Raw genomic sequence first — 56,427 nt, 5'->3', positions numbered from 1 at the left:
GGACCGGACACGGTCGCCCCGCCGGGCATGATCCAGGCCTGGACCATGGCTGGCTTGCACGGGGCACGTGCCACCGACGATCCGCTCGGGCACATCATCGCGGCGCTCGACGAGGCCGGGTACACCTCCATCGTGGCCACGAACTCCGATCAGACCTATCACCGTTACCTCCGCGTCGGCGAGCGGGTGAGTTCGGCGACCGAGCTGACCGAGGTGGTCGGGCCGAAGCGGACCGCGCTCGGCGAGGGCTGGTTCGTCACCACGAAAACGAGGTGGACGGTGGAGGGCGAACCGGTCGGCGAGATGCGTTTCCGGGTGCTCAAGTTCCGCCCGGGCAGCGCGGGAACAGACGACGTGGAGACCGGGAATCACCCGGACATCATCGATGCCCGGGAGCGTTCCGCGGGCACCATGCGGCCTCCGGTCTCGAAGGACACCGAGTTCTTCTGGGAGGGCACGAAGAACGCGGAACTGCGCATCCAGCGGTTCGGCACCGAACTGCGTCACCCGCCCGGAGCGATGGGGCGCGAGCAGCCGGACGCGGAACCGGACTGGATCCGCAGTACCGGAAAGGGAACGGTGTACAGCTATGTGGTGCACCACCACCCCAAGGTTCCCGGGCGCGCGACCCCGTTCGTGGTCGCGCTCGTCGATCTGGAGGAAGGTGTGCGGATGATGGGCGAGCTCATCGATGTGGACCCGGACACGGTCCACATCGGACAACAGGTCGAGGTGGTCTTCCTCCGGGTCACCGATGATCTGGTGCTCCCGGCATGGAGGCCGCGGTCATGATCGGGACGACACTGCCCGCACTGCGCGTCGAGGTCACCCCGACCGTGGTGATCAGCACCGCGCTCGCGACGAGGGACTTCCAGGATGTGCACCATGACCGGGATGCCGCCGTGCAGCGCGGTTCGAAGGACATCTTCCTCAACATCCTCACCACCACCGGGCTCGTGCAGCGGTTCGTCACCGACTGGGGCGGCCGGAACTGCCTGGTGCGCGGGGTTTCCATCAAGCTCGGGGTGCCCTGCTACGCCGGGGACACCCTGACGATCACCGGTTCGGTCCAGGAATCGGTGCAGGAAGCGGGGGAGGAGCAATACGTGGTCGCGGTGAGCGGGACCTGCGGTCTCGGCGAACACGTGCGCGGCACGGTGCGGTTCGCGATGGAGGAGGCGGAATGACCAAGGGTTGGCCGGGAGATGGGCATGAAGCCGACCGGGTGCGGGTGTCCCGCAAAACGCCGGACGGCACTGCGGGAGGCCAGGCATGACTGACGCGTCAATCGTGGGAATCGGGGCCACCGAGTTCTCCAAGGAATCCGGGCGCAGCGAACTGCGTCTTGCCTGCGAGGCGATCCGTTCCGCGCTGGGCGATGCCGGGCTCGAACCGTCCGATGTGGACGGTGTGGTGCGGTTCGGCATGGACACCAGTGACGAGATCGCCGTCGCCCGTGAACTCGGCATGGGGGATCTGCGGTTCTTCAGCCGGATCGGTTACGGCGGCGGGGCGGCCTGCGCGATCGTGCAGCAGGCGGTGCTGGCCGTCGCGGGCGGGGCCGCGGATGTCGTGGTGTGCTACCGCGCGTTCAACGAGCGCTCCGGGCACCGGTTCGGCCAGGTTTCCACCGGTGCGGTGGCCGCACCGAGCAGTGCGGGCGTGGACAACGGCTGGCATTACCCGTTCGGGATCGCCACCCCCGCGGCGACCGTGGCCATGGTGGCCCGCCGTTACCTGCACGAATACGGCGCCACGAGCGAGGACTTCGGGCGGATCGCGGTACTCGACCGCAAACACGCCGCCACCAACCCGAACGCCTGGTTCTACGGCAAGCCGATCACCCTCGCCGAGCACCAGGAATCCCGGATGATCGCGGATCCGCTGCGGTTGTTCGACTGCTGCCAGGAGACCGACGGCGGTATCGCGCTGGTGATCACCTCGGCCGAACGGGCCAGGGATCTCGCCGCGCCCCCGGTGCGGATCGCCGCGGCCGCCCAGGGCAGCGGACCCGACCAGTATACGATGACCAGCTACTACCGCGAGGACATCGCGGCACTGCCGGAGATGTCGGTCGTCGGGCGCCAGCTCTGGGACAGTTCCGGGCTGCGGCCCGAGGACATGGGCGCGATCGTGCTCTACGACCATTTCACTCCGTACACCCTGCTGCAGCTCGAAGAACTGGGCTTCTGCGGACGCGGCGAGGCACCGGCCCTGGTGGCCTCCGGTGAGCTCGAACTGACCGGGCGCTGGCCGCTGAACCCACACGGTGGCCAGCTCGGCGAGGCTTATCTGCACGGGGTGAACGGGATCGCCGAGGCGGTGCGCCAGTTGCGCGGCACCGCGGTCAACCAGATCACCGATCCCGGCCATGTGCTGGTCACCGCGGGAACCGGAGTGCCGACCTCGGGCCTGATCCTGGGCGCTGCCTGAGTTGTCAGCGCAGCTCAGCTCTCAGCCGGTGCGCAGGGCGGCGATTCGGGCTTCGGTGCCGCGCGTCCCGGTGAGCGGGACACGGCCCCAGAGTCCGAGATAGAGCTGTTCGCCCCTGCCGTGCAGCAGTACGTCGGGATCGAGATCCGTGTCCACGGCGCGGACCTCGCCGTTCTCGATCGCGCGGTGCCATCGCGCACCCTCGTCCGCGCGCACCAGTGACTCGTGGGCAAGGCAACGCGGCCAGAACCGCAACCGGGCGGGCTTTTTGGACCAGTTCCACACCCGCGTCTGCGGGTCGAGGGTACGCAGCCGGTGCAGCAGTGCGCTGGTCTGTTCGCCCGCCCGGTCGCACACCTCGGCGTCCCCGCGCAGTTCGGCGCCGGTGAACTCGGCTTCCGGGCCGACCGCCTCGATCACCGCGTCCACGAAGGAGGCCACGTTTCCCATGTGGTGCACCGGATGGCGGAGCTGCCATCCGGGACAGCAGGGCACATCCACGTGTTCGTCGCCCGCCGAGATCTCGAACAGGGCTCCCGCCCAGGTCTCGGTGAGCCACAGGTAGTCCGCGTCGGTCGGGCCCGGGTCCGACACTCTCAGTCGTAGCGGATGTGCACTTCCTCGGTGAGCGGGAGCGATTGACAGGCCAGGATGATGCCCTCGTCCAGGTCCTCCTGTTCGAGGATCTCGTTGTTCAGCATCTTCACCTCACCACCGACCAGGCGGCAGGCGCAGGTGCTGCACCGGCCCTCGCGGCAGGAGTAGGGCGCGTCCAATCCGTTGTCCAGCAGGGTGTCCAGCAGTTTGGTGCCCTCGGGCCATTCGATCTCGCTGTCCGTGTCGTCCAGGTTCACGAACACCTTCGCCGCCGCGCCGCCTCCGGGTTCCGGGCGGAGGAACGGGTTGTCCTGGTGCGAGAGGTATTCTTCGACGTGCACGGTGTCCGCGGGCCAGGACAGTGCGGTGGCGGTCTCCCGCATGACCCGCATGAAGCCCTCGGGCCCGCAGTAGTAGAGCCGCCGTCCGCGGTGCTCGCCGAGCAGCGCGGTCAGCGCCTCGGCGGTCGGCAGCCCGCGTTCGGATTCGTGCCAGTGCACGAGTTCCAGGCGGTCGTGGCGCTCGGCGAGCTCGGTGAGCGCCTGGCCGAAGATGGTCCGCTCGGCGTCCGGGTTGGCGTAGAGCAGGAAGACCCGGCCGCTGCCGTGTTCGAGCACGGTGCGCAGGATGGAGTACACCGGGGTGATCCCGCTGCCCGCCGCGGCGAGCACGATGTCCTCGTCGAGGGCAGCGGGGGTGAACGTGCCGCCGGGGGCAAGCACCTCGATCTGGGAACCGGGGCGCAGCGCGCACATCCATTCCGAGCCCGGTCCCATCCGCTTCACCGTGACCTGGGGCCGCTGGGCGCCCTCGGGGTTGGAGAAGGAGTAGGAACGGGCCACGGATTCCCCGCCCGCCAGCCGGATGTGCACCGTGGTGAACTGGCCCGCCCGGTGCGCGAACACCGCGCGGTGCTCCTCGGGCACCTCGAACACGATGGTGTTCGCCTCGGCGGTCTCGGGGATCACCTCGGCCACGGTGAGCAGGAAACTACGCGTCACGCCCGTACCTCGCTCGGTCCCTCGAAGCTCGGATCTTCGATGCCGGGCTTGTCGATACCGGGTTTCTCCACGAACAGCCCGTCGTCCGCGGCGGCCTCGATGCTGGCCCGCAGCCATTCGCAACCGGGTTGTTCCTCCCGGTTGAACGCCTGGCAGACCCGGTCCGGGTCCTGGGTCCACTGCACACTGGTGTGCTTGGGGCTGCGTTTCCCGGCGAGCACCACGGCCGCGCACCGCATGCAGGCGATCTCGCGCAGACCGCCGTACAGGTACTCCGTGCGTTCCGCCTCGGTCTGCCCGGGCTCCCCGGCCGCCGTCTGCGGTTTGGCCCACCGCCCGCCGCTCATGCTTCGGCTTTCTCGCGTTCCGCGCGCAGCGCCAGGTTCTCCGCGACCTCGGCCTCCCACACCTCGTTCGCCCGTGTGGTGTCCACTTCGAACTCGAACCGGTTGGTCATTTCCCCGGAGATGTCCTCGACGTCCACATAGAACTGTTCGTACCAGCGGCGCAACTGGTAGACCGGGCCGTCCTCCTCGCACAGCAGCGGATTGTCGATCTTGGTCTTGTTCTCCCAGATCTCCACATCCTGGAGGAATCCGTCACCGAAGTTCTTGTGCAGCTTCTGCCCGAGGATCTGGATGTGCTCGGGCTCCATCCCGGGAAAGCCCTTCGCGGCCAGGCCCCACTGCAGCATGAAGGAGTCCTCGGTGATCGGGTAATGGCAGTTGATGAGCACGCACTCGATCTCATGGCCGTTCATGGCCGGCCACAACCAGTTGACCATGTACGAAGGACCGAAGTAGGTGGCCTCGGAGCGCAACGTGGAACCCTCGGCCTTCTTCGGGTCCTTCATGTAGTCCGGGCGCGCCTTCGACCGCAGGTACTGGGTCGCCGTGTGCCCGGAGAAGATGTTCGAGAACTGGGTCGGGAAGGCGTGGTGCACGTAGAAGAAGTGCGCCACGTCGGCGACGTTGTCGATGACCTCGCGGCAGTTCGATCCGCTGATCACCCGCTGGTCCCAGATCCAGTCGCTCCACTGCTCGGTGTTCACTCCGGGGATCTCCGGGATCGCCTGCTCCGGGATCGGCGGATTGCCCTGCGGATCGTTCCACACGAACAGCTGTCCGTTCTGTTCGCTGGTCGGCCAGCCGCGGGTACGCGCGCGCAGCGGAACCCGCTTGGCGTAGGGGATCCCGGTGCATTTCCCGTTCCCGCCCCAGCGCCAGTCGTGGAACGGGCAGGCGATCGAGTCGCCCTTCACGGTTCCCTGGGTGAGGTCGGCCCCCATGTGCCTGCAGTAGCCGTCGAGCGCGTGCAGTTCCCCGTCCTGCCCGGCCCAGACGACCAGTTTCGTACCGAAAGCCTCGATCGCGTGTGGTTGCCCGTCGCGGAAGGTCTCGGCCAGCCCGAGACAGTGCCAACCGCGGGCGTACCGCGCCGCGGTGGCGCCGGTGTCGATATTGCGCACGCTCATGATTCCTCCGTAACTGTCAGCGAGTGCCCCGCGGCATGCTTGGCCGCGAGGTAGCCGAATGTCATGGCCGGTCCGATGGTGGCTCCCGGACCCGCGTAGCTGCCGCCCATCAGTGCCGCGCTCACATTGCCCGCCGCGTACAGGCCCTCGATCGGCGAACCGTCGGTGCGCAGTACCCGGGCCTGCGCGTCGGTGCGCACCCCGCCCTTGGTGCCGAGGTCGCCGGGCACCAGCTGCACCGCGTAGAACGGCGGGGTGCGCAGCGCGGCGAGCGAGGAGTTCGGCCGGACCCGTGGATCGCTGTAGTACGAATCGTAGTGGCTGGTGCCCCGGCCGAAGTCCTCGTCGACTCCGGACTCGGCGAAGCCGTTGAACCGCTTGACGCTGGCCTCCAGCCGCTCCGCGGGCACCTCGATGGCCTTGGCGAGCTCACCGATGCTGCTCGCGCGCTGGACCACCCCGGAGGCGAGCCATTTGCGCGGCAGCGGCTGGCGCGGCGGAAGACCGGCGAAGATGTAGCGATTGCGGTAGCGCTGGTCGAACACCAGCCAGGTGGGCATGTTGCGGGCCGGTCCGCCGGGCTCGCCGTACATCGCGTGCACGGCGTCCACATAGGGTGCCGCCTCGTTGCCGAACCGTTCGCCCGAGCCGTTGACCATGATGCTGCCCGGTAGCGTGCGTTCCGCGAGGCAGAAGTAGGTGCCACCGGCGAACGGGATCGAGGGACCCCACCAGGCCTCCTCGAGCAGTTCGGTGGCCACGTCCAGCTCGGCGTGTTCCAGGCAGGCCAGCAGCCCGTCACCGGTGTTGGACTCCGCGCCGACGGTCCAGTCCCCGCTGATCGGTTCGCGCTGGTGGGTCTTGCGCAGTTCGGCGTTGCGCTCGAACCCGCCGCTGGCCAGCAGTACCCCGCGGCGCGCGGTCAGGGTGACCTCTTCGCCCTCGGAGTCGACCACCACCCCGCGCACCGCGCCGCCGGAGACGACCAGCCTGCGCAGCGGGGTGTTCAGCTCGATGGGGACACCAGCCTGGGCGAGCCCGACCCGCAACCCGGCGGCCAGTGCCCGTCCCATGGTGAGCACCTTGCGCCTGCGCACCCGGGCCCTGGTCATTCGCCCGGCCAGCCGCAGCGCGGTCAGCATCGAGCGCGGGTCCCGCAGGATCAGATTGAGCTTGCGGAAATCGGCCTGGGTCAGCGGGATCGCGTCCTGACCGGCCATATAGGGCTTCTCCAGAGTGCGGCGCAGTTCGCCGAGCACTCCGGAGTCCATGGGAACCGGTTCCACCGAGCGCCCGCCCGGCCGTCCGCCGGGGCCTTCCGGGTAGTAGTCCGAGTACCCGGGGACCCACTGCAGTTTCAGCGGGGTGCGCTCGAGCACCAGGTCCAGCATGGTGGGGCCGTGGTCGAGGTAAGCGTCGATCCGCTCCTGCTCGATCCCGGGGCCCGCGACATGGCGCAGGTAGGCGGCCGCGTCCGCGCGGGTGTCCTGGATCCCGGCCTTGCGCAGTACCGAGTTCCCCGGGATCCATACCCCGCCGCCCGAACGCGCGGTCGAACCGCCGTACCGTCCGTTCTTCTCCACGATCACGGTACGCAAACCCGCTTCGTGGGCGGCGAGTGCCGCCGTCATGCCGGCGCCACCGCTGCCGACGATGATCAGGTCGTACTCCGTGCTGTCCCGCATCCGCACCGCGCCTTCCCGCATTCGCGCCCTGACAGCTCATGGGCCAAATATGGAACATGTTATAGAAACGCCTCGGCGAACGCTATCGCCCGCCGTATATAAGAGGGTAACATCGCGCCGCGAGAAAACTAGAACTTGTTTCACATAAGACTCGAGTCACATCGGTGGTGAAGGAGTGGACGTGGAAGCAGACGTGCTCGTGGTCGGGTTCGGCGCGGCGGGAGCGTGTGCCGCGCTGCAGGCGGCCTCCCAGGGCCTGCGGGTGCTCGCGATCGACCGGTTCACCGGTGGCGGGACCACGGCCATCTCCGGCGGGGTGGTCTACGCGGGTGGTGGGACGAGCGTGCAACGGGCCGCCGGGGTGCGCGATTCGGTCGAGGCGATGGAGGAGTATCTGCGTGCCGAGGTCGGCGAGGCCGTCTCGGCGGAGACACTGCACCGATTCTGTGCCGGTTCGGCCGAGGACATCGACTGGCTCGCCGGGCACGGGGTTCCGTTCGAACCGACGCCCTGTCCATTCAAGACCTCCTATCCGAACGACCGGTACTACCTTTACCACTCCGGAAGCGAACTCGCGCACGATCCGCAGGCGCCCCCGCGCGGGCACCGGGCGCACGCCCCGGGGACATCCGGCAAGGCGCTCTACGCCCCGCTTGCGGCCGCGGCCCGCAAGGCCGGGGTGCGGCTGCGCGGGCAGACCAGGGCGACCGGGCTGATCGTGCGCGACGGCGTGGTGCGCGGGGTGCGCTGCCGCACCCTCGAATCGGCACCCGCGCTCGTGCGCCGTGCCCACCGGGTGCTGGCCGGGTACGCCGCGAAACCCGGCGTCTACGCCCCACCGCTGCGCAGGCGGCTCGGTAAGCTGATCACCGCCCTGGAATCGCGGTACGGCACCGAGGTCGAGCTCACCGCCGGGCACGGGGTGATCCTGGCCAGCGGCACCTTCAACGCGAACCGGCGGATGCTCGGCGAGCACGTGGAGCGCTTCCGGGGTTCGCTTCCGCTGGGCACCATCGCCGACGACGGCAGCTCGGTGCGCCTCGGCGAACAGGCGGGCGCGGCGACCAAGGCGATGGATCGGGTCTCGGTGTGGCGGTTCATCACCCCGCCTTCGGCGTTCACCAAGGGCACGTTGATCGATTCGGCGGGGGAGCTGCTGTGCGGGGCGAACCGCTACGGCGCCGCGATCGGATCCGAGCTGCTGCGCCGCACCGATGGGCGCGGCTGGCTGATCGTGGACGAACCGCTGCTGCGCGAGGCACGCGGGCAGATCCGTGCGGAGGCGGTGTGGTTCCAGCGGATGCAGTTCGAGTTCCTGGTGCGGCGTAAGGGGGTCAGCGCACCGAGCAGGGCCGCGCTCGCGGCGCGGATCGGGGTGGCACCCGAACAGCTTCCGGAGTCCACGCACCCGATGCACGCCTTCGATATCTCGCTGCGCCCGCACCTGCTCTACCCGTGGCCGATGCTCACCCTCGGCGGACTGGCCGTGGACGAGGAAAGCGGTGCGGTGCTGGACGGGCAGGCCCGGCCGATTCCGGGTCTGTTCGCGGCGGGCCGGGCCGCGGCGGGGATCTGCGCACACTCGTACGTCAGCGGGCTCTCGATCGCCGACTGTGTGTTCTCCGGACGCAGGGCGGCACGCGCCGTGGCGACCACCCTGGCCAAAAACTAGAACATGTTCTAGTATTGCCCCATACGATTTGAGGAGATGCGCCAATGGGAGAACTCACCGTCGACGAGGTGCGGACGCGGGTCACCGACCTGCTCGGCGAACTGCGCGAGCGTGCGCAGGAGACCGAGGACCTGCGGAAGGTGCACGACGAGTCGATCAAGTCCTTGGAAGCGGCGGGATTCTTCCTGCTGCTGCAGCCGGCGCGGTATGGCGGACTCGAAGCCGATCCGGTCGAGTTCTACCGCACGGTGACCGATATCGCCAGCGCGTGCGGGAGTACCGGATGGGTCGCCTCGATCCTCGGCCTGCACCCGTGGCACCTGGCCCTGTTCGACGACAAGGCGCAGCGCGAGGTGTGGGGCGAGGACAAGAACGCCCGGATCTCCTCCTCCTATGCGCCGATGGGCAAGGCGAAGATCGTCGAGGGCGGCTACCGGCTCTCCGGACGGTGGAGCTTCTCCTCCGGCTGCGATCACGCCACCTGGGTGTTCCTCGGCGGGCCGGTGCTCGACGAGGAGGGCAACCCGGTCGATTTCTGCACCTATCTGCTGCCGATCGCGGACTACCAGATCATCGATGTGTGGGACACGGTCGGCCTGCGCGGCACCGGTTCCAACGACATCCTGGTCGAGGATGTGTTCGTGCCCGAGCACCGGGTCCTTTCCTTCAAGGACATGGCCCGTTGCTCGGGGCCCGGGCAGGAGGTCAACGAGTCGCCGATCTACCGGCTGCCGTACGGCACGGTGCACCCGAGCTGCATCACCGCGCCGATCATCGGGATGGCGCGCGGGGCCTACGAGGCGCACGTGAGTTACATGGGTGAGCGGGTGCGCGCCGCCTACGCCGGGGAACAGTCCAAAGAGGACCCGTTCGCCAAGGTGCGGATCGCGGAAGCGGCCAGCGAGATCGACGCGGCCTGGCTGCAGCTTTCCCGCAACGTGGACGAGGAACTCGAACTCGTCCGCGCGGGCAAGACGATCCCGATGCCGATGCGTACCCGGGCGCGCCGCGATCAGGTGCGTGGCACCGAGCGGTCCATCGCCGCGATCGACCGGCTGTTCGAGAACTCCGGTGGGCGCGCGCTGCGCAACGGCACCCCGATCCAGCGGTTCTGGCGTGACGCGCATGCCGGACGGGTGCACGCGGCCAACGATCCGGAACGGGCCTATGTCCTGTACGGCACCGGGGAGTTCGGTCTCCCGGTGCGGGATGCGATGGTCTGATGCGCTGGCGACGACCGAGCGAGCATCGGAGCGAGCTCTCGGCGAGCGAGGAGCGGAACGAGGAAGGAGTCGAGCCATGTCACCGATGACAGTGACCCTCGAGGAACTGCGGGCCGGATCCTTCGTCGACCTGCCGAGCGGGCTGCGGCTGCACTATCACCGCGCGGGCGACCCGTCGAATCCGACGGTGGTGCTGCTGCACGGCGGTGGGCCGGGAGTCTCGGCCTGGGTGAACTTCAGCCGCACGATCGGAGCGCTCGCCGAGCAGTACGACGTGCTTGCGATCGATCAGCCCGGATTCGGTGAGTCGGACAAACCGGCCGAGCACGGGCAGTACTTCACGTTCAGCGCGGGCGCGGTGGCCGAATGCCTCACCGAACTCGGGATCGAGCGCGCGCACTTCGTCGGGAACTCCCTCGGCGGCGGCACCGCGGTGCGGTTCGCGCTCGATCACGGCAAGCGCGCGGGCCGTCTGGTGCTGATGGGCCCCGGCGGGTTGAGCATCAACGCCTTCGCCCCGGATCCGACCGAAGGCATCCGGGCGCTGGGCAAGTTCGGCGCCGAACCCACCCGGGAGAACATCGAGAAGTTCCTGCGCTGCATGGTCTTCGACCAGTCGCTGATCACCGAGGAACTCGTCGATGAGCGCTTCGAGGTGGCCAGGCGACCGGAATCGCTGGCCGCGATGGGCGCGATGGGTGCCTCCTTCCGGGATCCGGCGACCGCCGAACAGGGCATGCTCTGGCGTGAGGCGTACAAGCTGCGCCAGCGGGTGCTGCTGATCTGGGGCCGCGAAGACCGGGTCAACCCGCTGGACGGGGCACTGCTCGCACTCAAGACGATTCCGCGCGCGGAGCTGCACGTGTTCCCGCGCTGCGGGCACTGGGCGCAGCTGGAGCGGTTCGCCGAATTCAACCAGCTCGTGACGAATTTCCTGAGCGAGAAAGGGTAATCGGAATGGGTATTCGCTCGCTCGGTTACCTCTACATCGAGGCGACCGATATCGAGGCATGGCGCACCTACGGGCTCAAGGTGCTCGGCATGGTCGAGGGCAAGGGCCCTGTCGAGGACCGGCTCTATCTGCGCATGGACGAATTCCCGGCGCGGCTGGTGATCGTGCCGGGGGACCAGGACCGCCTGCTGCACAGCGGATGGGAGGTCGCCAACGAGGCCGAGCTGGACGAGATCGCCGAACGGGTGCAGGCAGCGGGTTTCCCGGTGAAGGCCGGTACCGCCGAGGAACTCGCCGAGCGCCGGGTCAACGGGCTGATCAAGGTCGAGGATCCCTCGGGCAACGCGGTCGAGGTCTTCCACGGGGTCGCGCTGCAGCACCGGCGCGTGGTCAGCCCGTACGGACACCGCTTCGTGACCGAGCATCAGGGACTCGGCCACGTCGTGCTGTCCACTTCGGATGACGCGAAGGCGCTGCACTTCTACCGGGATGTGCTCGGTTTCCGGCTGCGCGACTCGATGCGGCTGCCCCCGCAGGCGGTCGGCCGCTCGGCCGAGGACCCGCCCGCCTGGCTGCGGTTCTTCGGCTGCAATTCGCGCCACCACAGCCTGGCCTTCCTGCCGATGCCGACCCCGAGCGGGATCGTGCACCTGATGCTCGAGGTCGAGGAACCCGATGATGTCGGGCTCTGCCTCGACCGGGCGCTGCGGCGCAAGGTGCCGATGTCGGCCACCCTCGGGCGGCACGTCAACGACAAGATGCTGTCGTTCTACATGAAGACCCCCGGCGGGTTCGACGTGGAGTTCGGCTGCGAGGGCCTCGAGGTGGACGACGAAGACTGGATCGCGCGGGAGAGCACCGCGGTCTCCCTGTGGGGCCACGATTTCTCCATCGGGGTTCGGGAGCAGCAATGAGTACCGGACAGGTGGCCTTCGACCAGCGCCGGTACCGGCAGGTGCTCGGGCACTTCTGCACCGGGGTCACGGTGATCACCGCGGTCGGCGAGGCGGGTCCGATCGGTTTCGCCTGCCAGTCCTTCGCCGCGCTGTCCATCGATCCGCCGCTGGTGCTGTTCTGCCCGGGCCGGACTTCCCGGTCCTGGCCGGTGATCGAGAAGGCGGGCACGTTCTGCGTGAACCTGCTCGCCGAGCACCAGAGCGAGATCTCCGCCCGGTTCGGCGCGCCGAGCAAGGACAAGTTCTCCGGGCTGCCGCTGTACGCGACCCCGCAGGGCAACCCGATCATCGACGGGGCGCTCACCTGGATCGACTGCACGGTGCACGAGGTGCGCGAAGGCGGGGACCACCTCATCGTGCTCGGTCACGTCGAGCATCTGGGCCCGGCCTCGGACGGGAAACCCCTGCTGTTCAACCGGGGCAGCTACACCGGGCTGACCGGTCAGCCCGCCGAACCGGCCCCGGTGGACCTGGAGCTGGACTCCTTCCTGCGGCTGCCGAGCTCGACCGACTGGCTGTAGCAAGACGGCACGAGAAAATCTCCCCGGGGAGATTTTCTCGTGCCGTGGTTCAGATGCGTTCGATGATGGTCGCGGTGGACAGCGCCCCGCCCGCGCACATCGAGACCAGCGCGGTGCTCGCGTCCCTGCGTTCGAGCTCGTGCAGCGCGGTGGTGAGCAGCCGGGCACCGGTGGCGCCGACCGGGTGGCCGAGCGCGATCGCGCCGCCGTTGACGTTCACCCGGTCCATATCCGGCTTGTGCACCTGTGCCCAGGAGAGCACCACCGAGGCGAAGGCTTCGTTCACCTCGAACAGATCGATGTCCCCGATCGCCATGCCCGCCTTGTCCAGCACCCGCTCGGTGGACTGCACCGGGCCGTCGAGGTGGTAGTAGGGCTCGGCGCCGACGAGAGCCTGGGCGCGGATCCGGGCACGCGGCCGCAGTCCTTGCGCCTTCGCGGTCTCCTCATCGGCGAGCAGCAGCCCGGCCGCGCCGTCGGAGATCTGCGAGGAGTTGCCCGCGGTGTGCACCCCGTCCTCGATCACCGGCTTGAGCTTGGCGAGCGCCTCGGTGCTGGTCTCGCGCAGTCCCTCATCGCGTTCGAGCCAGGAGGAGGGCAGGATCTCCCGGTCGAACCGGTTCTGCTGCCAGGCGTTCGCGGCCAGTTCCTGGGAACGCAGCCCGAATTCGTCCACATCCGCGCGGGAGATGCCGCGCCGCACGGCGATCCGCTCCGCCGCGGCGAACTGGTTCGGCATGTCGATCTCCCAGCTCGGCGGCTTCGGTTTGCCGAACCCTTCGACGATGTTCGTGCCGAGCGGGATCCGGCTCATCGCCTCGGCCCCGCAGGACACGCCGACCGAGATCGCCCCCGCGTGGATCAGCCCGGCGATCAGGTGGGTGGCCTGCTGCGAGGAACCGCACTGGGCGTCGATCGTGGTCGCCCCGGTCTGCTCGGGCAGGCCCGCGGCCAGCCATGCGGTACGGGTCAGGTGGCCGCCCTGCTCGCCGGCCTGGGTCACGCAGCCGCCGATGACCTGTTCGACCAGCTCCGCCTCCAGTCCGGAGCGCTCGATCAGTCCGCGCTGTGCCGCGCCGAGCAGTTCCGCCGGGTGCGTACCGGAAAGCGCGCCGCCTCGTTTACCTATGGCGGTTCGCGCGGCCGCCACGATCACCGGTGCTCCCATGGTCGCCCTCTTTCATAATTTCTGAAACATGTTCTACTTACGGATGCTAGCAAGTGATTGATCTGCAGCCAACGTCTTCACCAATGGCGTTCCATGTGGTTCAATTCATGTAGAACGTGTTTCAGAAGTCTTGCTCATTGCTGAGCGATCGGAGCGTGGATGGTCATGCCAGCCATACCCGAGGGGTTCGATTTCACCGATCCAAACGTGTACGCCGAGCGGGTGCCGCACGCCGAGTTCGCCGAACTCCGCAAGACCGCCCCGGTGTGGTGGAATTCGAAGTCCCCGGACAAAGGTGGATTTGCCGACAACGGGTTCTGGGTTGTCACAAAGCACAAGCATGTCAAGGAGATCTCGCGGGACAGTGAGAACTACTCGACATGGGAGAACACCGCGATTCCCCGGTTCGCCGACGATATCGCGCGGGAGAACATCGAATTGCAGCGATATGTGCTGCTGAACATCGATCCACCGCAGCACACCAAGCTGCGCCGGATCGTGACCCGCGGGTTCACCGTGCGCGCCATCCGGGGCTTGCAGGACGAGCTCACCAAGCGTGCCGACTCGATCGTGCGCGAGGCGCTGTCCACCGAGAGTGGCGACTTCGTCACGAAGGTCGCCTCCGAGCTGCCGCTGCAGGCGATCGCGAGCCTGATCGGGGTGCCGCAGGAGGACCGGGAGAAGGTCTTCAAGTGGTCCAACGAGATGACCGGTTACGACGACCCCGATTTCGAGGGTGATCCGGCCGCCTCCGCGATGGAGATCATCGGCTACTCGTACAACATGGCCGAGGAGCGCAAGCAGAACCCGCGCGAGGACATCGTCACCCAGCTCATCAACGCCGACATCGACGGCGAGGCGCTCACTCCCGAAGAGTTCTCCTTTTTCGTCATCCTGCTCGCCGTCGCGGGCAACGAGACCACGCGCAACGCGATCTCGCACGGGATGATCGCCTTCCTGGAGAACCCCGAGCAGTGGGAGATCTACAAGGCCGAGCGGCCGAAGACCACCGCGGACGAGATCGTGCGCTACGCGACCCCGGTGACCACCTTCCAGCGGACCGCGGTGACCGATATCGAGCTGGACGGCCAGCAGATCCGCAAGGGCGACCGGATCGCGATGTTCTACGGCTCGGCGAACTTCGACGAGGAGGTCTTCACCGATCCGCACAAGTTCGACATCAAACGTGATCCGAATCCGCATCTCGGCTTCGGCGGCTCCGGGGTGCACTACTGCCTCGGCGCGAACCTGGCCCGCCTGGAGATCGACCTGATCTTCAATGCGATCGCCGATCACATGCCGGACATCACCAAGCTCGGCGACCCGAAACGACTCGCCTCCGGCTGGCTCAACAGCATCAAGGAGTTCCCGGTCGATTTCACCGGGCGCTGTCCCGTCGCGCACGGCTGACCCTGCCGAGCAGGAAACCAAGCCGCCGTCCCGGTTTTCCGGGGCGGCGGTTTTTTCGTGTTCCGGTCCGGACACGAAGCGTGCGCAGATCTATTCGCAGCGAATTCGGGGCCCGATATCGGGGTGAGAATGAGAAAGCACGGCCATGCTGGCCGGGGCGCTGTCCCCGAACGCGGTTTCCTGCTCGTCACCCGGATCATCGCGGGAGTGGCGATCGGGATCAACGCGAACATCGTGATGCCCAATCTCGTCGAATTCGCCCCGGTGCGCACCAGGGGGAAGTTCGTCGCCTCGCTGGCCGGATTCTTCGGGTTCGGTTTCGTACTCGCCGCGTTGATCGGGTTCTTCGTGATCCCCGCGTTCTCCGGTGACTGGCGGGTCCGCCCAGCTCATCGTCGGGCTGCCGATCGTGCTCGCCGTGCTGTGGCGGCGCAATCTGCCCGAATCCCCGCGTTATCCGGTCGCGCGCGGACGGGTGGACGAGGCGATGACCGAGCTCGAACGCCTGGAGAACCGGGTGCGTACGGCCAACGGCGGCACCCTTCCCGAGCCCGGATCCTGCACTGTGGACGGTGCGGCGGCGCAGTTGCAGCGGCCGAGCCTGCTGCGCCAGCTCGGTGCGCTGTTCCGCCCGCCGCTGCTGCGCCAGAGCGTGCTGATCTGCGTGCTGTGGTTCTGCTTCAGCTTCGCCTGCTATGGATTCCTGGTCTTCCTGCCCACGCTGCTGGTGCACAAGGGATTGTCCATCAGCGAGAGCTTCGGCTATTCCATCCTGGTGGAGATCGCCCAGGTCATCGGTTACTACCCGGCCGCGGTGCTCTCCGAACGGATCGACCGCAAGTGGACCATCGTGGCCTTCCTCGGCGCTGCGGCCCTTTCCGCGCTCGGGCTCGCCCTGGCCACCAGCAACGCGGGCGTGCTCGTGTTCAGCATCGCGATGGCGCTGTTCCTCAACGGCGGATACGCCCCGCTCTACACCTACACCCCGGAGGTGTACCCGACCGCGATCCGGGGCCGCGATCGCCCCGGTGCTGCTCGGCGCCAGCTACGCGAGCCTGACGTTCTTCGGGGTGTTCGTGCTGCTCTGTTGCGTGATCGCGGTCGCCGTCGTGGCCGTGACGGTGCTCGGGATCTCCACCAGGAACCGCTCTCTGGAACAGATCAGCGCCTGACCGCCAGATCGGTGGCCGGAAGGGAATGCCAGCCCCGGTTGAACGGGGAGCGCAGCCGGACCGCGCGGGAGCGGTCGACGCCGATCCGCGGGTGCGCGGCGAGCAGTTCCCCGACCGCGACCCGCGCCTGCAGCCAGGCCAGGTGCGAGCCGATGCAGAAGTGCACCCCGTTGGAGAACCCGAGATGGCGCGGGATCTTCCTGGTGACGTCCAGCCGGTCGGCGTGCGGGCCGAACTCGCGCTCGTCCCGGTTGGCCGAGCCGTAGAGCATCATCACCTTCGCGCCCTCGGGGATCTCCACGCCGTGCAGGCGCACCGGGCGCAGCGTGGTGCGGGCCAGGGACTGCACACTGGACTCCAGGCGCAGGAACTCGACGAGCGCGCCCGGAATGCGGTCCGGATCGGCGAGCAGCAGTTCGCGCTGCGCCGGGTTCTCGGTGAGCAGCAGGAAACCGTGCGAGATGAGGTTGCTCGTGGTGTCGTTCCCCCCGGCGACGATGTTGAAGCAGAACCCGAGAATGTCCCAGTCGGTGAGCCGTTCGCCGTCGATCTCCGCGCCAAGCAGCGCGCTGATCAGGTCCTCGCCCGGGTCCACTCGCCGTTTGGCGATGAGCCCGGAGAAGTACTCGAACATCTCGGCGACCGCGGCGCTCCCGGCGAACTCGTCCGCCTGAAAGCCCTGGTTGCTCACCCCGACGATGGCGGTCACCCAGGGATCGAACCGGTCGCGGTCGGCCGCGGGTACCCCGAGCAGGCTGGCCACCACGAAGCTCGGGATGGGCGAGGAGAAATCCCGGTGCAGATCGGGTTCCTCGGCCCGCTGCAGCCCGGCGATCCGCTCCCGGACGAACGCCCGGATCTCGTCCTCGAGCCCGGCGACCCGGCGCGGGGTGAACGCCTTGCCGATCAGCGCGCGCAGCCGGCCGTGCCGCGGCGGATCGGTCATCACCAGCGTCGGGGCGAGCCCGAGCGCGGCGATCTCATCGCGGTGATAGGTCAGCCCCTGCGCCGAGGAGAAGGTCTCGTGATCACGCACCGCGGCGAACACATCGGCGAACCGGGAGAGCGCATAGAAGTCCGGATGCTCGTGGTGGTGCACGGGATCGCGGTCCCGCAGCACCCGGTAGGCCGGATAGGGATCGAGCTGGAACTCTTCGTCGAAGGGATCGTATTCGCGCATACCGCCCGCCTTGAATTAACAGTGCCCGTTATTAACGACAACTGTTAGTATGTGCCCATGCCACGCGATGCCACAACCACGAGGGCCCGATTGATCCGTGCGGGGGAGCGGCTGTTCGCGCGGGAGGGGATCGACGGGGTGCGCACCAGGGACCTGGTGGCCGAGGCGGGGCAGGCCAACGATTCCGCGGTCACCTACCACTTCGGTTCCCGGCAGGGGCTGCTGCTCGCCGTGGTGGACAAGCACCTGCGGCGGATGGAGGAACAGTGGAAACCGGCACTCGCGGTCCGGGATCCGGGCGCGGACCTCGGGGAACTGGTCACCCGGATCGTCACCCCGCTCGCCGAGCAGCTGCGCACCGAGGACGGCCGGGATTTCCTGCGGATCACCGCGCAGCTGGCCGGGCGCTCCGGGGTACGCACCGCGAGCGTCCCGGAACCGCTCACCGGTACCGCGCTCGCGCAGTGGCTCGCCGAACTCGAACGCCGCTGTGTCGAACGTTGCTGCGCCGAACGGCTGCCGAGGACGATCGCGCGGGAACGGATCGCCCTGCTGATCACCATGCTCACCGCCGCCCTCGCCGACCGGGCGCGGCGCATCGAGCAGGGCAGCCGCCTCCCGGTCGGACACAAGGCCTTCCTCGCCACCCTGATCGCCATGCTGGCCGCCGGGCTGGCCGCCTGAGGCGTACCCGGATCAGGAATTCCGGCTGCGTGCGTGCGCCCGGTCGGTGATACTGCTCGTCGTGCTGTTGACGATCACCACGACCCACCGGCCCGCGGACGAGCTCGGGTTTCTGCTGCACAAACACCCCGAGCGGGTGCAGCGGTTCGAGGTCTCGGCGGGCAGCGCGCACGTGTTCTACCCGGAATCCGGGCCGGATCGGTGCACGGCCGCGCTGTTGCTCGAGCTCGATCCGGTCGCGCTGGCCCGGGGCGGCGGAGGGGACGGTTTCGCACTCGGCCAGTACGTCAACGACCGGCCGTACGTGGCCAGTTCGCTGTTCTCGGTCGCGCTGGCCCGGGTGTTCGGGTCGGCGATGAAAGGGCGGTGCGCGGCGCGCCCGGAACTCGCCGCGACCGCGCTGCCGCTCGAGCTGCGCCTTCCCGTGGTGCCCTCTCCGGGAGGCCTCTCGGTCGAACAGCTCTTCGAACCACTCGGCTGGTCGGTGCGCACCGAACCGATCCCGCTCGACCCGGTGACCTTTCCGGAGTGGGGCGACAGTCACTACGTCGCGGTCACGCTCACCGCGAGCATGCGGCTCGCCGACGCGCTCACCCAGCTCTACGTGCTGCTTCCGGTGCTGGACAACGCGAAGCACTACTGGGTGAGCGCCGAGGAGATCGACAAGCTCGTGCGGGCGGGTGGAACCTGGCTCGCCAATCATCCCGAACGCGAGGCGATCACCGGTCGATACCTCGTGCGCAAACGGCGGTTCACCGAGGAAGCGCTGGAACGGCTCGCCGAATTCGAGGACTCGGTCGAGACGGCGGAAGCAGCCGCCGAGGAGGGAGAAGTCGCGGAGCACCACGATGATGCCGAGCAGCGTGATCCCTCGCTCGCCCAGCAGCGCCGCGCCGCGATCCTGGCCGCGTTGCGGGAAACCGGGGCGCGCACGGTCGCCGATCTCGGCTGCGGGGAGGGCTCGCTGCTGCGCGAGTTGCTCGGCGAACGCGCACTGCGCTCGATTCTCGGTGTCGACGTCGCACCGCGCTCGCTGCGCACCGCCGCCCGCAGGCTCCGGCTCGACGAGCTTCCGCAGTGGCAGCGCGATCGCATCGAACTGCGCCAGGGTTCGGTGGTGTACGCCGAGGAACGGCTCGGGGACTATGACGCGCTCGTGCTCTCCGAGGTGATCGAACACCTCGACCCGCCGCGGCTGCCCGCCTTCGCTGCTGCGGTGTTCGGCGTGGCCCACCCGCGAACCGTGCTGGTGACCACGCCGAATGTGGAGTACAACGTGCGCTGGGATTCCCTTCCGGCGGGCACGAAACGGCACGGCGATCACCGATTCGAATGGACGAGGGCCGAGTTCGCCGCGTGGGCCGAGCAGGTGTGTGCCGGACACGGATACACGGTCCGGATCCGGCCGGTCGGGCCGCTCGACGCGGAGCTCGGCGCCCCGACCCAGCTGGCGATCTTCGAACGAACGGAGGTTCAGGCATGAGCTCGCCGAACATCCCCGAACTGAGCATCCCCGAGCTGAGCCTGGTCGCGCTCGTCGGCGTCTCCGGTTCCGGGAAATCCACGTTCGCACACCGGCATTTCCGCGCCACGCAGATCCTTTCCTCGGACGCGTTCCGCGCCATGGTTGCCGACGACGAGGACGATCAGTCCGCGACCCCGGACGCGTTCGACGCGCTGTATTACCTGGCGAACAAGCGGCTCAGCGCCGGGCGGCTCACCGTGGTGGACGCGACGAGCGTGCGCCGCGAGGACCGCGCGAAACTGGTCGCGCTGGCCAAACAGCAGGATGTGCTGGCCACCGCGATCGTGTTCGACGTGCCGGAATCGGTGTGCAGGGAGCGCAATGTCGCGCACCGCGACCTGCCCGCGCACGTGCTGCGCCGTCAACATGCCGCGCTGCGCCGCTCGATTCGCGGACTGCGCAAGGAAGGTTTCCGCAAGGTCTACGTGCTCTCCTCGGTCGAGGAGATCGAGCGGGCCGGGATCGGCTACGAAAAGGCGTACAACGATCTGCGCGAGCGGACCGGGCCGTTCGATGTCATCGGCGATGTGCACGGCTGCCGCGCGGAACTGGTCGAGCTGCTCGGCGAACTGGGCTACCAGGTGCGTACCGACGATCAAGGACGGTCGGTCGGCGCTCGCCATCCCGAGGGCCGGACCGCCGTGTTCGTCGGGGATCTGGTCGACCGGGGCGAGGACACGCCCGGAGTGCTGCGGCTCGTGATGGGCATGGCCGAGTCCGGCGATGCGCTCTGCGTGCTGGGCAACCACGAGGACAAGCTGGTGCGCGCGCTCACCGGGAAGAAAGTCAGGATCGCGCACGGGCTCGGTGATTCGCTCGACCAGCTGGCGAACGAATCCGAGGAATTCCGCGCCGCCGCGAAGACGTTCATGGACGGGCTGATCAGTCACTACCGCCTGGACGGTGGGGCACTGCTCGTGGCGCACGCCGGGCTGCGCGAGCAGTATCACGGCCGTGCCTCAGGCCGGGTGCGCGCGCTGTGCATGTACGGCGAGACGACCGGGGAGACCGATGAGTACGGTCTCCCGGTCCGGCACCCGTGGGCGAACGACTACCGGGGATCGGCGACCGTGGTCTACGGCCACACCCCGGTGCCCGAGGCCGAGTGGGTGAACAACACGATCTGCCTGGACACCGGCTGCGTGTTCGGGGGCAAGCTCACCGCGCTGCGCTGGCCGGAACGCGAGCTCGTGGAGGTCCCCGCGCGCCGGGAGTACTACGCACCGGCGAAACCGCTCGGCGCGGGCACCGGGAGCCGCCCGCCCGATCTGCTCCGCCTGGACGACGTCCTCGGCGCGCACATCGTGGACAGCCGCTTCCTCGGCCGCATCACGGTGCGCGAGGAGAACGCGGCGGCCGCGCTCGAGGTGATGAGCAGGTTCGCCATCGACCCGCACTGGCTGCTCTACCTGCCGCCGACCATGGCGCCGTGCGCGACCTCCACACGCCCGGGCCTGCTCGAACACCCCGCCGAGGCCTTCGACGCCTACCGCGCCGAAGCGGTGCCTTCGGTGCTGTGCCAGGAAAAGCACATGGGGTCCCGCGCGGTGCTCGTCGTCGTGCGGGACGCCGAGGTGGGCAAGCGGCGGTTCGGCGCGCTGGACGGGGCCGGTGGTGCGCTGTACACGCGTACCGGCCGTGCGTTCTTCGCCGATGGTCACGGCGAGGCGATCATCGACCGGATGCGTGCGGCGATCACCGCGACCGGGCTGTGGGAGGAGCTCGGCACCGACTGGCTCGTGTTGGACACGGAACTGCTTCCGTGGTCGGCGAAGGCCGGATCGCTGGTGCGCGGGCACTACGCCAGGATCGGTGCGGCCGCCTCCGCCGCGGTGGGCGAATCGGTCGCCGTGCTCGAGCGTGCGGCCCGGCGGCTACCCGGGGAACTCGAGGAACTGCTGGCCGCGCAACGGGTCCGTGCGGACAACGTGGCCGGATTCCGGTCCGCGTACCGTCGCTACTGCTGGCCGGTCGACGGGCTGGACGGGATCTCCGTGGCACCGTTCATGATCCTGGCCGGGGAGGGCGGATTCTTCGCCGAGCGGGACCACTCCTGGCATCTGGCGCTCATCGACCGGCTCGTCGAGGCTGATCCGGAATTGTTGCGCGGCACCCGAAGGCTTGCCGTGGACCCCGGTGATGCCGAATCGGTGGCCGAGGGTATCCGGTGGTGGAGCGAGCTGACCGAGGCCGGCGGTGAGGGCATGGTGGTCAAACCGATGCGGCCGGTGAGCCGGGGCAAGCGCGGCATGGTGCAGCCCGGGATGAAATGCCGCGGCCGCGAATACCTGCGCATCATCTACGGCCCCGACTACACCGAGCAGCTCGACCGGCTCCGGTCCCGCAAACTCGGCCGGAAGCGTTCGATGGCGCTGCGCGAATACGCGCTCGGCCTCGAATCACTCGCCAGACTCACCGAAGGGGAACCGCTGTGGCGGGTGCACGAGGCGGTGTTCGCGGTTCTCGCGCTGGAATCCGAGCCGGTGGATCCCCGGTTGTAGCCTCGCTCCTGGCCTCGGGTGGTATCCAAATATTAGAACTTGTTCTAGTATTTTTTCATGGCGAAGAAGCTTCGGGTCGTGCAGTGGACCACCGGGAACATCGGCTCTCGCGCCTTGCACGGCATCCTGACCAGGGACGATATGGAACTGGTCGGGGTGTACGCGCATTCGGCGAACAAGGTAGGGCAGGACGCGGGGCAGCTGTGCGGATTCGGCGCCGAGACGGGTGTCCTGGCCACCGACGATGTCGAGGCGCTGCTGGCCCTGGAACCCGATGCCTGCTCCTACAATCCGGTGTGGTCGAACACCGATGAACTGTGCCGCCTGCTCGAAGCCGGGGTGAACGTGTGCTCCACGGCCGAGTGGATCAACGGGCACCGGCTGCCGGAGGCGGAGCGGCTGCGGGTGCTGGACGCCGCGCACCGCGGCAAGGCCTCGATGTTCGGCAGCGGAGCATATCCGGGAATCACGCACGCGCTCGGGATCGTGGCCAGCGCCGCGTGCGAACGGGTCGACCGGATCACCGTCACCGAGTCAGTGGACTGCTCGCTGTACGCCTCGAAGGACACCATGTCGGCGATGGGTTTCGGGAAACCCGCGGACACCCCCGGTCTGGAGGAGAACCTGCGCAAGGCGAGCGAGGTGTGTGCGGAGGCGGCCATGATGATGGCCGATGCCCTCGGTGCCCGGGTGGACCGGATGAGCTTCGAGGCCACGTTCACCCCGGCCTATGCGGACGACGACCTCGGGTTCATGACCATCGACAAGGGCACCGTCGGCGCGATCGAGGGATACCACCGCGCCTGGTCCGGGGACAAGAACGTGACCGCATCCGGGATGCGCTGGACGATGGGCACGCACACCGAGGTGCCGTTCAAGCTCGCGCACGGTCATGTCATCGCGGTCGAGGGTTCGCCGAACTACCGGCTGGTGGCCCAGTGCCTGCCACCGCGGGGCACGGTCGACTACATGGGCCCGGGGATGATCTACACGGCGCTGCCCGCGCTGAATGCGGTTCCCGCCGTCGTGGCCGCTCCGCCGGGAATCGTCACCTACAACGATCTCCCGTACATCACCGGACCGGTCCTGGTCTGAGATGCGAAACTGGACACACCACTACGCGCGGCTGAACGGGATCGACGTGCACTGGGTCGAACAGGGCGGAGTCGAGCAGGGCGGAGTCGAACAGGGCGGCGGCCCGCTCATCCTGCTGCTGCACGGTTTCCCGCACACCTGGTTCAGCTGGCGGCACCAGATCACGGCACTGGCCGGGGCCGGATACCGCGTGGTGGCCCCGGATCTGCGCGGAATGGGGCAGACCAGCGCGCCGGAGGCGGTCGAGGAGTACGGCGCCGACCGGATCACCGCGGACCTGTGCGCGCTGCTCGATCACCTCGGCGCGGAATCGGCGGTGTGTTCCGGGCTCGATTTCGGTATGTTCGCCGCCTACGATCTCGCCTTCGAGCATCCCGAACGGGTCCGCGCGCTGATCGGGCTGCAGAACCCCTTCCAGAACGCCTCGGATCGCCCGCCGCTCGAAGCCGAGCGGCGGCGCGGGCGGAAGCGGTTCAACCACGTCGCCTATTTCGTGGACGAACCGGAGGCCGCGATCGCCGATATGGACGCGCATCCGCGGGAGATACTCGCCAAGATCTTCCACGCCCTCTCCGGCGCGGCCGATTTCACGCAGATGTGGCGCCATCCGCCCGGCACCTCGTACCGCGCGGCACTGCCCGAACCGCCGGAGTTCCCCTGGTCGTGGATGACGGAATGGGAACTGGAGTGTTACGTCAACGACTACGCCCGATCGGGATTCGGCGGCGGTATCCGGTGGTATCTGGCGCTGGACCTCAACTGGGAACAGCGGCGCGGCCGCGGGAAGACCGGCGTTCCCTTCTATTTCCTCGGTTCCGAGGCGGATGTGGACCTCGCCCACTGGCACGGCCGGGATCCGGTCGAGAAACTTCCCGAGTACCACGCGGATGTGCGCGGGGTACGCATCGTGCCCGCCGCGGGACACGTGATCAGCATGGAATCCCCGGAGGTGGTCAACGCGGCCTTCCTGGAATTCCTTCGTGACCTCGACCAAGGGAGCGCGGCATGACCAGGGTGGTACTGGTGACCGGTGCGTCCCGGGGAGCGGGCAAGGGGATCGCGCTCGCCCTCGGGGAAACCGGGGACACCGTCTACGTCACCGGGCGCACCGAGCCGGAACTGTCCGCCACCGCGGCCGAGATCGAGCGCCGTGGTGGCACCGGCGTCCCGCTGGTGTGCGATCACGCCGAGGACGACCAGGTCCGCGCGGTGTTCGAGCGGGTGCGCGAGGAACACGGGCGGCTGGACATCCTGGTCAACAACGCCACGGCGCTGCCCACACGGACTTCCGGAGGACAAGGCTTCTGGGAACGCCCGCTGCACGAGGAGCTCAAACCACTCGAGGTGGGGCTGCGTTCGCACTATGTCGCCGCGCACTACGCCGCCCCGCTGCTGATCGCCGCTGGTGGGCTGCTGGTGCACACCTCCGCTCCCGGGGCACGCAGTTTCCTTCCCGGGCTGCACGGCCCGTCCTATGGCGCGGGCAAGGCGGGCACCGACAAGCTGAGCTTCGACATGGCGCAGGAACTGCGCCCGCACGGGGTGAGCGTCGTGTCGATCTGGATGGGCGTGCTGCGCACCGAGCGGATCACCCCGGAGGTGGAACGCGCGCTCACCGGGACCATGCTGCCCGGATTCGAATCGCCGGAATTCACCGGACGGGTCATCGACGCCCTCGCCGGGGACCCGCGGATCGCCGAGTACAGCGGGAAGACCGTGTGGGGTGCCGAACTCGGCGCCGGCTACGGGATCACCGACACCGACGGGACGACGCCGAGCTCGCATCGCGAATGGCTCGGCCCGCCCTCGGAATTCACCGAGGTGATCCCGAACTACGGTGAATTCCTGAATCGGCACTAGCTCGCAACCGGCCGGCCGAGACCGCCGAAACGATCGGGGCTGCGCGACGTTTGTCGCATCCTCGGCGTCACACGGTCGGCAATTGCCGGATGCGCCGTGGCCGAGGGCGAGGCGATAATCGCTGCTGATCGAACGGAGGCAGCGGTGGAATTCATGTCCCAGGAGCATGTCGATGCGATGAACGAGTTGCTGGCAGGCTCCGAGGAGCTGCTCGCCGCGGCACGGGAACTGCCTCGGGACTACGTGCTCGCCTATGAACTCACCGATGGTCCGGATGACGGTGCGACCGTGTACTGGCAGTTGCGGCTCGGTCCGGATGGACTGGTGTTCGCGCTCGTTCCTGCGCCAGGGGCGGATGTGCGGCTCCGCGGTGACTGGCGGGTGGCGCTGACGGCCTTCGCGCGCACCAAGAACGGTGCACCGGCGGACGACGGGTTGACCGCCGATGGCGACTTCGAGTCGTTCATGACCGCCGTCGGACCACAGTTCGCGCTCGGCCAGAAGGTCGCGACTATTCCGGCCACCTTCCCCGTCTGATCCGATCCTGACGCACCGTCCCACCGCAGAGGAGCGTATTCGAGATGACTACTGGCCACACCGGATTCGATCGATTCGCCGAGGGGCTGGGGGATCTGGTCACCGGCGGCGCGATCCTGCCAGTCTGGTCGCCGGACGGCATGACATTGGCGTTTCTGGACGGAACCCCACAGGATCGCATCGGCCGCATCGTCGACCTGGTGACCGGCGAAAACCGGCCGCTGTTCGCCGATGTCGAGGCCTTGCGCGAGGCGGTCCGAGAGGCAACCGGCCAGACTCCGCCGGGGCGCGGACTGCCGTTCGAGCACATCGGGTTCGCCGGTCCGCGCACGGTGTCCGCGGTTGTCGGCGCGATCCAGGTACTCATCGAACTGGACAGCGGCGAGGTCACCAGGGTGGTGGCGGAGCGCCCGCTGGATCGCTACTACGGACTCGCCGAGAGCGTCCGGTATACCCCACAGGAATTCCTGCGCAGCATGCCGCTGGTGGATCCGATGAAGGCGCGGGAACTGGCATCCCCGGATGGCACCGCGTTCGTCTCGACTGCCGGGGGCAATATCCTGCTGCGCTCGGCGGCCGACAATCGGACGGTCGCGCTGACCACCGACGGAACCCCCGAGCACGAGTACCGCTTCGACCTGGTGGATCCGCAGCTGGCGGCGGTGGGCCTCGTCTCCCCGGTGTGCAACTGGTCGCCGGACGGGTCGCGCCTGGCCGCATACCGGGTCGACAACCGCGGCGTGCACCGTTCGCCGCAAGTGCACAACCTCAAGCGCGAAGACGAAGTGGTGCACCGTTATCACGCTCAGGCCGGTGGGCAACTCGAGCGCACCACCTTGGTCGTACTCGACAGCTATGGCCGGGCGCCGGTGTGGCTGGACCTCGGCGAGGCCACCGACAGCTATCCGGTGCACGCGGCCTGGCTACCCAGCGGTGACCAGCTGGTGGTTTTCGTACTGAGCCGGGACTGCCGACGGGCCGAGGTGCTGCTCGCCGACGGAAAGACAGGTGCGACGCGGTCGTTGTTCACCGAGGAGTCCGAGACTTTTCTGCGCATCCACCACGATGTGTACTTCGGCAGGAAGATCGGCTTGTTCCTGACTCCGGACGGCACGCAGCTGCTGTGGCTTTCCGAGCGTTCCGGCTGGAAACACCTGTACCTCTACGATTTCGAGACCACCTTGCTCCGCCCGCTCACTGAGGGGCAGTGGCCGGTCGACTACGTACACCGGATCGACGAGGAATACGTCTACTTCACCGCACACTCGGACCAGGAACGGCCCTACGACCGGCATCTCGCGCGGGTACCGCTGACCGGGGGGCCGGTCGAAGTGCTGTCGGACCAGCCAGGGGTGCACGAAATGACGTTCGCGCCCGGCGGTGCGGCTTTCGTGGACACCTGGTCGACGCCCGCCGAAGCCCCGCGCAGCGTACTGCGCGCACCGGGCGGTTCGCTGCTGTGTGAGCTCTCGGTGCCGGACACCTCGCGCCTGGAATGGACCCCACCGCGGGAGTTCACCGTCACTGCCGCCGACGGGGAAACCGAACTGTGGGGGACCCTGTATTTCCCGGCCGACTTCGACGAGACCGGACAATATCCGCTGATCGAATACGTTTACGGCGGCCCGCAGATCGCGGTCGCTCCGCATTCGTTCGACAGCTCATTCGCCAGGATGCCGCATGCGCTGGCACAACTGGGTTATGTCACATTCGTGGTCGACGGACGAGGCACCCCGGAGCGTTCGAAGGCGTTCCACGACGTGGTGCATCGCGACTGGGCCGGTGGCCTGGTGCCCGATCACGCCGCCGTTGTCGAGCAGCTGAAATCGAGGCACGCATTCCTTTCCGAGGCAAAGGTCGGGGTCATCGGGCACAGCTGGGGCGGGTACTCCGCGTTCCGCCTCGCCGCGGAACGGCCCGATGTCTACGCCGCCGCGGTGTCGTCCGCGCCGGGATTCGACCCGTATTCCTCGGTACTTTATGAATGTTATCTCGGCTTTCCTCAGGACGATGCCGAAGCGTATCGGAAAGCCGACTTGTACCCGCTTGCCGGACAACTGGCGGCGGAATTCATGCTCGCCTGCGGAACCATCGACCATGCCACCTGGACCGACAGTATCAAGATGAGCGAGGCGTTGATCCGGGCCGGGAAAGCGCACGAGTTCGTGGTCCTGCCGGGGCAGATGCACGGTTACGACGCAATCCACGACGGCTATTTCTGGCGCAAGGTCGACGGATTTTTCCGAGCGCACCTGGCGGGCAGGGACTAGCCGCCGTACTGCTCGGCGAGCCGGTCCAGTTCCCAGAAGGCGCGCAGCGAGAGCAGTTTTCCGGAATCGTCGACCTTGTAGGTGGAGACGAGATCCACCGCGATCGAGTGCCCGCCGGGGAAGTAGTTGGTGATGGTGCCGATATTGGCGACCTCGTCACCGGCGGCGAAGGACTCGGTGAACTCGAACTCCATGCGCTCGGTTATCCCGATGGTCTTGTCCCAGAACTCCGCGATCGCCGTCTTCCCCTTGTGTCCCTTGCCTTCCGGGTCGAAGGGAGAGGGGCCGACCGGGTCCTCGATGATCGCGTCCTCGGCGAACAGCTCCAGCCAGCCCTGCTTGTCGCGCGCGGCGACCAGGGCACAGGAGCGGCGCGCCGCATCCCGCGCCGGATGCGCCTTCTCGCTCGCTTTCCAGTGAACTCCTTCAGGCATGGACGGCCTCCAATGGTGCGATGTACTCCTCGGCGAACCGCTTGATGCAGTCCTGTTTCTCCCCGACCGGGGCCTCGAAACCCACGCCGTAGAACAGCCACGGCACGGTGATGGCATCGGTGACCCCGGCCTCGGCCTGTTCGGCGTACCCGTCGAGGCCGAACCGGTCCACGCACACCGCCTGGATCTCGAACGGCTCCTGTTCCCGGCCGAACGCGCCGCGCAGTTCGCGCAGCCGCGCGATGATCTCCCGCAGCTCGGCCATCTTGATCATCGCGGTGGTCCATCCGTCATGGCGCGCGGCCCTGCGCAGCGCCGCCTCGGTGTGCCCGCCGATGTAGACCGGGACCGGCTCGCTCGGTGCCGGGCTCATCTGGATCCGCTCGAAATCGAAGTACTCGCCGTGGTGTTCGACCATGCCGCCACCGAGCAGCAGCTGGATCACCTCGATGGCCTCGTCGGTGCGTTTCCCTTTCAGGCCACCGCTTTCGATTCCGCACCAACGGCATTCGTCCTGCTGCCAGCCGATGCCGAGGCCGAGGCCGAACCGGTTGCCGGTCAGGTTCGCGACGGTCCCGACCTGCCGGGCGAACGGCACCGGATGCCGCGAGCCGAGCTTGACCACGTGCGAGTAGCAGCGGATCGTGGTGGTCGCCGCGCCGATGGCCGAGGCGGCGATCAGCGGGTCCACGAACGGGGTCTCCGGGGTGAACACCCGTTTGCCGTCGGGAGTGTAGGGATAGACCGCGTTGACCTTCTCCGGGGCGAAGATCGAGTCGGGTAATGCGATCGAGGAGAACCCGTTCTGCTCGGCCGCGATCGCGAGCGGAACCAGTTGCTCGGGCGGGTTCATGGCCAGCGCACAGGTGAATCGCATTGCTTCCTCCGTTACTGTGCCGGTTTGGCTATTAGGGTTTCTCCGAGCGGACCAGCCACATGGAGAAGTACTGGGAGCCGCCGCCGTAGGCGTGGCCGAGCGCGGTACGTGCGCCGTCCACCTGGTGTTCTCCCGCGCTGCCCATCACCTGCATGGCCGCCTCGGCGAAGCGCACCATGCCGGAGGCGCCGATCGGATTCGAGCACAGCACCCCGCCGGAGGGATTCACCGGGAGGCGCCCGGTCGGTTCGGTCTCCCCGGCCTCGGTGAGCACCCAGCCCTTGCCTTCCTCGGCGAATCCGAGGTTCTCCAGCCACATCGGTTCGAACCAGGAGAACGGCACATAGATCTCGGCGACGTCCACTTCGGACAGCGGATCGGTGATGCCCGCGTCACGCCACAGCGCGGCCGCCGCGTCCCGGCCCGCGCGCGGGTTGACCTGATCGCGCCCGGAGTAGGTGGTCGGCTCGGTGCGCATGGCGGTCGCGTGGATCCAGGCGGCCCGCTTGCCCGCGCTGTGCTCATCGGTGATCACCACGGCGGCCGCCCCGTCCGAGGAGGGGCAGGTCTCGTCGAACCGGATCGGGTCCCACAGCATGGTGGAGGCCTGCACCGACTCCAGGGTGATGTCGGGCTGGCGCAGGTGCGCGAATTCGTTGCGCACCCCGTTGCGCCGGTCCTTGACCGCGACCCGCGCACCGATCTCCTCCGGTGCCCCGCTGCGCCGGATGTAGGAGCGCACGTGCGGGGCGAAGTAGCCGCCCGCGCCCGCGTTGACCGGCATGTTGAACGGGACTGCGATGGACAGCGCCCACATCGCGTTGGACTCGGACTGCTTCTCGAACGCGATCGCGAGCACTCGGCGGTGGGTGCCCGAGCGCACCAGGTTCGCCGCGACGTTCGCCGTGGATCCGCCGACCGAACCGGCGGTGTGCACGCGCATCATCGGTTTTCCGGTCGCACCGATCGCGTCGGAGAGCGCGAGCTCGGGCATCATCACGCCCTCGAACAGGTCCGGTGCCTTGCCGAGCACCACCGCGTCGATATCCGCGATGTCCATGTTCGCATCGGCGAGCGCCCGGTCCACCGCCTCGCGGCAGAGCCCGGCGATCGAAACGTCGTGACGCTTGGTGGTGTGCCTGGTCTGACCGGTCCCGATGACCGCGGCCGCCTGTTCGCCCATCAGCGCTCACCTCGCAGTACGCACAGCAGATTCTGTTGCAGCGCGGGTCCGCTCGTGGCGTGTGCCAGTGCGGCGTCCGCGCTGCCGTCGTGGATCCGGCTTGCCGCCTCGCCGATCCGGGAAAGACCGGCCGCGAACATCGGATTGCCCGCCAGTGGGCCACCGGAGGGGTTCACCTCGACCGCCTCGTCCAGCCCGATCGCCTGGCGCAGCAGGATTTCCTGATGGGAGAACGGGGCGTGCAGTTCCGCGAGCCGCACCCCGCCGATGTCGAGGTCCGCAGCCGCGGCCTTGGTGGAGACCGAGGTGCTCAGGTCGCGCTCACCGAGGTGCGGGGTCTCCACCCGGTGGCTCATCCCGCCGATCCACGCGGGCCGCTCGCACAGATCCTCGGCGCGCTCGGCCCCGGCGAGCACGAGCACCGCGGCGCCGTCGGTGACCGGCGCACAGTCGTGGCGGCGCAGCGGATCGGCGAATCTCGGCTGGGCGAGCAGCTCCTCCGCGGTGTACTCCCCGGACAGCTGTGACCTCGGGTTGGCGCGGGCCTTGCGCCTGCTCGCCGCGACCACCTCGGCCATCTGCTGCTCGGTCCAGGCGCCCGCGTCGATCCCGGCGCGCGCTTGCAGCGCGGCCACGCTCACCGAATCCGGCCACAGGGGAGCGAGGGTGTACGGATCCAGTTGCAGGGCGAGGATCTTGCGTAGTTCACCGGCGCTGGACTTGCCGAATCCGTACACCACGGCGGTGTCCACCTCGCCGGTGCGGATCGCGACCATGGCCTCGAACGCGGCCCAGGCGGCGTCCATCTCCACATGCGACTCGTTGATGGGCGGTACCGCGCCGATCGCGTCCACGGCGGCGATGAAGGAGAACGCCCGGCCCGCGAGATAGTCCGAGGAACCCGAGCACCAGAACCCGACCTCGGACTTGCGCAGCCCGGTCTCGGCGAACACCTCGGAGAACAGGGGGACGAGCATCTCCACCCCGTTCGTGGTGCCCTGGGTCTCGCGCACGCTCGGTGAACTCGCGTACCCGACTACGGCGACGTCGGTCATGCTCGGCTCCTCACTCGCTGTGCTCCTCGCTCGCAGGCCTCGCTGCGATGCTCGCTCGATCGTCGCCTTCGCGAGGTCATGTTCGGTGCTCCTAGAGGTGGTGCGCATAGGACTCGAACGGGGCGTCCGGCTCACCGTTCGGTGTGAAGTGATCGATATTGGCGAGGTTGGTCGTCCATTCCTCGCGTGGTTTCCACGCCGCGCGCACCCGCATGCCCATGCGCACCTCGGATGCCGCGCAGCCGAGCACGATGTGCAGGAACGGGATGTCGGCGCCGTCCAGCAGGATGTAGGCGCACACATACGGTGGTTTGATGCGCTGGCCGGGGAACGGCACGTTCACCACGCAGAAGGTGGTGATCGTCGCGTTGTCCCCGAGCTCGACCTCTTCCTCGGTGGGGACTCCGTCCACCGGACAGGCCCCGCGCGGTGGCACGTACACCTTCCGGCACACCGGGCAGCGCATGCCGACCACCCTGCCCTCGGCGAGCTCGCGCAGATAGGTGCTTTCCTGCGGGGAGGCGGAATGCATATAGCTGAGGTGGATCGGCGAGGTCAGCATCTCCTCGACCGCATCGGGAACCTCCGGGAGCTCACCACGCTCGTCCGGGCCCTCGCCGGGCACGAAACAGGCGATATCGGTGATCGCGCCGCGGCGTTCGGCGGCCCAGCGCGCGTGCACCCGCATCCCGGTCCGCATCGCCTCCGGACCTGGTGCCTCGACCGCGTGCAGCATCGCGGTGTCCGCACCGTCGAGCTGGATGAGTGCCCAGGCGAACGGCTGCTCCAGCGGCTGCCCGGAAAGCGGGGCCGACTGCCAGGACCAGGTGCGCACGGTGCCGGTGGGGGAGACGGGGACCAGTTCGCTCAGCGCGGCCGCGGTCTCTGGGTCGTATTCGACCGCGGGCACGTGCACCTTTCCATCGGCCCCGCGGGCACCGAGGATCCGGCATGCGCGCAGTCCGGCGGCGAATCTGCCGAGCAATGGGCCGTACGAGCGGGTGTAGTCGAACCCGGGCTCGAGCGGTGCACTGAGCACCGTTGCTTGTGCAGTCACAGCGAATAGTGAAACATGTTCTAGTAATTGCGGCAAGGAGAAGGAGGGCGCATGCGCTTCGGATTGCAACTCGGGTACTGGTCGGCGGCTCCGCCCGAAGGCGTCGGCGCGCTCGTCGACGCGGCGGAGGCGAACGGGTTCGACGCGGTGTTCACCGCCGAATCCTGGGGTTCGGACGCCTTCGGGCCACTGGCCTGGTGGGGCGCGCGCACCTCCCGGCTGCAACTGGGCACCGCCATCGCACAGCTGTCCGCGCGTACCCCGGCGGCGACCGCGATGCACGCACTGACCCTGGACCACCTCTCCGGTGGCCGGTTCGTGCTCGGTCTCGGCGTCTCCGGCCCGCAGGTCGTGGAGGGCTGGTACGGGCAGTCCTTCGCCCGGCCACTGGCCAGGACCAGGGAATACCTCTCGATCATCCGCAAGGTGCTCGCCCGTGAGGGGCCGGTGACCTCGGAGGGGCCGCACTATCCGCTGCCGCTGCCGGATTCCCGGCTCGGCAAACCGCTCAAGCCGATCACCCATCCGCTGCGCGCCGAGTTGCCGATCTGGCTCGGCGCCGAGGGGCCGCGCAATGTCACGCTCGCCGGGGAGATCGCCGACGGCTGGATGCCGGTCTACTACTCACCGCGGATGGCCGGGATGTACAACGACTGGCTCGCCGACGGGTTCCGCGCCTCGGGCCGCAATCGCACCGGGTTCACCATCGCGGCCAACGCTCCGGTTTCGATCACCGACAAGCCGGAGCAGGTGTACGCCGGGCTCAAACCGATCTTCGCGCTCTACATCGGCGGAATGGGTGCCAAGGAGCGGAATTTCCACGCGGAGTTGTTCACCAGGATGGGATACGGCACCGCGGTCGAGGAGATCGGCAAACGCTTTCTCTCCGGGGAACGCGAGGCAGCGGTGGAGGCGGTCCCGGATGAGCTGATCGCCGAGGTCTCCATCGTGGGGAGCCGGGCGCAGGTGCTCGCCGAACTGGACCGCTGGGCCGATGCGGGAGTGGACATGGTGCTCGCCGGTGCGCGCTCGGTCGCGGAGGTCGAACTGCTCGGCACTCTTGCCAGTACGTAGAACACGTTCTACTTTGGGCGGGTGGAGACAGCGAATGCGGGACTGTGGAACATCGCCTCGGCGACTCCGGACGCCGAGGCCGTCATCGAGGCGGACGGGCGCACCACCAGCTACGGCGAACTGACCGAGACCGCGAACGCCTACGCGCTGGGCCTCGCCGAGCTCGGTTTCGAGGTCGGCGACGTCGTGGTGGTGATGCTGCCGAACGATATGCGGGCACTGGCCCTGTACTTCGCCGCGGTGCAGAGCGGCTACTACATCGTGATGGCGAACTGGCATCTGGCCGGTCCCGAGGTGGAGTACATCCTCCGGGACAGCGAGGCGAAGGCGTTCATCGCGCACGAGCGGTTCGCCGAGACCGCGCGGGCCGCCGCGGACGGGGCCGGGATCACCGCGCGGTACGCCGTCGGGGAGATACCGGGCTTCGCGCCGCTGGACTCGCTCGGTGGCGGGCGCACCACGCGCCGCCCGGAACCGCGCACCGCCGGTTCCCCGATGCTCTACACCTCGGGCACCACGGGCAATCCCAAGGGGGTGCGCCGCCCGCTCACCGGGGCCGATCCGGACGCGGTTCCGGTGGCCTCGAGCGGATTCTTCGCCCTGTTCGGCATCCAGCCCTTCGACGATCACGTGCACCTGTGCGGCTCGCCGCTTTACCACACCGCGGTGCTGAACTTCGCGAGCATCTCGCTGCAGCTCGGGCATCCGGTGGTGCTGATGGACCGCTGGGATCCGGAGCGGATGCTCGCGCTCATCGAGGCGCACCGGGTCACGCACAGCCACATGGTGCCCACCCAGTTCCACCGGCTGTTGGCGCTGCCCAAGGAGGTGCGCGACCGCTACGATGTGTCCTCGCTGCGCGCCATGATCCACGGCGCCGCGCCGTGCCCGAACGAGACCAAGCGCGCGATGCTCGACTGGTGGGGTCCGGTGATCATCGAGTACTACGCGGCGACCGAGGGCGGCGGAACCCTGATCACCTCGCCGGAATGGTTGCGCAAGCCCGGATCGGTCGGCACGGCCTGGCCGTATTCGGAGGTCGCGATCTTCGACGAGGACGGCAACCGGCTCGAGGCGGGGGAGACCGGGACCGTGTACCTGAAGATGGGCGGATCCAGCTTCAAGTACCACAACGCCCCGGACAAGACCGAGAAGGCGCGCATCGGCGAGATGTTCACCATGGGCGACATCGGCTATCTCGACGAGGACGGCTATCTGTTCCTGCTGGACCGCAAGAACAACATGATCATCTCCGGCGGAGTGAACATCTATCCGGCCGAGATCGAGAACGCGCTCATCGGGCATCCCGAGGTCGCCGATGTCGCCGTGTTCGGTATTCCCAACCCGGACTGGGGCGAGGAAGTCAAGGCGGTCGTGCAACCGGTCGGAGAATCCGGCGACCGGGAACGGCTCGCCGAGGACCTGCTCGCCTACGCCGCCGGGCGGCTGGCCAAATTCAAGCTCCCGCGCAGCATCGACTTCCTCGCCGAGCTGCCGCGCGACCCGAACGGCAAGCTGTACAAGCGAAAGCTGAGCGAGCCCTACTGGGAGGACGCCGCCAAGGCCTGATCACTGCGCGGTCCAGCCGCCGTCCACGGCCAGCAGTGCCCCGGTGACGAAACCCGCGGCGGGGGCGGCGAGGAAGGCCACCGCCTCCGCGACCTCGCGGGGCTCACCGATACGGCCGAGGGGATGCGCGGGGCCGAAACTCGCGAGCATCTCCCGGCCGTTCTCGACGACACCGTCCATGATGTCGGTGTCGATGACCCCGGGAAGCACGGCGTTGCTGCGGATTCCGTGTGCCCCGCCCTCGATCGCGAGCACCCGCGCCAGCTGCACGAGCGCACCCTTGGATGCGGCATACGCGGTCTGGGTCTCGAATGCGACCAGCGCCGAGACCGAGGCGACGGACACGATCGAACCGCCGCCGGTGTCCCGCATGACCCGGAACGCCTCGCGGGCCTGGACGAAGTTGCCCTGCGCGTTGACCCGCATGATCCGGTCGAAATCGGCGAGGCTGGTCTCGGTGACGGGTTTGTTCAGGGTCTGTCCCGCGTTGTTGACCAGGATGTCCAGTCCGCCGAAGCGTTCGACCGCGAGCGCCATCGTGTCCCGGGCGGTGTGCTCCGCGGCGACATCGCCGACCAGTGCCGCGACATCCGCGGTTTCCTGTTCCCGCACGGAATCGGCGCGGTCGGTGACGACGAGCTTGGCGCCGCGGGCGGCGAGCAGACGGGCGCAGGCGTGCCCGATCCCGCGGGCCGCACCGGTGACGACCGCGACTTTGCCGGTGAGATCAAGGGATTCGAAAGCGGTGGGTGGCATGCTTGCTGTCCTTTCCGGCAGTGGTGGTCAGCGCCCCTGCGCCGGCCGGATGACGATTTCGCTGACGTCGACCTCGGCGGGCTGGGCCAGCGCGTAGCCGATCGCCCCGGCGACCGATTCCGGTGCGATGGCGTGCTCGCGGTAGGTCCGCATGAACTCGGCCGCGCCCGGATCGCTGATCGAGTCCGCGAGCTCGGACGTGACGACCCCCGGTGAGATCGTGGTGACCCGGATACCCGGATCGCTTTCCAGGCGCAGCCCCTCGGTGATCGCGCGCTCGGCGAACTTGGTGCCGCAGTACACCGCGGCCGTCGGGCTGACCTGATGCGCGCCGAGCGAGGCCACGGTGACCAGGTGCCCGGAGCCTTGCCGGTGGAAGTGCGGCAGTACCGCGTCGATGCCGTGCAGCAGGCCAAGGATGTTGACGTCGATCATCCGGTCCCATTCGGCCACGAGACCCGCGTCCAGCCGGGAAAGCGGCATCACCCCGGCATTGGCCACGAAGGCGTCGACCCGGCCGTGTTCGGCGACCGTGGTCTCGACGAGCTCGGTGACCGCGCGGTGTTCGCTGACATCCACGGTCGCCGCGGTGGCCGAACCGCCGCGGGAACGGATGTCCGCGACCAGTCCGGCGAGCCGGTCGGACCGGCGGGCCGCGGCGACGACCTGCCAGCCCTCGGTGGCGAGATGGCGCGCGGTCGCGGCACCGATGCCGCTGCTCGCGCCGGTGACGATGACGGTTCTGGGCATGTGGCTCTCCTCGGAGGCGTTGCCGGTGTCGCCGACAACGGTGCCGAGAATTCGCAATCCCGGGCAGGCCGCGGTCATCCTGGGTGTGCCACACCCCCGGGCCGGTGCGCGCCCCTGGACTCGGGGGACGGAGGAGAGGGCGCTCGGTGAGTTCCTACGGGCCCGCCGCGACCAGGTCACCCCGGAGCAGGTGGGGCTGCCGGACACGCGCAGGCGGCGGGTGGCCAGGCTGCGCCGTGCGGAGGTCGCCACGCTGTCCGGGCTGTGCATGGACTACGACATCCGGCTCGAACAGGGCCGCGAACGGCCTCCCTCGACGCAGGTGCTGATCGCGATCGCCGATGCGCTGCGGCTGGACGAGGACGCGCACCAGCACCTGTTCCGGATCGCCGGATTCACCCCGGCACTGCGTACCGCGGCGCCGGACAGTCCCACGCTGCTGCTCGGCAGGACCTACGATGTGCTGGCCCCGCAACCGGCTCGGCGCCGCGCTGTGGCTGCCGTTCAGGTACTCGGACAACCTGCTGCTCACGTGTTCCTGGACGACGCGGCACCCGCGTTCTACCGCGACTGGCGCGCCGCCGCGGTGAACACCGTGGCCGGGTTCCGCGCGGCCGCCGGTGCGGCACCGGACGATCCGCGGGTGGCCGAGCTCGTGCGGCACGTGCGCGCGACCAGCCCGCGATTCGTCGAGCTGTGGGAGCGCAACGCGGCCCGCGGTAAGAACGCCGAGGTCAAGACATTCGTGCATCCGGAGGTGGGCGAGCTGACCCTGCGGATGCAGACCTTCGACGTCCGCTCCTCGCCACTCCCGGTGAGCGGTTATTTCCCCTTGCTCCTATTCCCCCTTGAACTGCGGCTTGCGCTTCTCCGCGAAGGCGCGCGGGCCTTCCTTGGCGTCCGCCGAGGCGAACACCGAGAGGCCGAGCTTGGTCTCGATCGGGAAGGCGTCGTTCTCCGCGAGGCCTTCGGTCTCTCGCATGGTGCGCAGCACCGCTTGCACCGCGACCGGGCCGTTCTCTGCGATCCGCTTGGCCACCTCCATCGCGGTGGACAGCGCCTCGCCGTCCTCGACCACCTGCCCGATCAGGCCGATCCGCTGCGCCTCTTCGGCTTGAACATGGCGCCCGGTGAGCAGGAGGTCGGCCGCGACGGTGTAGGGGATCTGGCGCGGCAGCCGCACCGCCGATCCGCCGAGCGGGAACAGGCCCCAGCGCACCTCGGAGACGCCGAACTTCGCGCTGCGGCCCGCGATGCGGATATCGGTGGCCTGCAGGATCTCGGTACCGCCCGCGATGGCCGGCCCCTCGACGGCGGCGATCAGCGGTTTGCTCAGCCTGCGCCCCTTGAGCAGGGATTCGATCGTGGTCGGGTCGAATCCGCCGCTGGAGAAGGATTCCGAGGGGTGACTCGCGGTCATCGCCTTGAGGTCGGCACCCGCGCAGAAGTAACCACCCGTGCCGGTGAGCACGCAGCAGCGGATCGCCGGATCCTCATCCACGCGCCGCCACGCCTCGGTCATGATCCGGGTCATCTCCGGGCTGAGCGCATTGCGTGCTTCCGGGCGATTCAGCGTGACGACGAGGACGCCGTCCTCCTCGGTGACGAGACAATGCGGTTCGGTCATTGGGGGCAGATCCTTCCGATTGAACGGGAACACCGGCATCCGGGCTATTGCTCAAAACGATAACATGTTCTAGTTTCTTCGGTATGGCAATCACCATCGCGGATCTGGTCGAGCACGCGGTGGACGCGTGCGGTGAGCGCACAGCCGTCCTGTGCGGTGATCGTTCGGTCACCTATGCGGAACTGGAACAACGGACCAACCGGCTCGCGCACCACATGCAGGCGAATGGGGTGACGGCCGGTAGTCACGTCGGGGTTTACGGCAGAAATTCGATCGAACTCATCGAGGCGATGATCGCCGCGTACAAATTGCGCGCGGTCGCTATCAACATCAATTACCGGTATGTCGAGAACGAACTGCGTTATCTCGCGGACAATGCCGACCTGTGTGCGCTGGTCTACGACCGCGCGCTGTCCGGGACCGTCGCCTCGGTCGTCCCGGGCCTGCCGAAGCTGCGCCACCAGATCGTGATCGAGGACGGCTCGGACGCTGCGACCGAGGCGATCTCCTACGACGCGGCCCTCGAACAGGGTTCGCCGGAGCGGGATTTCGGCCCGCGCAGCCCGGACGATCACTACATTCTCTACACCGGTGGCACCACCGGAATGCCGAAGGGCGTGGTGTGGCGCCAGGAGGACATCTGGCGCGCGCTCGGTGGTGGTGTCGAGGTGTACACCGGGCGGCGGCTGCCCGATGAGTGGGAGCAGTCGCGGACCGGCGCGGAGAATCCGCCGCTGGTGACCCTCCCGATCCCGCCGCTGATCCACGGGGCGACCCAATGGGCGAGCCTGCGCGCGCTGTTCTCCGGCGGCGCGGTGGTCATGCTCCCGGACTTCTCCGGGCACGCGGTGTGGGAACTGGTGCAGCGGCACAAGGTGAACGTGCTGCTCATCTCCGGGGACGCGATGGGAAGGCCGATGATCGAGGCGGTGAACGAGCGCGAGTACGACATCTCCTCGGTCGTCGCGATCGCCTCGAGTGCCGCGCTGTTCTCCGCCTCGGTGAAGAACCAGTTCCTGGAGAAGCTGCCGAACGCCGTGCTCACCGATTCGATCGGTTCCTCGGAGACCGGGTTCACCGGGCTCTCGATCGCTCAGCGCGACGGGGTGTCCACCGTGGGGCCGCGGGTGATCGCGGACGAGGATGCCGTGGTGATCGACGACGACGGGAACCCGGTGGCCAAGGGCGAAACCGGGCGGCTCGCGCGGCGCAACTACGTCCCGATCGGCTACTACAAGGACGAGAAGAAGTCCGCCGAGGTGTTCGTGACCATCGGTGGCGAGCGGTACACGGTGCCCGGTGACTTCGCCTGCCTCGAGGAGGACGGCACGATCACCCTGCTCGGGCGCGGAAGCACCTGTGTGAACACGGCGGGGGAGAAGGTGTACCCGGAGGAAGTGGAGTCCGCGCTCAAGGCGCACCCGGCGGTGTTCGACACGCTGGTGATCGGGATCGTCGACGAGCGGCTCGGCCAGCGGGTGGCCGCGGTGATCGCCGCCCGGCAGGGTGACCGTCCGGGGCTGACCGAGCTCAACGAGTTCCTGCGGGAGCGCATCGCCGGATACAAGGTACCGCGCAGTGTGTGGTTCGCCGATTCGATCCGGCGCACTCCGAGCGGGAAACCCGATTACGCGTGGGCGAAGGAATTCGCCGCGGGCCGCGAACCCGACGACAGCGTGGCCGTCACCGCAGGGAAGGTCTGAGTATGAGTTCCCCGAAGACGACGAGCGCGGGAGCATCGCAGCGAGCGCCGGCGAGCGAGGAGTGGACCGGGCGAGGAGGCGAAGCATGAGTTCTCTGTGTGAGCGGTTCGGTATCGAGCACCCGATCTTCGCGTTCACCCCCTCCGAACATGTCGCCGCCGCGGTCTCCCGCGCCGGTGGTCTGGGCATGCTCGGCTGCGTGCGGTTCAACGATGCCGAGGAACTCGACCGGGTACTCGACTGGATGGACGAGAACACCGAGGGCAAGCCCTACGGTGTGGACATCGTGATGCCCGCCAAGATCCCCACCGAGGGCGGGGAAGTGGACCTCGAGGCGATGATTCCCGCCGAGCACAAGGAATTCGTGGACCGGACCCTGCGTGATCTCGGGGTGCCCGCCCTTCCGGAAGGGGACCGCAATTCCGGGGTGCTGGGCTGGCTGCACTCGGTGGCACGCTCGCACGTGGATGTGGCGCTCGGGCATCCGGTGAAGCTCGTGGCCAATGCGCTGGGTTCGCCGCCGGACGATGTGATCGCGCGGGTGCACGAGGCCGGGGTTCCGGTAGCCGCGCTCGCCGGGAAGGCCGAGCACGCCCGCCGCCATGTCGAGCGTGGCGTGGATGTCATTGTGGCGCAAGGACATGAGGCCGGTGGGCACACCGGGGAGATCGCCACCATGGTGCTCGTCCCCGAGGTGGTGGACGCCGTGGGCAGCGAGGTTCCGGTGCTCGCCGCGGGCGGAATCGGTTCGGGGCGTCAGCTTGCTGCCGCGCTCGCCTTGGGCGCGGACGGGGCGTGGATGGGTTCCTACTGGCTGACCACCGCCGAGAATCAGCTCAGCGGCGGAGGGCAGTCGGCCGTGCAGCGTGCCTTGCTCGCGGCCAGTTCCTCGGACACCGTGCGTTCCCGGATCTACACCGGCAAGCCCGCGCGGTTGCTGCGCACCAGGTGGACCGATGCCTGGCAGGCTTCGGGTGCCCCGGAACCGCTGCCCATGCCGCTGCAGAATCTGCTCGTCAGCGAGGCACACCAGCGGATGTCGGCCGCCGAGGACCCGAGCGCGGTCGCGATGCCGGTCGGCCAGATCGTAGGGCGGATGAACGAGATCCGCCCGGTGGCCGAGCTGATGGACGAGCTCGTGGAGCAGGCGCGCAGCACGATCGGGAACCTCGGCAAGCGGTTCGACTGACGCGGCGATGTCCGATCGCGAGGATCACCGGATCGGCACGCCTTCGGGTGCGCTCGCCGCGTGGTGTTATCGGCCGTGCGGGCGCGGGTCGGGGCACTGTGTGGTCATGGCGAACGGGCTCGCCCTGTGCCGCGAGCATGGCCTTCCCCGGTTCGCGGAGGCCTTCGCCGCGGCCGGGCATACCGTCCTGCTGTTCGATTTCGGCTGTCTCGGCGCGAGCGAGGGGACCCCGCGACAGTTGGTCGATCCGCGCCGTCAGCGCGCCGATTACGCCCGTGTGCTCGCCCATGCGGCCGCGCTTCCCGGTGTGCGGCGGCTCGTGGCCTGGGGTTACTCCTACAGTGGGCGGCACGTGCTGGAACTCGCGGCGCGGCGCGGTGATCTCGCCGCCGTGCTGGCCACCGCGCCGATGGCCTCGATGCTGGCCACCACCCGGGGCCAGCCGCCGGCCAATCTGCTGCGGCTCGCCGTCGCCGGGATGCGGGACGCCTACCGTTCGCCGGTCACCGTGCCCGCGGTTGCCGAGCACGGGGTCGCGGTCGTCCGTTCTCCCGGTGCCCTCGCCGGGTTCCGGGCCCTGACCGGGGAAGCCGTCTGGCGCAACGAGCTCGCCGCCCGGTTCACCGTGCGCAGCTGGCCGCTCCTGTTCCCGGTGCGCGCGCACCGGATCACCGTGCCCGCGTTTCTCGCCGCGGCCGAACGGGACACGATCGCCCCGGCCGTAGCCGTGCGCAGGCTCGCCGCGCGCATTCCCGGTGCACGGGTGCGTGGTTATCCGGACGACCATTTCGCGGTCCTGAACCGTACCGATCTGCTCACCGATCAGCTGGAGTTCCTCGACGCGGTGGCCCGGAGTCCGGATCGGTAGCCGGGTGGGGTGAATTCGGGTGGCCCGTTGTGGATGTGGGCTTGTCATCCGGTGTGGTGGATCAGGCGGTGCTCCCTGCACAAATTGATCCTGCTGCGGGGCGGCGGGTTGTGGGCTGCGAAGTCTCGGCGCCGGGTGCGCCATCACTCGCCGATCTGCTGAAAGAAGCCTCGCACATAAGGATCTTCGAGGGCGTGTATCTCCGCGGGCGTCCCGATCGTGATGATGCGGCCCTCGCGCATGACCGCGATCCGGTCGGCGACCCCGGTTTCGGTCAGCAGCAGGACGTCGTGGGTGATGGTCAGCACCGCGGGCCCGGAGTCGGCGTAGGCGCGAAGATTGGCCCACACCCGGTAGGCGGTGCCCATATCGAGCGATGCGCTGGGCTCGTCCACGATGAGCAGTTCGGGCCCGGGCAGCAGGGCAGCCGCCAGCGCGGCACGCTGGATCTGACCACCGGAATGCTGCTGCGGATACAGCTCGAGCAGTTCCAGCGGATACAGCGCCGCCGCGCAGGCGTCCTCGACACACATCCCGCGCCCCGGCCGCTGACGTTCGCGCAGCTGCGCGCCGACGGTCCGCTGCGCCCCGAACGCCGTGACCCCGAACTGCGGCACCAGGCCGACGGTTTCCTCCCGGAGCCGCCGCCACTGTCGCGGATCGCGCACGGCCACGCCGCCGAGGTACACGTCCCCGGTGCTGTGCGCGGTCGCGGGAAGCGAGCCCGTCAGCGCGGCGGCGAGCATGGACTTGCCGCACCCGGATTCCCCGAGCAGCGCGGTGATCCGGCCCGCGGGAACCTCGAGACGCACCGAGTCCAGGACCGTCTCGCTCCACCGGCCGGTGTCGACGTGCACGGTCAGCCCGTGCAGCTCAGCGGTGGTCACGCCGCCGAACCTACCGGGCGTGGTAACTGCCGTTCTCCCGTACCCACACCGGGTCGCCTGTCGCGATACCCTGCTCGGTCAGTTCCCGTTTGCGCACCTTGAAGGTCGCGGTGCGGGGCAGCTCGGAGCAGATGCGCACGAACCGGGGCAGCTGCTTGGGGCCGAGATCGCGTTGTCCGGCGATCCACTCGCTGAATTCGCGCGGATCGGGACCGGTGCGCGGGCGGGGCACGATCGCGGCCATCACCTGGTCGCCGACGGTCTCGTCGGGCACGGCGTACACGGCGACCTCGGCGGCGCATTCCCATTCGCCGATGGCACGCTCGATGGGTGCGGTGCCGAGGTTTTCCCCGTCCACGCGCAGCCAGTCCCCGGTGCGCCCGACGAAGTAGCAGAACCCCCGCGCGTCCCGGTAGACGAGGTCTCCGGTGTGGTAGCAGCCTTCGACGAGGCGTTCCCCCTCGGCGGAGTCGTCCTTGTAGTAGCCGGTGAACATGCCCGCGCCCGCGGTGTTGACCAGTTCGCCGATCGCCTCGCGGGGATTCGCCAGCTGCCCTTCGGCGTCGAATTCGGCCACCGGGCAGGATTCTCCGGTCTCGGGGTGCCGGATGTCGAGATTCTCGGTGAGCGGGCCGAGTGCGGAGTCGGGCGTTTCCGGGGTGCGGGAGATCGCGACCCCGCCCTCGGTGGAACCGTAGGCGTCGATCACGGTGCAGCCGAACCGTTCGGCGAATTCCCTGACGTGCGCCGGATTTCCCTCGTTGCCGTACACGATCCGCAGCGGGTTCTCCGGGTCACCGGAGGCGCGCGGGGTGGCGAGCACATAGGACAGCGGGCGCCCGACGTAGTTGGCGTAGCTCGCGCCGAAGAACCGGACGTCGGGCAGGAATCCGGAAGCGGAGAATCGCTTGCGCAGGGCGAGATTCGCGCCCGCGGCCAGCGCCACCGACCAGCAGGCCAGGATGGCGTTGGAGTGGAACATCGGCATCGCCCCGTAGAGCGTGTCGCCGCGCCCGAGCCCGAACCGCCGCGCGAGCATGAGCCCCGGATCGGCGATCTTGCCGTGCGTGCAGCACACCGCCTTCGGTTCCCCGCTGGTGCCGGAGGTGAAGATCAGCATGAGCAGGTCCTCGGGCGAGGCCGGCCGGATCTCGGCGGGTTCGGCCGCGCGGACCCGGCTGGACCAGGATTCGCCGTCCAGTTCGAGCACCGGAACGGGGCTGTCCTCGAGCAGTGCCACGTGTTCGGCGTCGGTGAGCACCGCGGCGCAGTCGGTCTTCCGGATGTCGGCGGCGAGCGCTTCGCCACGCCGGGTGGGATTGAGCCCGACGAGCACCATCCCGCCGAGCGCGGCACCGGCGAGCAGCGCGGAGAACTCGATGCCGTTCGCGGCGAGCACCCCGATGTGCGGTGGCCGGTCCCGCCGGCACAGCCCCTGCAGCGCGGTCACCCTGCGGCGGGCATCGAGCAGGTGCTCGGCCCAGGTCCGGAACTCGTCGCGGGTACGGATCCCGGTGCCGTGTTCCTCGGCGAGACCGGAGAGCAGCTCGGTGACCGTGGTCATCGAGCGAGCAGCCCGCCGAGCTCGACGAGGGTTTCCCGCGCCGCTCCGATCGTGAACTCGTTACGCTTGGCCGCGAGGAAGAACCGGTGCAGCGCGTTGTCCATGTCCAGTCCGGCCCCGCCGTGCACGTGCACCGCGGCGTGCGCGACCCGGTGCCCGGCCTCAGCGGCGTGATAGCGCACGGTGGCCAGATCGGCCGCGGTACCGGATGTCACCGCCTGCCACAGGGTCAGCCGCAGTGCCTCGATATCGATGTAGCAGTCCGCGAGCCGGTGGCTGACCGCCTGGAAACTGCCGATCGGGCGGCCGAACTGCTCGCGGGTACGCGCGTACTCCGCAGTGAGTTCGAGCGCGCGCTCGAGCACACCGAGCTGATGCGCACAGCGGCCGAGGGCGAGCCGGTCCCGTATCCGTCCCGGTGCGCAGTCCAACCGAGTTCCGGTCAGCCCGCTGAATTCCAGCCGCGCCGCGCTGCGCCCGTCCACGAGCTCCTGCACGGTCAGTTCGGTGTCCGCGACGGGCACACGCCACGCGGTGTCCGTGCCGAGCAGCAGCACCTGCTCGGCGGCCGCGGCATAGGGCACCAGGCTCGCCGATCCGGTCAGCGCGGAGCCTTCCGTGGACAGCTCGGTTTCCGTTGCCACGGTGGAGATCCCGGCCTCGAACGCGGTGCCGAAGGCGGTCGCGGCCACCACCGTCTCCAGCAACGGAACCGGGGCGAGCGCGCGGCCGAGCTCGATCTGCACCGCGGCGAGTTCGAGCGCACCGAGCCCGTCCCCGCCCAATTCCTCGGGGAGCAGCGCGGCGACCACCCCGGACCCGATGAGCTTGCGCCAGAGCGCGTCGTCGAAGCGGTGCTTGAATCCGTCCACCTCGGCGAGGCGGGCCGGGTTCACGTTGTCGTCCAGGATCGCGCGCGCCAGTCCCGCGATCTCGGTCATCGTCTCGGTGTAGGCGAAATCGACCACTGGGCTACCTCCGCTTGTTGAGTGGCAGGCCGAGACCGTGGCCGCCGATGATGTCGCGCTGGATCTCGTTCGTGCCGCCGCCGAAGGTCAGGATCAGCGAGGCACGATGCATCCGCTCCACCCGGCCGCGCAGCAGCGCGTCCGCCGATCCGGTGCGCACCACCGAACGGGCGCCGAGGACCTCCATCAGCAGCCGGTAGCCCTCGGTGGACAGTTCGGTGCCGTAGATCTTGGTCGCCGAGGCGTTCGCCGGCTTGACCTGTTCGGTCTCCGCGGCGATCCGCAGGTTCATCAGCCGCAATACCTCGGTCTTGGCGTGCACCTCGGCCAGGTTGGCGCGCACCCATTCGCGTTCGATGGCGCCGGTCTCGCGCGCCCAGTCGAGCACCGCGCGCAGCGCCTCGGACAGCGGGGCCGAGGGGGAGAGGGCGACCCGTTCCTCGTTGAGCTGGTTGGTGATCAGCGACCAGCCGCGGCCACGTTCACCGATCAGCGCGTCCTTGGGCACCCGCACGTTCTCGAAGTAGGTCGCGCTCGTGGTCGGCCCGGCCATCGTGTGCACCGGGGTCCAGGAGAATCCTTCCGCAGTGGTGGGCACCAACAGCATGGAGATCGCCTTGTGCGCGGGGGCATCGGGTTCGGTACGGCAGGCGAGCCAGACATAGTCGGCATACCGGATCAGGCTCGTCCACATCTTCTGCCCGTTGATCACCCATTCGTCCCCGTCCAGCACCGCGGTGGTGCGCAGCGAGGCGAGATCGGTGCCCGCGCCCGGCTCGGAGTAACCGACCGAGCAGTGCAGTTCACCGGCCGAGATCTTGGGCAGGTAGTAGGAGCGCTGCTCCTCGCTGCCGTAGCGCATGATCGTCGGGCCGACGGTGTTCACGGTCAGGAAGGGCACCGGAACCCGGGCCGCCGAGGCCTCGTCCGCGAAAATGGACTGGTCCAGCGGGCCGCGCCCGGCCCCGCCGTACTCCTTCGGCCAGCCGATGGTCAGCCAGCCGTCCTTGCCGAGCTGGCGGACGATCTCCTTGTAGGCCACCCCGTCGCCGTAGTCGTCACCGGTCTCCAGGCCGGCACGCCGTTCATCGGTCATCAGCCCGGCGAAGTATTCGCGGAGTTCCGCGCGCAGCGCGAGCTGCTCATCCGCGTAGCGCAGCTCCATTCGCACCTCCGAAGATAGAGCATGAAGCTAGAACATGTTTCAGTTACTGTAAGCGCAGCCGGGCCGCCGAGTCCAGCCTGCCGACTACCCGTACGGCCAGTCGGTGTCGGGTCAAGTCGGACGCTCCGAGGTATGGGCTTAGGCCATCCAGTGTGGTAGAACGTGTTCTAACAGTCAGCTGAGCAAGCGATTGATTGGTTTTACGCGAAAATCCGATCGGCGATGGAGGCGACGGTGCGGGCTGCAGTGCTTGGCAATATCGGTGACGAGACACTCGAGCTGCGGGACGACGTGACGGTCGTGGCCCCCGGCCCTCGTGAGGTTCGCGTCAAAGTGCATGTCTCGGGCATCTGTCACAGTGACCTCTCGGCGATGGACGGGACCCTTCCCGCCCTGGCGCCCGGGGTGGTCGGTCATGAAGGCGCGGGTGAGGTAGTAGAGGTCGGCAGCGCGGTCGGCGAGCTGGAGGTCGGCGACCATGTCACGGTCTCGTTCGTGCCGCCCTGTGGCCGGTGTCCGTCCTGTCTGCGCGGCGAGTTCAATCTGTGTTCGGTACACGCGATCGCGGCGTTCACCTCGCCCCGGTTCCGGCTCGGTGACCAGCCGGTCTTCGGGTACGCGGGCCTGGGCACGTTCGCCGACGAGCTCGTGGTCCCGGTGGAGGGCGCGGTCAAGGTGGACAGCGATGTCCCCTATGAGCAGGCCGCGCTGATCGCCTGCGGGGTGCTCACCGGCGTCGGCTCGGTACTCAACACCGCGAAGGTGCCCGAAGGGGCCTCGGTCGCGGTGATCGGCTGCGGCGGGGTCGGCGTCTCGGTGCTGCAGGGCGCGCGGCTCGCCGGTGCCTCCGCGATCGTGGGTGTCGACCCGGTCGAGGGCAAACACGCGCTGGCGAAGCATTTCGGTGCCACCCACACCGTGACCCCGGACCAGGTCGAGGACGCGAAGCAGGAGCTCACCTCCGCGGAGGGTTTCGACTACGTGTTCGACGTGGTCGGGGCGAGCGTCACGATCCGCTCGGCGTGGGATCTGGCCCGGCGCGGTGGAACCGTGGTCGTGGTCGGCGCGGGCAAGGCCGATGCCATGGTCTCGTTCAGCGCGCAGGAATTGTTCCTGCACGACAAGAAGATCCTGGGCTCCTTCTACGGTTCCTGCAATGTGCACGCGGACACGCCCAAGATGGTGCGGCTGTGGCGCGCGGGCAAGCTCGACCTGGAATCGCTGGTGAGCAAGCGGCTCGGGTTCGAACAGATCAACGAGGGGCTCGGCCTGCTGCGTGAGGGCGGGACCGATGTCATCCGCCAGATCGTCACGGTGAATCCATGAGCGAGTTCACGAGCGAATCATCGGCTCAGAGCGAGTTCACGAGCGAATCATCGGCTCAGAGCGAGTTCACGAGCGAATCATCGGCTCAGAGCGAGTTCACGAGCGAATCATCGGCCCAGCGCAGGGCGGCCATCGTCACCGGGGCGGGCGAGGGCCTTGGCCGCGCGGAGGCGCTCGCGCTGGCCGGATCCGGCTTCGACCTGGTGCTCAACGACGTCTCCGAGCAGGCCGCGGGCGCGGCGGCCGAGCTGGTGGCCGAGACCGGTGCGCGGGCGATCCCGGTGACCGGGGACATCGCCGAGCGCAAGACGGCGGACGATCTGGTGCGGACCGCGACTGAGGAGCTCGGCGGGCTGCACGCGGTGGTGAACAACGCGGGCATCACCCGGGACCGGATGCTGGTGAACATGTCGGACGAGGAGTTCGACGCGGTGCTCGCGGTGCACCTTCGCGGGCATTTCCTGCTCTCCCGCGCGGCCTGCGGGTACTGGCGTGAGCGGGTCAAATCCGGTGCGGCGCCCGAGGATGTCGCCGTGGTGAACACCGCGTCCGAGGCGTTCACCCTCGGTCCTCCCGGTCAGCCGAACTACGCGGCGGCCAAGGCGGGTATCGTCGCGCTCACCTCCTCGACGGCCCGCGGCATGGCCCGCTACGGGGTGCGAGCGAACGCGATCGCCCCGCGGGCGCGCACCTCGATGACCTCGGATGTGTTCGGCGCCGCTCCCGAGGGCGCCGATCCGCTCTCCCCGGACAACGTGGCCCCGCTGGTGGCCTATCTGTGCTCACCGCGGGCCGAGCGGGTGACCGGTCAGGTGTTCGTCGTGCACTCCGGACACATCGGACTGCTCGCCGCGCCGAGCTACGAACGGGTCTTCCACGCGGAAGGGACCCTGTGGCGGGACGAGGAAGTGGCCGCTGTCCTCGGTGATCATTTCGATAACCGCGATCCGCGTATCGGATTCGACTTCCAAGGCGTTGTACACATGGAGCAAGGGAGCGACTGATGACCATTTCGATGCTCGGGCATCGGGACGAACTCGGCCTGGCCGAGGGGCAGCTGCTGGTCGACGGCGCCTGGCGGGAGGGTGCGAAAAGCGAGCAGTGGACCCATGTTCACCCCGCGAGCGGCGAGGAGATCGGCCGGTTCGCGGTGGCCGGCGAGTCCGATGTGGACGCCGCGGTCACGGCCGCACGGCGCGCCTTCGACGAGGGCGACTGGCCGAGGATGCGGGCCCGGGAGCGGATCGCGATCCTGCACCGCTACGCCGATCTGCTCCGGGAACACGCTGATGAGCTGCGCGGCCTGCAGGCGCTGGACAATTCGGTGCCGCTGTCCTTCGGCGGGATCTACACCACCTCGGTCGGCGCGGCCGCGGATGTGTTCGACCACCACGCGGGCTGGGTGGACAAGATCGGCGGCCAGACCCTCCCGCCGTACCAGGGCGGGGACCACATCGCGGCCACCTTCCGCGAGCCGATCGGTGTGGTCGCGGCGATCCTGCCGTGGAACGCGCCCTTCCTGCTGTTCGCCCAGAAACTCGCCCCCGCGCTCGGCGCCGGGTGCACGGTGGTGCTCAAGCCTTCCGAATACGCCACCTTCTCGGTGCTGCGCATGGTGGCGCTGCTGATCGAGGCCGGGGTGCCGGCCGGTGTGGTGAACGTGGTGACCGGTCCGGGCGCCACCGTCGGCGAGGCGCTGATCAACCATCCGGGCGTGAACAAGATCAGCTTCACCGGAAGCAGGGCGATCGGCAAGCACATCGTCGAGGCCTCCGCGGACGGCATGAAGCGGGTTTCCCTCGAACTGGGCGGCAAGAGCCCGGCGATCGTGTTCGCGGACGCGCCGAACGTGGGGCTGGCCGCGATGACCACGATGGGCGGGCTCACCCTCGGCCTTTCCGGACAGGGCTGTGTGGTGCAGTCGCGGGCACTGGTGCAGCGCGAGGTGTACGAGGAATTCCTCGCCGGGGCGCAGGGAATGGCCGCGGGCGCCACCTACGGGGATCCGTTCGATCCCGGTGTGCTGGCCTGTCCGCTGATCAACTCCCGCCAGCTGGAGCGGGTCAGCGGCTATGTCGATCAGGGCACCAAAGACGGGGCACGGCTGGTCACCGGTGGCGAGCGGCTCGACGGTGAATACGCGAGCGGGAACTTCTTCGCCCCGACCATTTTCGCCGAGGTGGACAACACCTCGGTGCTCGCCCAGGAGGAGGTTTTCGGCCCGGTGCTCGCCGTGGTTCCGTTCGACACCGAGGAGGAGGCGATCCGGCTGGCCAACGACACCAAGTACGGCCTGGGCGCGACCGTGTTCACCTCGGACGTGTCCCGCGCTTTCCGGGCTTCCCGGGCGCTGCGCGCGGGAACCGTGGGCATCAACGGATTCACCCTGGAACCGCACCTTCCCTTCGGCGGGTTCAACCAGTCCGGCCTCGGCCGCGAGGGCGGGCGCGAGGCATTCGAGGCTTATACGGAGCAGAAGACCGTGCTGCTTCCGTTGACCGAGGAGTTGATGTGACCAAGCGGCTCGAGGGCAAGACCGCCATCATCACCGGCGCGGCCAGCGGTATGGGCGCCGCGACGGCCCGCCGCTACATCGAGGAGGGCGCCCGGGTGCTGGTCGCCGATATCGGCGATGAGGCGGGTGCGAAGCACGCCGCGGAGCTCGGCGAGAACGCGCGGTTCTGCCACCTGGATGTGTCCGAACAGGACGATTGGCAGGCCGCGGTGGCCGCGTGCACCGAGGCCTTCGGCGCGCCGAATGTCCTGGTGAACGCGGCCGGGGTGCTGCACTTCGCGATGATCGAGCACAGCACGCTGGAGGACTACCGGCGGCTGGTGGACATCAACCAGATCGGCACCCTGCTCGGCATGCGTTCGGTGATCGCCCCGATGCGCGCCTCCGGGGGCGGTTCGATCGTGAACTTCAGCTCCATCGAGGGGCTCGGCGCACTGCAGGGCGCGGTCGCCTATGCCTCGACGAAGTTCGCGATCCGCGGCATGACCAAGGTCGCCGCGCTCGAGCTCGGCGTGGACGGCATCCGGGTCAACTCGGTGCATCCGGGCATGGTGGAGACCCCGATGATCGGCGCGGTCACCGGGGGAGCGAAGCTGGACTTCACTCCGGTGGCGAATCGGCTGGCCCTGCGCCGCATCGGGAAACCGGAGGAGATCGCGAACCTGGTCGTGTTCCTCGGCAGCGAGGAATCCAGCTACAGCACCGGAGCGGAGTTCGTCGCCGATGGCGGTGCCACGGCGACCCACGTCTTCGGCGCGAACGTGGGGTAGCCGAATGAGTACGCGTGCGGACCCGCTGCTCCCGTCCCCGGTCGGTGCCCTGCGCCAGCTGGGCCGGATGACCAGCCTCGGCGCCTCGGTGCTGCGCGCGATGTTCATATTCCCCTTCCAGTTCAACGAGTACATGCGTCAGTGCTGGTTCTTCGCCAGTGTGACGATCATGCCGACCGCGATGATCGCGATCCCGTTCGGCGCGGTGATCGCGCTCCAGCTGGGTTCGCTGACCACCCAGATCGGTGCGCAGTCCTACACCGGGGCGGCCAGCGCGATCGCGATCGTGCAACAGGCCGCCCCGCTGATCACGGTGCTCATCGTGGCCGGCGCGGGCGGCTCGGCGATGTGCGCGGACATCGGGGCGCGCACCATCCGCGAGGAGATCGATGCGATGCGGGTGATCGGGGTGGACCCGGTGCACCGGCTCATCGTGCCGCGGGTGCTCGCCGCGGTCACGGTGGCGATCCTGCTCAACGGACTGGTCAGCGTGGTCGGTGTCGCGGGCGGGTACTTCTTCAACGTGGTGCTCCAGGGCGGGACTCCGGGTGCCTATCTGCAGAGCTTCAACTCGTTCGCGCAGATCGCGGACCTGTTCGTCAGCGAGGTCAAGGCGCTGATGTACGGCTTCGTCGCGGGAATCGTGGCCACCTACCGCGGATTCAATCCCTCCGGTGGGCCGAAGGGAGTCGGTGACGCGGTGAACCAGGCCGTGGTCATCACCTTCCTGCTGCTGTTCCTGATCAACGTGGTGGTGACCGCGGTGTACCTGAAAATCGTGCCACCGAAGGGGATGTGAGCATGCTCGCCGACGATCTCCTTCCCGGGCGGCGCGGAATCTGGTCCATCCCGGGCGACTGGCTCGACCAGACCGGGCGGCGGCTGTGGTTCTATCTGCGCGCGCTGCTCTGGATACCGAGGACGCTGACCAAGTACCCCAAGGAGATCATCCGGGTCCTCACCGAGCTCAGCTTCGGTTCAGGTGCCCTGGCGCTGATCGGCGGCACGATCGGCGTGATGGTCGGGATGACCATGTTCACCGGGATCGTGGTCGGCCTGCAGGGCTATTCCTCGCTCAACCAGCTCGGCACCGCAGCGCTGACCGGGTTCATCGCCGCCTACTTCGACACCCGCGAGGTGGCCCCGCTCGCGGCCGGGATCGCCCTGTCCGCGACGGTCGGCTGCGGATTCACCGCGCAGCTGGGCGCGATGCGGATCTCCGAGGAGGTGGACGCGCTCGAGGTGATGGCCATCGAGAGCGTGCCCTATCTGGTCACCACGCGGGTGATCGCGGGAGCGACCGCGGTGATTCCGCTGTACGCCATCGGCCTGCTGATCTCCTATGTGGCCTCGCGCGAGGTGACGGTGGTGTTCTACGGGCAGTCCGGGGGAACCTATGATCACTACTTCAATCTGTTCCTGCCACCCGAGGATGTGCTCTATTCCTTCGCCAAGGTGCTGATCTTCTCGGTCGTGGTGATCATGACGCACTGCTATTACGGCTATACCGCGAGCGGGGGGCCGGCCGGGGTCGGGATCGCGGTCGGTAAGGCGGTGCGTACCGCGATCGTGCTCGTCGCGGTGCTGGACCTGTTCATCTCCCTGGCCATCTGGGGATCCACGACGACGGTACGGATAACCGGATGAGTGCGCGGGCGACCAGACTCCGGTTCCAGGCGCTCGGCCTGGTGATGGTGCTCGGCATCGCGAGCTTCTTCGCGCTCACGATCCTCATGTACCGCAAGGCGTTCACCCCCGAGGTGAGCGTCACCGCGGTCGTGGACAAGGTGGGCAGCCAGTTGCAGCAGGGCGCGACGGTCAAGGCGCGCGGGGTGGAGGTCGGCGAGGTCTCCGGGATCACGGCGAGCGGAACGGGCGCCACGCTGCACCTGCGCCTGGATCCCGGGCTGGCCGCGCAGCTGCCGAGCACGGTCAGCGCGGCGATGCTGCCCAAGACGCTGTTCGGGGATCGCTATGTTTCGCTGAACATCCCGAAGGGATCGGCCGCCCCGTTGCGCAACGGGGATGTCATCCACCAGGACCGCAGCGCGAGCACCGTCGCGATCCAGGATGTGCTCGACGATCTGGTTCCGGTGCTCAAGGCGGTTCCCCCGGCGAAGGTGGCCAGCACGCTGTCCGCGATTTCCACGGCACTGCAGGGAAAGGGCGAGGAACTGGGGCAGACGGTCACCACCCTCGGCTCCTATCTCGGTAAGATGAACCCGGAGATTCCGCAACTGTCCAAGGACATTCAGCGGTTCGCCGAGGTCACCCCGAACTTCGTGGACGCGGTGCCGAGGCTGATCGATTCCATGTCGAACTTCGCCACCACCGCACGCACCCTCACCGAACAGCAGAAGAATCTGCAGTACCTCTACGGATCGGTGATCGACACCTCGGCCGACCTGAACAAGTTCCTCCTGGTGAACAAGGAGAACCTGGTCTCCTTCGTGGGAACCGCGAAACCGGTGCTGAAGCTGCTCGAACGCTATTCGCCCGAGTACCCTTGCCTTTTCGACCAGTTCGCCAAACAAGTGGACACCGAGAACAAAGTGTTCGGCAAGGGCAACAAGGAACGCCCGCACGCGGCCAACCTGCGGATCACGCTGAGCGCGAGCCGGGGCCAGTACAAGCCGGGAACCGACGACCCGAAGAACCTCGACGACCGCGGCCCGCGCTGCTACACCGACGACGGCAAGACCCGGTTCCCGCAGTTTCCGGACGGGAAACCCCTACAGGACGGGACGAAGACCCCGCCCGCGCCGAACATGCCGCAGAAGGCCAGCGAGCAGAAGCTCGATCCCGTCCCCGGCGGGACGAGCACGCAGTCGGCGAGCCAGGCACCGTCCATCGCGAACTCGCGCGCCGAACAGCGGCTACTTTCCGGGCTGCTCTCCCAGCAGCTGAACACCAGCCCGGACAAGGTACCCGGCTGGGCGGGCATGCTCGTCGGCCCGCTCTACCGCGGATCGGCGGTGGAACTGCGATGACCCGTCAGCTGCCCGTCGCCGCGATCGTGAAGATGGCCCTGTTCACGGTCATCACCATCGTGCTCACCTGGATCCTCGGGGTCACCATCACCGGAGGCGGGGGCGGGGCCACCGGGAGCTACACCGCGATCTTCTCCGATGCCTCGCGGCTGCAGCACGGGGACGAGGTGCGTATCGCCGGGGTGAAGGTCGGGCAGGTCGATTCAGTCACCGTGCTCGACGAGCGTCAGGCCAAAGTGGACTTCACCTTGGACAACGGGCGCAAGATCCCCGCGGAGAGCACCGCGCGCATCAAGTACCGCAACCTCATCGGGCAGCGTTACCTCGCACTGAACGCCGCGGTCGGTGATCCGAACCGGACCCTGCCGATGGGCGGCACGATCCCGGTCGACCGCACCGCGCCCGCGCTCAATCTCACCACCCTGTTCAACGGGTTCCAGCCACTGTTCCAGGCGCTGAATCCCTCCGATGTGAACAAGCTGGCCACCGAGATCATCCAGGTGCTGCAGGGTGAGGGTGGCACGATCGACGGGCTGCTCTCCGACACCGCGCAGCTGACCACCACGATCGCCTCGAAGGATCAGGTGATCGGCCAGCTGATCACCAACCTGAACAAGGTGCTCGACACGATCAACGCGCACAGTCCGCAGCTTTCCGGGACGATCACCCAACTCCAGCAGCTGGTTTCCGGGCTTTCCGCGCAGCGCAAGCCGATCGGGGACGCGATCAGCGCTTTGGACGGGCTCACCAGCGCCACCGGTGACCTGCTCAAGAAGGCCCGACCGGACCTCAAGGGCGATATCGACCAGCTCGGCGCGCTCGGCAAGAACCTCGCCGATGCCGGGCCGTTGGTGAACAAGGTGATCGCCAGTACTCCGGACCGGTTGCGCCAGTTCACCAGGACCGTCTCCTACGGCAGCTGGTTCAACTTCTTCATCTGCCGGGTCACGGTGAAAACCGGGCTCACCCAGGCCCCGATCGAGCTCAAGAACCTGCTTCCGCTCAACGGCCGTGATCCGAAGAGGTGCCAGTGATGCGCCCCCTCGCCGACCGCAACCAGGTCTCCGTCGGACTGGTCACCCTCGTGGTGATCGCGCTTCTCGTGCTCGCCGCCAACTTCTCCGATCACCTGCCGCTGGTGGGCACCGGAACCACCTATGCGGCGCTGTTCAAGGAATCCGCGGGTCTGCGGGCGGGGGACCGGGTGGATGTCGCCGGGGTCAAGGTGGGCGAGGTGCGCTCGGTCGAACTCGACAAGGGCAAGGCCCGGGTGGCGTTCACCGTGAACGACACCAGGGTCGGTGCGCAGTCCACAGTGTCCATTCAGATCGCGACGGTGCTCGGGCAGAAGACCCTCGCCCTCGATGTGCGCGGCACCGATCCGCAGCCACCGGGCACCACGATTCCGGTCAACCGCACCACCTCGCCCTATGACGTGCAGCAGGCGCTCGAAGGCCTGGGCCGCACCACGGGGGACATCGACAGCGATAATCTGGCCAAGGCCTTCGATGTCGCCGCGGACACCTTCAACAAGACCCCGGACAGCATGCGCGGCGCGCTCAACGGGCTCACCGCGCTGTCCAAGACGATCGCCTCCCGCGATGAGGCACTGCGCAGGCTGGTGAACAACACCTCGCAGGTGTCCAAGACGGTTGCCGACCGCAACGACGAGGTGCAGCGCCTGCTCTCCGACGGCGGAAAGCTGCTCAGCGAGCTGCAGCAGCGCAAGAAGGCCATCGATGCGCTGCTCGACGGGACACGGGGACTGGCCCAGCAGCTCTCCGGTCTGGTGGACGACAACAACGCCCGGTTGAAGCCTGCCCTGACCCAGCTGAACCGGCTCACCACGATCCTTTCCGGGCAGCAGGACAATCTGGGGCACCTGGTGCACAACCTCGCGCCCTACATCCGCATGTTCACCAATACGGTCGGCAGCGGGCGCTGGTTCGACGGCTACCTGTGCGGTCTGCTTTCCCCGATCAACGACCAGGGCAACGGCAACGTCATCAACCCGGACGGCTGCAGCGCGCCGCAGTATGACCCGAGCAGGGTGGGGGTGACGCCGAAATGATCGTGCGCAACCAGTCCGGACAGCGGCTGCAGACCCGGATCGCGATGCTGTGCGCGCTTGCCCTGCTGCTGTGCGCCGGGGTGTGGTGGGTCGGTTCCGGCGGGACCGGTCAG

The 56,427-nt window shown here is 68.3% G+C and carries 51 protein-coding genes and 3 pseudogenes (2 of these 54 only partly in view); 35 read left to right on the top strand and 19 right to left on the bottom strand.

Features of this window, described 5'->3' with window-relative positions; translation table 11 throughout:
- The 3 genes from A37U_RS0104690 to A37U_RS0104680 form a co-directional block, all read left to right on the top strand.
- Window positions 1–792, top strand: the 3' portion of a protein-coding gene (locus A37U_RS0104690; RefSeq protein WP_020495459.1) for a bifunctional MaoC family dehydratase N-terminal/OB-fold nucleic acid binding domain-containing protein. Its footprint begins 177 nt before the window's first position; 792 of the gene's 969 nt are visible here — the last part of the coding sequence; its start codon lies off the left edge, out of view; the stop codon is at window positions 790–792.
- Complete coding sequence (locus A37U_RS0104685; RefSeq protein ID WP_420806215.1) at window positions 789–1,187, top strand: MaoC/PaaZ C-terminal domain-containing protein; 399 nt, start codon at window positions 789–791, stop codon at window positions 1,185–1,187. Before A37U_RS0104690 ends, A37U_RS0104685 begins: the two co-directional genes overlap by 4 nt.
- A gap of 85 nt (window positions 1,188–1,272) precedes the next feature.
- Complete coding sequence (locus A37U_RS0104680; protein WP_026196875.1) at window positions 1,273–2,433, top strand: lipid-transfer protein; 1,161 nt, start codon at window positions 1,273–1,275, stop codon at window positions 2,431–2,433.
- A gap of 21 nt (window positions 2,434–2,454) precedes the next feature.
- On the opposite strand, the gene A37U_RS0104675 is transcribed toward A37U_RS0104680, so the two are convergent.
- The 5 genes from A37U_RS0104675 to kstD are packed head-to-tail and all read right to left on the bottom strand — an operon-like array spanning window position 2,455 to window position 7,190.
- Window positions 2,455–3,027 (bottom strand): maleylpyruvate isomerase N-terminal domain-containing protein, encoded by a 573-nt coding sequence (locus A37U_RS0104675; RefSeq protein WP_020495456.1) that lies wholly within the window; start codon window positions 3,025–3,027, stop codon window positions 2,455–2,457.
- A 2-nt stretch (window positions 3,028–3,029) separates the two neighbouring features.
- Complete coding sequence (locus A37U_RS0104670) at window positions 3,030–4,031, bottom strand: ferredoxin--NADP reductase (RefSeq protein ID WP_020495455.1); 1,002 nt, start codon at window positions 4,029–4,031, stop codon at window positions 3,030–3,032.
- Complete coding sequence (locus A37U_RS53370) at window positions 4,028–4,378, bottom strand: hypothetical protein (protein ID WP_020495454.1); 351 nt, start codon at window positions 4,376–4,378, stop codon at window positions 4,028–4,030. Before A37U_RS53370 ends, A37U_RS0104670 begins: the two co-directional genes overlap by 4 nt.
- Window positions 4,375–5,505, bottom strand: coding sequence for a 3-ketosteroid-9-alpha-monooxygenase, oxygenase component (locus A37U_RS0104660; RefSeq protein WP_020495453.1), 1,131 nt, complete (start codon window positions 5,503–5,505; stop codon window positions 4,375–4,377). Before A37U_RS0104660 ends, A37U_RS53370 begins: the two co-directional genes overlap by 4 nt.
- Window positions 5,502–7,190 (bottom strand): 3-oxosteroid 1-dehydrogenase, encoded by a 1,689-nt coding sequence (gene kstD, locus A37U_RS0104655; RefSeq protein WP_026196874.1) that lies wholly within the window; start codon window positions 7,188–7,190, stop codon window positions 5,502–5,504. Before kstD ends, A37U_RS0104660 begins: the two co-directional genes overlap by 4 nt.
- A gap of 181 nt (window positions 7,191–7,371) precedes the next feature.
- On the opposite strand from kstD, the gene A37U_RS0104650 reads away from it, so the two are divergent.
- From A37U_RS0104650 to hsaB, 5 genes are all read left to right on the top strand, one after another.
- Window positions 7,372–8,862, top strand: a complete 1,491-nt coding sequence (locus tag A37U_RS0104650) for an FAD-binding protein (protein ID WP_020495451.1) — start codon at window positions 7,372–7,374, stop codon at window positions 8,860–8,862.
- Window positions 8,863–8,906: 44 nt separating this feature from the next.
- Window positions 8,907–10,085 carry a 3-hydroxy-9,10-secoandrosta-1,3,5(10)-triene-9,17-dione monooxygenase oxygenase subunit gene (gene hsaA / locus A37U_RS0104645; RefSeq protein ID WP_020495450.1) on the top strand — a complete coding sequence of 393 codons (1,179 nt, stop codon included), beginning with the start codon at window positions 8,907–8,909 and terminating at the stop codon, window positions 10,083–10,085.
- Window positions 10,086–10,170: 85 nt separating this feature from the next.
- Window positions 10,171–11,037, top strand: a complete 867-nt coding sequence (hsaD, locus tag A37U_RS0104640) for a 4,5:9,10-diseco-3-hydroxy-5,9,17-trioxoandrosta-1(10),2-diene-4-oate hydrolase (protein ID WP_040586695.1) — start codon at window positions 10,171–10,173, stop codon at window positions 11,035–11,037.
- 5 nt (window positions 11,038–11,042) lie between these two features.
- A complete protein-coding gene (gene hsaC / locus A37U_RS0104635) occupies window positions 11,043–11,951 on the top strand; it encodes an iron-dependent extradiol dioxygenase HsaC (RefSeq protein WP_020495448.1) in 909 nt (302 codons plus the stop codon).
- The gene (hsaB, locus tag A37U_RS0104630; RefSeq protein ID WP_020495447.1) at window positions 11,948–12,514 is read left to right on the top strand and encodes a 3-hydroxy-9,10-secoandrosta-1,3,5(10)-triene-9,17-dione monooxygenase reductase subunit; all 567 of its coding nucleotides are present in this window, start codon (window positions 11,948–11,950) and stop codon (window positions 12,512–12,514) included. Before hsaC ends, hsaB begins: the two co-directional genes overlap by 4 nt.
- Window positions 12,515–12,563: 49 nt before the next feature.
- Here the strand turns inward: hsaB and A37U_RS0104625 are convergent, their stop codons facing one another.
- Window positions 12,564–13,682 carry a steroid 3-ketoacyl-CoA thiolase gene (locus tag A37U_RS0104625; protein ID WP_020495446.1) on the bottom strand — a complete coding sequence of 373 codons (1,119 nt, stop codon included), beginning with the start codon at window positions 13,680–13,682 and terminating at the stop codon, window positions 12,564–12,566.
- A gap of 159 nt (window positions 13,683–13,841) precedes the next feature.
- Here A37U_RS0104625 and A37U_RS0104620 point away from each other — a divergent pair, with 159 nt between their 5' ends.
- From A37U_RS0104620 to A37U_RS53365, 3 genes and pseudogenes are all read left to right on the top strand, one after another.
- A complete protein-coding gene (locus tag A37U_RS0104620; RefSeq protein ID WP_020495445.1) occupies window positions 13,842–15,092 on the top strand; it encodes a cytochrome P450 in 1,251 nt (416 codons plus the stop codon).
- 129 nt (window positions 15,093–15,221) lie between these two features.
- Window positions 15,222–15,413 (top strand): annotated as a pseudogene (locus tag A37U_RS54770) (hypothetical protein); the annotation flags it as partial.
- Window positions 15,414–15,459: 46 nt separating this feature from the next.
- Window positions 15,460–16,098: pseudogene (locus A37U_RS53365) on the top strand (MFS transporter); the annotation flags it as partial.
- Window positions 16,099–16,253: 155 nt separating this feature from the next.
- Here the strand turns inward: A37U_RS53365 and A37U_RS0104600 are convergent.
- Window positions 16,254–17,444 carry a cytochrome P450 gene (locus A37U_RS0104600; RefSeq protein ID WP_020495441.1) on the bottom strand — a complete coding sequence of 397 codons (1,191 nt, stop codon included), beginning with the start codon at window positions 17,442–17,444 and terminating at the stop codon, window positions 16,254–16,256.
- Between the two features lie 57 nt (window positions 17,445–17,501).
- Here A37U_RS0104600 and A37U_RS0104595 point away from each other — a divergent pair, with 57 nt between their 5' ends.
- The 8 genes from A37U_RS0104595 (at window position 17,502) to A37U_RS0104560 (ending at window position 27,916) form a co-directional block, all read left to right on the top strand.
- The gene (locus tag A37U_RS0104595) at window positions 17,502–18,128 is read left to right on the top strand and encodes a TetR/AcrR family transcriptional regulator (RefSeq protein ID WP_026196871.1); all 627 of its coding nucleotides are present in this window, start codon (window positions 17,502–17,504) and stop codon (window positions 18,126–18,128) included.
- Window positions 18,129–18,189: 61 nt separating this feature from the next.
- On the top strand, window positions 18,190–19,611 hold the full coding sequence (locus tag A37U_RS0104590; protein ID WP_026196870.1) for a 3' terminal RNA ribose 2'-O-methyltransferase Hen1: 1,422 nt from the start codon (window positions 18,190–18,192) through the stop codon (window positions 19,609–19,611).
- Window positions 19,608–22,154 carry a polynucleotide kinase-phosphatase gene (locus tag A37U_RS0104585; RefSeq protein WP_020495438.1) on the top strand — a complete coding sequence of 849 codons (2,547 nt, stop codon included), beginning with the start codon at window positions 19,608–19,610 and terminating at the stop codon, window positions 22,152–22,154. Before A37U_RS0104590 ends, A37U_RS0104585 begins: the two co-directional genes overlap by 4 nt.
- A 57-nt stretch (window positions 22,155–22,211) precedes the next feature.
- Window positions 22,212–23,249 carry a hypothetical protein gene (locus A37U_RS0104580; RefSeq protein WP_020495437.1) on the top strand — a complete coding sequence of 346 codons (1,038 nt, stop codon included), beginning with the start codon at window positions 22,212–22,214 and terminating at the stop codon, window positions 23,247–23,249.
- 1 nt (window position 23,250) lies between these two features.
- Window positions 23,251–24,258, top strand: coding sequence for an alpha/beta fold hydrolase (locus tag A37U_RS0104575; RefSeq protein WP_020495436.1), 1,008 nt, complete (start codon window positions 23,251–23,253; stop codon window positions 24,256–24,258).
- Window positions 24,255–25,109 (top strand): SDR family NAD(P)-dependent oxidoreductase, encoded by an 855-nt coding sequence (locus A37U_RS0104570; protein ID WP_020495435.1) that lies wholly within the window; start codon window positions 24,255–24,257, stop codon window positions 25,107–25,109. The genes A37U_RS0104575 and A37U_RS0104570 overlap by 4 nt, the downstream gene beginning before the upstream one ends.
- A 153-nt stretch (window positions 25,110–25,262) precedes the next feature.
- The gene (locus A37U_RS0104565) at window positions 25,263–25,646 is read left to right on the top strand and encodes a hypothetical protein (protein WP_157182606.1); all 384 of its coding nucleotides are present in this window, start codon (window positions 25,263–25,265) and stop codon (window positions 25,644–25,646) included.
- Window positions 25,647–25,690: 44 nt separating this feature from the next.
- Window positions 25,691–27,916: a S9 family peptidase gene (locus tag A37U_RS0104560; protein ID WP_020495433.1), complete on the top strand. Its 2,226-nt coding sequence runs from the start codon at window positions 25,691–25,693 to the stop codon at window positions 27,914–27,916.
- Here the strand turns inward: A37U_RS0104560 and A37U_RS0104555 are convergent.
- The 5 genes from A37U_RS0104555 to A37U_RS0104535 form a co-directional block, all read right to left on the bottom strand.
- Window positions 27,913–28,350: a nuclear transport factor 2 family protein gene (locus tag A37U_RS0104555; protein ID WP_020495432.1), complete on the bottom strand. Its 438-nt coding sequence runs from the start codon at window positions 28,348–28,350 to the stop codon at window positions 27,913–27,915. The genes A37U_RS0104560 and A37U_RS0104555 overlap by 4 nt on opposite strands.
- Window positions 28,343–29,227, bottom strand: a complete 885-nt coding sequence (locus A37U_RS0104550) for an LLM class flavin-dependent oxidoreductase (RefSeq protein ID WP_020495431.1) — start codon at window positions 29,225–29,227, stop codon at window positions 28,343–28,345. The genes A37U_RS0104555 and A37U_RS0104550 overlap by 8 nt, the downstream gene beginning before the upstream one ends.
- Before the next feature lie 31 nt (window positions 29,228–29,258).
- Window positions 29,259–30,410 (bottom strand): thiolase domain-containing protein, encoded by a 1,152-nt coding sequence (locus A37U_RS0104545; protein ID WP_020495430.1) that lies wholly within the window; start codon window positions 30,408–30,410, stop codon window positions 29,259–29,261.
- Window positions 30,410–31,465 (bottom strand): thiolase domain-containing protein, encoded by a 1,056-nt coding sequence (locus tag A37U_RS0104540; protein WP_020495429.1) that lies wholly within the window; start codon window positions 31,463–31,465, stop codon window positions 30,410–30,412. The genes A37U_RS0104545 and A37U_RS0104540 overlap by 1 nt, the downstream gene beginning before the upstream one ends.
- 91 nt (window positions 31,466–31,556) lie before the next feature.
- A complete protein-coding gene (locus A37U_RS0104535) occupies window positions 31,557–32,522 on the bottom strand; it encodes a Zn-ribbon domain-containing OB-fold protein (protein WP_026196869.1) in 966 nt (321 codons plus the stop codon).
- Window positions 32,523–32,573: 51 nt separating this feature from the next.
- Between A37U_RS0104535 and A37U_RS0104530 the strand changes: the two genes are divergently transcribed.
- Complete coding sequence (locus A37U_RS0104530; RefSeq protein ID WP_020495427.1) at window positions 32,574–33,596, top strand: LLM class F420-dependent oxidoreductase; 1,023 nt, start codon at window positions 32,574–32,576, stop codon at window positions 33,594–33,596.
- Between the two features lie 21 nt (window positions 33,597–33,617).
- A complete protein-coding gene (locus A37U_RS0104525; RefSeq protein WP_020495426.1) occupies window positions 33,618–35,165 on the top strand; it encodes an acyl-CoA synthetase in 1,548 nt (515 codons plus the stop codon).
- On the opposite strand, the gene A37U_RS0104520 is transcribed toward A37U_RS0104525, so the two are convergent.
- Both A37U_RS0104520 and A37U_RS0104515 read right to left on the bottom strand, forming a co-directional pair.
- A complete protein-coding gene (locus tag A37U_RS0104520) occupies window positions 35,166–35,921 on the bottom strand; it encodes an SDR family NAD(P)-dependent oxidoreductase (protein WP_020495425.1) in 756 nt (251 codons plus the stop codon).
- Between the two features lie 27 nt (window positions 35,922–35,948).
- On the bottom strand, window positions 35,949–36,671 hold the full coding sequence (locus A37U_RS0104515) for an SDR family oxidoreductase (protein WP_026196868.1): 723 nt from the start codon (window positions 36,669–36,671) through the stop codon (window positions 35,949–35,951).
- Here A37U_RS0104515 and A37U_RS54765 point away from each other — a divergent pair.
- Window positions 36,631–37,467: pseudogene (locus tag A37U_RS54765) on the top strand (helix-turn-helix transcriptional regulator); the annotation flags it as partial. The gene A37U_RS0104515 and the pseudogene A37U_RS54765 overlap by 41 nt on opposite strands.
- A 42-nt stretch (window positions 37,468–37,509) precedes the next feature.
- Here the strand turns inward: A37U_RS54765 and A37U_RS0104500 are convergent.
- On the bottom strand, window positions 37,510–38,298 hold the full coding sequence (locus A37U_RS0104500; RefSeq protein WP_020495421.1) for a crotonase/enoyl-CoA hydratase family protein: 789 nt from the start codon (window positions 38,296–38,298) through the stop codon (window positions 37,510–37,512).
- Between the two features lie 83 nt (window positions 38,299–38,381).
- Here A37U_RS0104500 and A37U_RS0104495 point away from each other — a divergent pair, with 83 nt between their 5' ends.
- The 3 genes from A37U_RS0104495 (at window position 38,382) to A37U_RS0104485 (ending at window position 42,058) form a co-directional block, all read left to right on the top strand.
- Window positions 38,382–40,001: an acyl-CoA synthetase gene (locus A37U_RS0104495; RefSeq protein ID WP_020495420.1), complete on the top strand. Its 1,620-nt coding sequence runs from the start codon at window positions 38,382–38,384 to the stop codon at window positions 39,999–40,001.
- 85 nt (window positions 40,002–40,086) lie between these two features.
- Window positions 40,087–41,190, top strand: coding sequence for an NAD(P)H-dependent flavin oxidoreductase (locus tag A37U_RS0104490; RefSeq protein ID WP_020495419.1), 1,104 nt, complete (start codon window positions 40,087–40,089; stop codon window positions 41,188–41,190).
- Window positions 41,191–41,197: 7 nt separating this feature from the next.
- Window positions 41,198–42,058: an alpha/beta hydrolase gene (locus A37U_RS0104485; RefSeq protein ID WP_020495418.1), complete on the top strand. Its 861-nt coding sequence runs from the start codon at window positions 41,198–41,200 to the stop codon at window positions 42,056–42,058.
- Between the two features lie 143 nt (window positions 42,059–42,201).
- Here A37U_RS0104485 and A37U_RS0104480 read toward each other — a convergent pair whose 3' ends face one another.
- Genes A37U_RS0104480 through A37U_RS0104465 form a run of 4 tightly spaced genes read right to left on the bottom strand, consistent with a single transcriptional unit; the run spans window position 42,202 to window position 46,642 of the window.
- Complete coding sequence (locus A37U_RS0104480) at window positions 42,202–42,945, bottom strand: ATP-binding cassette domain-containing protein (protein WP_020495417.1); 744 nt, start codon at window positions 42,943–42,945, stop codon at window positions 42,202–42,204.
- A gap of 10 nt (window positions 42,946–42,955) precedes the next feature.
- Window positions 42,956–44,509 (bottom strand): AMP-binding protein, encoded by a 1,554-nt coding sequence (locus tag A37U_RS0104475; RefSeq protein ID WP_020495416.1) that lies wholly within the window; start codon window positions 44,507–44,509, stop codon window positions 42,956–42,958.
- On the bottom strand, window positions 44,506–45,477 hold the full coding sequence (locus A37U_RS0104470) for an acyl-CoA dehydrogenase family protein (RefSeq protein ID WP_020495415.1): 972 nt from the start codon (window positions 45,475–45,477) through the stop codon (window positions 44,506–44,508). Before A37U_RS0104470 ends, A37U_RS0104475 begins: the two co-directional genes overlap by 4 nt.
- Before the next feature lie 4 nt (window positions 45,478–45,481).
- Window positions 45,482–46,642, bottom strand: a complete 1,161-nt coding sequence (locus A37U_RS0104465) for an acyl-CoA dehydrogenase family protein (RefSeq protein ID WP_020495414.1) — start codon at window positions 46,640–46,642, stop codon at window positions 45,482–45,484.
- Between the two features lie 234 nt (window positions 46,643–46,876).
- On the opposite strand from A37U_RS0104465, the gene A37U_RS0104460 reads away from it, so the two are divergent.
- The 10 genes in view from A37U_RS0104460 to A37U_RS0104415 are tightly spaced (at most 4 nt apart) and all read left to right on the top strand, a layout consistent with a single transcriptional unit that may run on beyond the window.
- Window positions 46,877–47,968, top strand: a complete 1,092-nt coding sequence (locus A37U_RS0104460) for a Zn-dependent alcohol dehydrogenase (RefSeq protein WP_040586692.1) — start codon at window positions 46,877–46,879, stop codon at window positions 47,966–47,968.
- Entirely contained in the window at window positions 47,965–48,972 is a 1,008-nt protein-coding gene (locus A37U_RS42230; RefSeq protein WP_020495412.1) for an SDR family NAD(P)-dependent oxidoreductase, read from the top strand. Before A37U_RS0104460 ends, A37U_RS42230 begins: the two co-directional genes overlap by 4 nt.
- A complete protein-coding gene (locus A37U_RS0104450) occupies window positions 48,972–50,483 on the top strand; it encodes an aldehyde dehydrogenase family protein (protein ID WP_020495411.1) in 1,512 nt (503 codons plus the stop codon). Before A37U_RS42230 ends, A37U_RS0104450 begins: the two co-directional genes overlap by 1 nt.
- Window positions 50,480–51,253, top strand: a complete 774-nt coding sequence (locus tag A37U_RS0104445) for a glucose 1-dehydrogenase (RefSeq protein ID WP_020495410.1) — start codon at window positions 50,480–50,482, stop codon at window positions 51,251–51,253. The genes A37U_RS0104450 and A37U_RS0104445 overlap by 4 nt, the downstream gene beginning before the upstream one ends.
- 4 nt (window positions 51,254–51,257) lie before the next feature.
- Window positions 51,258–52,052, top strand: coding sequence for an MlaE family ABC transporter permease (locus A37U_RS0104440; RefSeq protein ID WP_020495409.1), 795 nt, complete (start codon window positions 51,258–51,260; stop codon window positions 52,050–52,052).
- Window positions 52,049–52,900, top strand: coding sequence for an MlaE family ABC transporter permease (locus A37U_RS0104435; RefSeq protein WP_020495408.1), 852 nt, complete (start codon window positions 52,049–52,051; stop codon window positions 52,898–52,900). Before A37U_RS0104440 ends, A37U_RS0104435 begins: the two co-directional genes overlap by 4 nt.
- Window positions 52,897–54,243: an MCE family protein gene (locus A37U_RS0104430; RefSeq protein ID WP_020495407.1), complete on the top strand. Its 1,347-nt coding sequence runs from the start codon at window positions 52,897–52,899 to the stop codon at window positions 54,241–54,243. Before A37U_RS0104435 ends, A37U_RS0104430 begins: the two co-directional genes overlap by 4 nt.
- Window positions 54,240–55,277: an MCE family protein gene (locus A37U_RS0104425; RefSeq protein WP_020495406.1), complete on the top strand. Its 1,038-nt coding sequence runs from the start codon at window positions 54,240–54,242 to the stop codon at window positions 55,275–55,277. The genes A37U_RS0104430 and A37U_RS0104425 overlap by 4 nt, the downstream gene beginning before the upstream one ends.
- Window positions 55,277–56,314 (top strand): MCE family protein, encoded by a 1,038-nt coding sequence (locus A37U_RS0104420; RefSeq protein ID WP_020495405.1) that lies wholly within the window; start codon window positions 55,277–55,279, stop codon window positions 56,312–56,314. Before A37U_RS0104425 ends, A37U_RS0104420 begins: the two co-directional genes overlap by 1 nt.
- Window positions 56,311–56,427, top strand: the 5' end (the start) of a protein-coding gene (locus A37U_RS0104415) for an MCE family protein (protein WP_020495404.1). The gene runs 1,062 nt beyond the window's last position; only the first 117 of its 1,179 coding nucleotides appear in the window; its start codon is at window positions 56,311–56,313; its stop codon lies off the right edge, out of view. Before A37U_RS0104420 ends, A37U_RS0104415 begins: the two co-directional genes overlap by 4 nt.

Source organism: Sciscionella marina DSM 45152 (assembly GCF_000379465.1).
In the GTDB taxonomy this organism is placed as follows: domain Bacteria; phylum Actinomycetota; class Actinomycetes; order Mycobacteriales; family Pseudonocardiaceae; genus Sciscionella; species Sciscionella marina.
The sequence above is the reverse complement of the archived record's forward strand: the minus strand, read 5'-3'. Positions and strand labels throughout refer to the sequence as shown.

Excerpts from the sequence above, each read along its gene's own strand:
- A37U_RS0104530 (WP_020495427.1), top strand. The coding sequence starts at position 32,574 with ATGCGCTTCGGATTGCAACTCGGGTACTGGTCGGCGGCTCCGCCCGAA.
- hsaA (WP_020495450.1), top strand. The coding sequence starts at position 8,907 with ATGGGAGAACTCACCGTCGACGAGGTGCGGACGCGGGTCACCGACCTG.
- A37U_RS0104520 (WP_020495425.1), bottom strand. The coding sequence starts at position 35,921 with ATGCCACCCACCGCTTTCGAATCCCTTGATCTCACCGGCAAAGTCGCG.
- kstD (WP_026196874.1), bottom strand. The coding sequence starts at position 7,190 with ATGCGGGACAGCACGGAGTACGACCTGATCATCGTCGGCAGCGGTGGC.
- A37U_RS0104560 (WP_020495433.1), top strand. The coding sequence starts at position 25,691 with ATGACTACTGGCCACACCGGATTCGATCGATTCGCCGAGGGGCTGGGG.
- A37U_RS0104515 (WP_026196868.1), bottom strand. The coding sequence starts at position 36,671 with ATGCCCAGAACCGTCATCGTCACCGGCGCGAGCAGCGGCATCGGTGCC.
- A37U_RS42230 (WP_020495412.1), top strand. The coding sequence starts at position 47,965 with ATGAGCGAGTTCACGAGCGAATCATCGGCTCAGAGCGAGTTCACGAGC.
- A37U_RS0104465 (WP_020495414.1), bottom strand. The coding sequence starts at position 46,642 with ATGGAGCTGCGCTACGCGGATGAGCAGCTCGCGCTGCGCGCGGAACTC.
- A37U_RS0104575 (WP_020495436.1), top strand. The coding sequence starts at position 23,251 with ATGCGAAACTGGACACACCACTACGCGCGGCTGAACGGGATCGACGTG.
- A37U_RS0104545 (WP_020495430.1), bottom strand. The coding sequence starts at position 30,410 with ATGGGCGAACAGGCGGCCGCGGTCATCGGGACCGGTCAGACCAGGCAC.
- A37U_RS0104420 (WP_020495405.1), top strand. The coding sequence starts at position 55,277 with ATGCGCCCCCTCGCCGACCGCAACCAGGTCTCCGTCGGACTGGTCACC.
- A37U_RS0104540 (WP_020495429.1), bottom strand. The coding sequence starts at position 31,465 with ATGACCGACGTCGCCGTAGTCGGGTACGCGAGTTCACCGAGCGTGCGC.
- A37U_RS0104500 (WP_020495421.1), bottom strand. The coding sequence starts at position 38,298 with ATGACCGAACCGCATTGTCTCGTCACCGAGGAGGACGGCGTCCTCGTC.
- A37U_RS0104485 (WP_020495418.1), top strand. The coding sequence starts at position 41,198 with ATGTCCGATCGCGAGGATCACCGGATCGGCACGCCTTCGGGTGCGCTC.
- A37U_RS0104685 (WP_420806215.1), top strand. The coding sequence starts at position 789 with ATGATCGGGACGACACTGCCCGCACTGCGCGTCGAGGTCACCCCGACC.
- A37U_RS0104660 (WP_020495453.1), bottom strand. The coding sequence starts at position 5,505 with ATGAGCGTGCGCAATATCGACACCGGCGCCACCGCGGCGCGGTACGCC.
- hsaD (WP_040586695.1), top strand. The coding sequence starts at position 10,171 with ATGACAGTGACCCTCGAGGAACTGCGGGCCGGATCCTTCGTCGACCTG.
- hsaB (WP_020495447.1), top strand. The coding sequence starts at position 11,948 with ATGAGTACCGGACAGGTGGCCTTCGACCAGCGCCGGTACCGGCAGGTG.
- A37U_RS0104585 (WP_020495438.1), top strand. The coding sequence starts at position 19,608 with ATGAGCTCGCCGAACATCCCCGAACTGAGCATCCCCGAGCTGAGCCTG.
- A37U_RS0104495 (WP_020495420.1), top strand. The coding sequence starts at position 38,382 with ATGGCAATCACCATCGCGGATCTGGTCGAGCACGCGGTGGACGCGTGC.
- A37U_RS0104425 (WP_020495406.1), top strand. The coding sequence starts at position 54,240 with ATGACCCGTCAGCTGCCCGTCGCCGCGATCGTGAAGATGGCCCTGTTC.
- hsaC (WP_020495448.1), top strand. The coding sequence starts at position 11,043 with ATGGGTATTCGCTCGCTCGGTTACCTCTACATCGAGGCGACCGATATC.
- A37U_RS0104440 (WP_020495409.1), top strand. The coding sequence starts at position 51,258 with ATGAGTACGCGTGCGGACCCGCTGCTCCCGTCCCCGGTCGGTGCCCTG.
- A37U_RS0104475 (WP_020495416.1), bottom strand. The coding sequence starts at position 44,509 with ATGACCACGGTCACCGAGCTGCTCTCCGGTCTCGCCGAGGAACACGGC.
- A37U_RS0104430 (WP_020495407.1), top strand. The coding sequence starts at position 52,897 with ATGAGTGCGCGGGCGACCAGACTCCGGTTCCAGGCGCTCGGCCTGGTG.
- A37U_RS0104580 (WP_020495437.1), top strand. The coding sequence starts at position 22,212 with ATGGCGAAGAAGCTTCGGGTCGTGCAGTGGACCACCGGGAACATCGGC.
- A37U_RS0104565 (WP_157182606.1), top strand. The coding sequence starts at position 25,263 with ATGTCCCAGGAGCATGTCGATGCGATGAACGAGTTGCTGGCAGGCTCC.
- A37U_RS0104450 (WP_020495411.1), top strand. The coding sequence starts at position 48,972 with ATGACCATTTCGATGCTCGGGCATCGGGACGAACTCGGCCTGGCCGAG.
- A37U_RS0104600 (WP_020495441.1), bottom strand. The coding sequence starts at position 17,444 with ATGCGCGAATACGATCCCTTCGACGAAGAGTTCCAGCTCGATCCCTAT.
- A37U_RS0104490 (WP_020495419.1), top strand. The coding sequence starts at position 40,087 with ATGAGTTCTCTGTGTGAGCGGTTCGGTATCGAGCACCCGATCTTCGCG.
- A37U_RS0104620 (WP_020495445.1), top strand. The coding sequence starts at position 13,842 with ATGGTCATGCCAGCCATACCCGAGGGGTTCGATTTCACCGATCCAAAC.
- A37U_RS53370 (WP_020495454.1), bottom strand. The coding sequence starts at position 4,378 with ATGAGCGGCGGGCGGTGGGCCAAACCGCAGACGGCGGCCGGGGAGCCC.
- A37U_RS0104555 (WP_020495432.1), bottom strand. The coding sequence starts at position 28,350 with ATGCCTGAAGGAGTTCACTGGAAAGCGAGCGAGAAGGCGCATCCGGCG.
- A37U_RS0104625 (WP_020495446.1), bottom strand. The coding sequence starts at position 13,682 with ATGGGAGCACCGGTGATCGTGGCGGCCGCGCGAACCGCCATAGGTAAA.
- A37U_RS0104570 (WP_020495435.1), top strand. The coding sequence starts at position 24,255 with ATGACCAGGGTGGTACTGGTGACCGGTGCGTCCCGGGGAGCGGGCAAG.
- A37U_RS0104595 (WP_026196871.1), top strand. The coding sequence starts at position 17,502 with ATGCCACGCGATGCCACAACCACGAGGGCCCGATTGATCCGTGCGGGG.
- A37U_RS0104680 (WP_026196875.1), top strand. The coding sequence starts at position 1,273 with ATGACTGACGCGTCAATCGTGGGAATCGGGGCCACCGAGTTCTCCAAG.
- A37U_RS0104550 (WP_020495431.1), bottom strand. The coding sequence starts at position 29,227 with ATGCGATTCACCTGTGCGCTGGCCATGAACCCGCCCGAGCAACTGGTT.